Source organism: Marinimicrobium sp. C2-29 (genome assembly GCF_038419845.1).
Lineage (GTDB): Bacteria > Pseudomonadota > Gammaproteobacteria > Pseudomonadales > Cellvibrionaceae > Marinimicrobium.
In genome coordinates, this window is record NZ_JBCAQT010000011.1 from 115,344 (window position 1) to 172,746 (window position 57,403).

The window sequence follows — 57,403 nt, forward strand, 5'->3', positions numbered from 1 at the left end:
AATGACCGGCTGACTTTTCCATAACCGAGTGACGAGTCCATGCATTCAGATGCCTCGCTTGAATGGCTTGATCAACCTGTCGCCCCGATCGATAGCCGCGCTGCAGAGGCCGCTCGACAGCGTCAGGCTCAGTTGACCAAACCGCCCGGCTCGCTCGGGCGCCTGGAAACCCTGGCCGAGCAGTTTGCTGGCTGGCAGGGGCAAGTCCGGCCGGCGCTGGAGCGTATTCGTCTGTGTGTGTTTGCCGCTGATCACGGTATTGCCGCGCGCGGTGTGTCGGCTTTCCCGCAGGCCGTGACCGCGCAGATGGTGAACAACTTCTGTCGCGGCGGGGCGGCCGTGAGTGTCCTGGGCGAGCGCTGCGACGCCGACTTCCGGGTGATCAATCTGGGTTGTGTCGTGCCGCCTCAGCCTCATCCGCGGCTGATCGACCGGACTCTGAATCAGGCCGCCGGACAACAGGGAACGGCCGATTTCTCCGAAGCGGCGGCCATGACCGAAGAGCAGCTGTCTCTGGCCCTGGCCGCCGGACGCGAGCAGGTCGATGATGAGCAAACGATACAACTGTTCATTGGCGGCGAAATGGGGATTGGCAACACCACCTCGGCCTCGGCCCTGGCGGCGGCCCTGCTGGGGCTGGATGCCGGCCGGGTAGTGGGACGCGGCACCGGTATCGATGGCGAAACGCTGGAGCGCAAGCGGGAATTGATTGATTACGCGCTGGCGCTGCACCGGGTGAATACCACACAACCCCTGCAGGCGCTCCGGTGTCTGGGCGGTTTCGAAATTGCGGCGCTGGTGGGCGCCTACGTTCGCTGTGCCCAGCGGGGCATTCCCGTGCTGGTGGATGGCTTTATCAGCACCGCGGCCGCTCTGGTGGCCTGTCGGTTGTGTCCGCCGGTACGGTCCTGGCTCCTGTTCGCCCATCAGTCCACGGAGCCGGGCCATCGACTCATGCTCAAGTTCCTGGAAGCGCAGCCCCTGTTGTCGCTGGAAATGCGGCTGGGCGAAGGCAGTGGCGCCGCGCTGGCGGTGCCCCTGCTACAGAGTGCCCTGGCATTACATTCGCAAATGGCCACCTTCTCCGAAGCCGGAGTCAGTGATGCCTGAGACCCGAATCGATCTGTTACGCCACGGCCAGTGCGAGGGCGGAGAAATCTTTCGCGGCTCCACCGATGTGGCTTTGACCCGCGAGGGCTGGGCTGCCATGCGCTCGTCGCTCGCGGGCCTGGAGCCGGCGCCCTGGCAGCGGATTGTCAGCTCGCCTCTGCAGCGCTGCCGGCGCTTTGCCGAGGCCCTGTCGGACCAATGGGGTCTGCCTCTGACCCTGGAACCGGATCTGCGCGAAATCCACTTTGGCGATTGGGAAGGGCGCGAGTACGCCGATCTTTGGGACAATGACCCGCAACTGCGCCTCTGGGGCGAAGATCCCGAGCGCCATACGCCGCCCAACGGCGAGCCCCTGGCCGATTTTGCGGTGCGGGTCCAGGGCACATTGGAGCGTCTGGTGCGCACTCATTCCGACGAGCATCTGTTGCTTGTGACTCACGGCGGGGTCATTCGGCTATTGCTGACCCAGGCACAAGGCCGTCCACGCTCCGAGGTGCGACAGATGTCGGTGCCCTATGCGCACTTCGCCTCTCTGGGCTGGCGGGAAGGTCGACTGGTTCTGGCGGAGGACAATGGCGGTAAGGAGCCCCGTGGTGAAGGCTGATCTCTGGCAGTCGCTGCTTCTGGCGTTAGGTCTTATGACACGCCTGCCGGTGCACCGGTGGTTGAGTCCCGCCAACGGCGCTGCCACCCAGGGTTGGTCGGCCAGTTGGTTTCCGCTGGTTGGTGCGCTTTTGGGGCTGGTCCTCTGGCTGGCGCAAAGTGCGCTCGACGGCACCTCGCCCCTGTTGGGGGCCTTTGCTCTGCTCGTTCTCTGGGTGGCGCTGACCGGCGCATTGCATCTGGATGGCCTGGCCGACTGTGTGGACGGGTATTTTGCCGGGCACAAAAGCGCCGACGCGTCGCAACGGCGGGATCGGACTCTGGCGGTGATGCGCGAGCCGGCCTGCGGTGCCATGGCCGTGGTGGCGCTGATCGGGCTGGTACTGGGCAAGTGGGTGGCCCTGACCGTTCTGCTGCAAAGCGGCGGCCTCAGCCTCGCCAGTTGGGTGCTCTTGCCGGGGTTGGCCCGGGGTCTGTTGTTGCCCTATATGCTCAGTTGTGACTATGCCCGCGATCGGGGGATGGCGGCCACCCTCAAAGCTCATCTGCCCCGACGAGCGCTTCTCGGTGTCATTCTGGCCGGGGTACTCTCAGCCTTCGCGCTTTGGCCGCTGGGGTTGGCTCTTCTGATATTGGCGGTTCTGGCGGTGTTGACCCTGGGCTGGCGCACGCTCTGGGTTCGTTGCGTCGGAGGTTTTACCGGTGATTGTCTGGGCGGTCTGGTGGAGTTGGGCGAGTTGGCAATACTGCTGGTGTTGGCATTCACCCTGGGAGGGTTGGCATAGATGAGTCTCCCTCTGCTGACAGCAACGGGTCTGCTGGCCGCGTGCGTACTGGACCGGTGTCTGGGGGAACCCAGGCGTTGGCATCCCCTGCTGGGCTTCGGCAGGCTTGCCGCCGGGGTGGAGTCAATTCTCAACCGAGCGGGAAGGGCGGATACCGAGAGTTACCCCTTGGCTCAGCGGCTAAAGGGCTTGCTGGCACTCTTGCTGCTGACGGGCCCCCTGACCGCGCTGGCGTTCTGGATTCAATGGCGACTATTGTCTAGCGGCCTCGGGGCCATGCTTGTTTACGGGGTGGTCGCGTCCTTTGTGCTCTATTGGGCCCTGGGGTGGCGCAGTCTGGTCCAGCACCTGAATGAAATTGAGGCGGCGTTGCAGGGCGGAACCATCGACGAGGCCCGAGCACAGGTAGGGCGGGTGGTCAGCCGCGATTGTGAATCGCTGCAGTGGCCCGATCTGCGCCGGGCGGCGATTGAATCGGGGCTGGAAAACACTTGTGATGCCATTGTCGGGCCCCTGTTCTGGTTCCTGGTGGCGGGTATTCCCGGGGCGGTGCTCTACCGGTTGAGCAATACCCTGGATGCGCTCTGGGGCTACCGGACGGCGCGCCATCGCCACTTTGGCTGGGCTGCAGCGCGTTGGGACGACCTGCTGAATCTCTTGCCGGCGCGTCTGACGGCACTGGCGTTTGCGCTCTCGGCACCGCTGGTCACCGGGTCATGGCGTTCGGTGCCATCGGCACTGAATGCCTGGCGCACCCAGGCCGGAGCCTGTGCCAGTCCCAATGCCGGGCCGGTCATGTGCGCCGGCGCCGGTGCGCTGGATGTCAGACTGGGTGGCCCGACGAGTTATCACGGCGCGGCAGCAGAAAAACCCTGGATGGGCTCGGAGCGCGAACCGGATCAGAGGGATCTGCGGCGCGCCCTGGTGTTGATCAACCACAGTGTTCTGCTGTTGTTGGTCCCCACACTGTTAGTGCTGCTGATTCTGAGCGGAGGCGGCCATGGATAACCGGACTCAACCGCTTTCATCGGCGCCGGTTCACGGCGGGAATCTGGCGCAGGCGCGGGAGTGGTTTGGTGAGCCGGCCGGCGGCTGGCAGGATCTGTCTACGGGCATCAGCCCCTGGTCCTACCCGGTGCCGGATATCCCCAGTGAGGTCTGGCAGCTGTTGCCGGGGGAGGGCACGGCGCTGAAAGCGGCGGCCGCTCAGTACTATGGCGTCGATGGTCGACACATCACGCCTCTGCCGGGCAGTCAGTATGCCATTGCCCGGGTGCCGCATCAGCTGTCTCCGGCTACCGTGGCGCTTCCCGAGCTGGGCTACGCCGAGCATCAGCGCGCCTGGCTGAGCGCCGGCCACCGACCGGTTCTGTATCGTGACATCGACCACCTGATGGAGCTGGTTTGTGAGAGAGCGGTGGAACATCTGGTGGTCTTGAATCCCAATAACCCCGGTGCGGAAACTTCGGGTCGAGAGACCATCCGCCAGTTGTACGATGCCCATCAGCAACGCGGCCTCATGTTGCTCGACGAGGCTTTTGTCGACCTGCAGCCCGAATACAGTGCGGCGGCCTTGATCGAGCATTGTCCCGACCTCTGGGTGTTGCGTTCGCTGGGCAAGTTTTTTGGGCTGGCGGGCATTCGCCTGGGGTTCTTGCTGGGTCGGGCCGAGCGTTGGGGTGTGAGCAGTGCGGTCGCGGCGGAGCTGCAGCCCTGGGGCGTCAGTCATCCGGCCCAGTGGATCGGCTGTCGGGCACTCGGTGACAGCCAGTGGCAAAGCCAGCAGCGCCGGCGTCTGAGTACGGCCTCCCTGGCATTAGAGGCTCAGTGGCAGCGTTATTGTGCCGAGCGTCCCGGCCTTTTTCGCAGCGTTGGCTCGGTGGCCAATGGCGGACTCTTTGTTACGCTGCGCGGCGACTGGGAATCGCTATATGCACTGTATTGTCGCCTCGGCCGCGCGGGCGTTCTGCTGCGCTGGTGCCATGAAGATGCCGAATCTGCCAGTTTGCCCTGGCTGCGCTGTGGTATTCCCTCCGATGGGGGTGAGCGGTTGAAACGAACGTTAATGGAAGCGGGTTCATCATGAGAGTGAAGAGTTCTGGAAGTCTTTTGGGATTGTTGCTGGCGTTGGCGTTGCCGGTTCAGGCCGGCATTGAAGTCACCGATGGTCTGGATCGGAGCGTGACTCTGGAAAAGCCCGCCGAGCGGATCATTGCGCTGGCGCCCCATATTGTGGAGAACGCCTTCAGCGCCGGCGCGGGCGACAAGCTAGTGGCGGCGGTCAATTACAGCGATTATCCGCCCGAGGCTCGCGAGCTGCCACAGCTGGGCAGTTACAAGGCCGTGAGCCTGGAGCAGATACTGGCCCTGGAGCCGGACCTGGTATTAATGTGGGCCTCGGGTAATGGCGAGGAAACCCTGCGCCAGCTGGAGCGTCTGGGGGTGACGGTCTATGCCAGTGAGCCCCGCGAGCTTGAGGATGTGGCCCAGTCGGTCATCGACATCGGTATTCTGGCCGGCACCCGGGAGGTCGCCGAGACCGCGGCGGGTGACTATCTTGAGAGTCTGGAACAGCTGCGTGACCAGTACGCCGAGCGGGACCCGGTGAGTGTTTTCTATCAGGTGTGGAACAAACCTCTGCAGACGCTGAACGATGAACACCTGGTCAGTGCGGTGATCCGCCTGTGTGGCGGTCGCAATGTGTACGCCGATGCAGCACCGCTCGCGCCCAAAATCAACATGGAATCCGTGCTGGATCGGAACCCCCAGGTAATCGTCGCCAGTGGCATGGGGGATGAGCGACCCGAGTGGCTGGATGAATGGCAGGATTGGCCGGATCTGACCGCTGTGCAGGAGGGCAATCTGTTCTTCGTGCCACCGGACATCATTCAGCGGCACACGATCCGTATCGCTCAGGGCGCCAGGCTGTTCTGCGAGCATATCGAAACGGCGCGCCAGCGGCTGGACTGACGGATCCCGGACAGGGACGCCGGGGCTTCCCGGAGCGGCCCTGACTGGCGTATTCTATCATTAGCTGCTTTACTGGAAGCATTCTTGGACCCCCGGCTTGAAGGCACTCCAACTCCAATCGGTTCGATTCAATAGCCTATGATAAAGATAACAAGAGGAAAGCCGCTACCTCAGCAGCTCAAAATCATGGGGCTCGTGAGTGGCCTGGTGGTGCTGGTTGCTCTGGCCATCGGTTTTACCATCGCCGCCGTTCAACTGCAGGCGGCAGCAGCAGCCTACCTGGGAGGGCAGAGTGTCTGGTCCAGAGCCCAGATCGCCAGTGTCCATTATCTGGATCGTTACGGTCGCACAGGCAGCCCCGAAGCGCTTGAACAGGCCAGAAGTTGGCTGACGGTCCCTCTGTCGGATCTGGAAGCCCGCAAGGCGATGGAGCGGGAGCCCCTGGATTATGAAAAAGCCCGGGAGGGAATGATCCGGGGCCGCAATCATCCGGACGACGTGGCCCGTATGATCTGGCTCTTCCGCCATTTTTCTGATGTGGGCCACTTGCACCGGGCTGTGGAGGTGTGGCGCGAATCGGATCAGACCATTCTGGCGCTGGAGCGGATTGCGCACAATCTGGAGACAGAGTGGGGGCGTCCGAGCCCCGAGCCTGAGCGGCTCAGCGCACTGCGTGAAGAACTCGGAGACGTCAACTCACGAGCAGAGCCGCTCACCCGCCGCTTTCGCGAATCGATGACCGAAGCCGCACGCTGGATGACCCGGATTTTGTCCATCACCAGTATTGCCTTTCTTGCCGTAATCGCTCTGGCGGCCTGGCTGATGGGCTGGGGGCTGGTGCGCCTGTTGCGCGGGAGCGAGGAAAAATTTCGGGCGATTTTCGAGCAGGCGGCGGTGGGTATGGCCCAGGTCAGTGAGTCCGGTCGGATTCTCGACGCCAACACCGCCCTGTGTGACCTGATGGCCTACCCGCGCGAGACGCTGCTCGGGCTTCGCTATCGCGACCTGGTGCATCCCGATGACTGGGCTTCGGGCCGGGAGCAGGCGCGGGATGTCATGACCGGTGAATTGAGTAACTACACGCTGGAGCAACGCCTGCTTTCGGGCAGCGGCGTCGCAGTCTGGGCCCGGTTGACCGTGTCCAGAATGACGCACAAATCCCGGGGCGCACCCGATTTCATTGTCATCATGGAGGACGTTTCCGAGTCCCACCGCCTCTCGGTTGAACTCACTCACCAGGCGACCCACGATGCTCTGACAGGGCTGTTCAATCGCCGCGCGTTTGAACGTCGTCTGTCGGAGTCGCTGGCGCGTGCCCGCGCCGAGCAGTCACACCATGTGCTGTGCTTTATTGACCTGGACCAGTTCAAATTGATCAATGACACCTCCGGCCATGCGGCGGGTGATCGGGTTCTGTGTCAGGTTGTGGATATCTTCGAGGAGATTCTGCGCGACGGCGATATGCTGGCCCGGCTGGGCGGGGACGAGTTCGGCATCGTTCTGGAGAATTGCGAGCTTGATACCGCGACGCACATTGTTGAACGGCTACGCCGGGCCCTGGAGGAAACCGCCTTTGTCTGGGACGAGCGTCGTTACAATATCAGTTGCAGTGTTGGGCTGGTGCCGATCACCGCCCGCAGCCAGGATGTGGAAAGCCTGCACCGGGCGGCGGATATTGCCTGTTACATGGCCAAAGAACAGGGGCGCAACCGGCTCTATGTGTCGCGCGAAGATGATCAACAGCTGGTCGAGCAGCGCGGTCAGATGGAATGGCTCAACCGTATTCGCGATGCCCTGCAGGACGACCGATTGTTTCTGGACGCGCAGCTTATCGTGCCGTCAGGGCACAACGGGGAGCTGCGTTACGAGGTGCTGGTGCGCTTGCGCAACGAGGAGGGGGAAGTCGTGCCGCCCGGCACCTTTCTGCCCGCCGCGGAGCGTTTTGGCGCGGCCCACCAGATTGACCGCTGGGTGATCGAGCGGGTGCTCAGTCAACTCGCCGCGCATCCCGAACATCTGGACAAACTGGAGTCCTGCCATATCAATCTGTCGGGCCGCTCGTTCGACCAGCCCGACTTTCAGAGCTTTGTCATTGATGCGTTTGACCGGCATCGGGTGCCCGCCCGAAAAATCTGCTTCGAGATTACCGAAACCGCGGCCGTCAACAACCTGGCCGAGGCCATTGAGTTCATGACCCGTCTGGGGAAGCGCGGTTGCCGCTTTGCCCTGGATGACTTTGGCACGGGGCTGTCATCATTCAGTTATCTGAGGCGTCTCCCCGTGGACTACCTGAAAATCGACGGTATTTTTGTGCGCGATATGGCGACGGACAATACCGATCTGGCCATGGTCCGGGCTATCAATGATATCGGCCAGACCCTGAACAAAAAAACCATCGCTGAATTCGTCGAAAATGATGAAACCACCAGAATGCTGGCGGATATGGGGGTGGATTACTGTCAGGGGTTTGGCCTTCACCGACCCTGTCGTTTCGAAACGCTGTTATGCGAGCGGGCCGAGGGGCCCGCTTCAAAACCGCCGCGCTGATCGGTCAGGCCATTTCCCGCAGCACCTCCCGGTGCCGATCACAGTCACTTTCACTGAACAGCACCAGCCGGATGGTTTTCAGTGAGCTCAGCCGGGGCAGGCTGTCCAGCAGGGTGGCAAAGGCCACTCCGGCCGCGTCTTTCATGGGGTAACCAAAGGCGCCTGTGGAGATGGAGGGAAACGCGATGGAGTTGAGTCCCGCTTCATCTGCCAGACTCAGGGCATTCCGATAACAGTCCGCCAGCAATCGGTCGGAGGGTTCATCGGTGCCGTACACCGGCCCCAGGCAGTGAATCACATGCCGGTTGGGCAGATTGTGAGCCCCGGTTATGACCGCCTGGCCGGGCTTGATGGGCGCCAGCGGGCGGCACTCCTCGTACAGGGCGGGGCCGGCGGCGCGGTGAATGGCCCCGGCTACACCACCGCCAGTGGCCAATTGGGCGTTGGCGGCGTTGACGATCGCGTCCATATCGTCCTGGCGGGTGATGTCGCCCTGAGCGCATTCGATGGTGACGCCATTCCGGCTGATGGCAAAAGGACGCTTGTCGCTCATGCGTTCCTCCATTTTCCGGGGTTGGGAAGAGGGTAGGGACTATTGTGGCTGTGCCCGCTGACGCTGTCGAGGGTTTCTATCTCAGCACCGACCTCCGGCCCAGAGCTGTGCTGTGTACCGAAAGGGCGCACAGCGGGTGGTGACAGAGCAGGGGAAAATGCTAGTATCTCTTTTTTCTTCTGTCACGGCGCCCGCCCCGGCGCTTGAAAATAACAATGAGGTAATCCAGTGTCCAAACAACTACTGATCTACAACAACATCCAGCCCGTTTCCAGCGAAGCGCACCGCGACTGGTCGATCCATATTGACAATCACGCCTTTACCCGCGAGTTGAATTCCGTGCCACTGCTGGCCACCGAGATTGCCTCTGTCGCGCGTGAGCTTCCGGTCATTTTCGCCAAAACCCAGGATGATGGCGGCTATGTACCGCTGGGCGTCATGGGGCTGAAAAAGGGCCAGAACCTGTTTCTGGACGATAAAGAGCGCCTGACGCTGCGTTACGTGCCCGGCTTTATCCGTCGCTACCCCTTTGCGTTTGCCAATGATGGCAAGAGTGAGAACTTCACCCTGTGCATTGATGACCAGTTTGAGGGATGGAGCAAAGACGGCACTGAAGGCAAGCGCCTGTTCACCGAGAGCGGCGAGCAGACCGAAGAGCTCAAAGGTGTCATGGAGTTTCTGAAGGACTACCAGTACCGCGCTGAGCTGACCAATGTATTCTGCAAAAAGCTGGCGGAGCTGGAACTGCTTGAGCCGATGGAAGCGAACATCAAGCTCAAAGATGGCCAGGAGGGCGGCGGCTTCAATCTGACCGGTTTTTACGTGGTCAACCGGGACAAACTGAAAGCCCTGAAAGACGAAGAAGTGCTGGATTTGTTCAAAAAAGACGGTCTGGAGTTGATCTTCAGCCACCTGCAATCACTGCAGAATCTGAACGGTCTGGTCAACAAGTACGCCGAACAGACCAAATCCCAGGCGGCCTGATTCTCCCGGGGTTATCAAAAAGCCGGCGCTTTTGCGCCGGTTTTTTTATGCGTCTTTATCAACGGATCCGCACGGTCAGCACGTCGCAGTGGGCTTCGTGGATGATATCCGAGGCCGTCGAGCCCAGCAGGCGTTTGATGGCTGTCTCTCCGTGGCTGCCCGAGACGATGATTTCCGCCCCCAGCTTGTCCGCGAGGTAAGTAATCTCGCTGGCCGGATCGCCAAAGACAATATGGAAGTGATCCGGGGGCAGGGTGATACCCTCGACCAACTGGTGCAGCTCGGGGTAGATCTCCTGGCGCACCTGAAGCTCCCCATGGCGATGGTTTTTGCCGGTTGCGCTGCCCAGCGCTGTCACGGGCCTCTCGGCCACATGCACCAGATGGAGCCGGCTCCAGTCCCCTTCGCACAGGCGTTTCGCCCGGTCGATGACAGTCACCGAGTCGGGGCTCAAGTCCAGAGCGGCGAGAATAATAGAATAGTGGGGCATACTCATTCCTATCCCGGGTTGTAGTGGCGTCATTATCGGTAACCGCGTATAACTGATAGTGTAGTCTATGATCTGAAGCGGCCCAAAATCAGTAGTTTACGTGCTGTAGGGGTAGAGCCCAATGCCTGTTCTGACCGGAATTGGTCGGCCAGGCGGGCCACCCGAATAGGATGTTCCGATACTCAACGGCTTGGGGGTTATGCCATGAACACAGAGTCAGGCAGTCAACGACAGATACTGCTCACCGGTGCGACAGGGTTTATTGGCGTTCCCCTGTGCAAGGCATTGCTGGAACGGGGCAACAGGCTCACGGTCTTGACGCGAGACCCCCGCAAAGCCAGAAAGGTGTTGGGCGAGTCGGTAACCCTGGTTACCCGTCTTGATGAGCTGCCGGACACGGCATTTCAGGCAGTCATCAACCTTGCGGGTGAACCTCTGGTGGGCCGTTGGACCGAACGGCGCAAGGAGGAGATCCGCCGCAGCCGGATCGGTCTCACTGAGGCGTTGCTGGATCATTTTCACGAGCGTGAACACTTTCCCGAAACCCTCATCAACGGCAGTGCCGTTGGCTATTATGGCGATGGCGGGGAGCAGCCGCTGACCGAGATTGATGGCAACGGCCAGGGCTTTGGGGCCGAGCTGTGCCGGGACTGGGAGGCGGTCGCGGAGCGCTTTGGTGATCAGGGCGCGCGGGCCTGTCGCCTGCGTACGGGCATCGTGCTGGGCAAAGGCGGCGGAGCCCTGCAGGCCATGTTGGTGCCGTTCAAGCTGGGTCTGGGAGGACGCCTGGGCCGGGGCCGTCAGTGGATGTCGTGGATACACCTCGAGGATATGGTCTCACTGATCCTGTTCTGCCTGGACAACCGGGAGATCTCCGGCCCGGTCAATGCCACTGCCCCCAATCCGGTGACCAACCGCTATTTTACCCGGACCCTGGCGAGGGCCTTGCACCGCCCCGCGATCTTCCATACCCCCGCTCCGGTGTTGCGTCTGGTGATGGGTGAAATGGCCGACGAGCTGCTGCTGGTCAGCCAGCGGGTGCTGCCGGAAGTGGCGGTATCAGCGGGCTTCCAATTTCAACATCCCGAGCTGCCCATGGCGCTGCAGGATATCCTCAGAAAAAAGTGAAACCTCACTTGAAAACGGTGGGAGTGTCCCTATTAAAAGATCAGGCCCGCTCGACAGAGGGGCCCGGTTGGCAGCCGACGACTTCACGCTGAAGCGATGACTGTCAATGTCACTCAACGAGTGATCACTTGATCGAATGATAGGTTTTCACTGATATTGCTCTGAAAGAGGATATGATTATGCGTAGCTTGGATTTTGCACCCCTTTACCGTTCCGCGATTGGTTTTGACCGTATGGCCAACCTGCTCGATAACCTGAGCCGCAGCGAACAGAACCAACCCAGTTATCCCCCCTACAACATCGAGTTGACCGGGGAAGACCAGTACCGGATTACCATGGCCGTGGCCGGGTTTGATCGCTCTGAACTGAACATCGAAGTGAACCAGAACAACCTGACCGTCTCGGCCAACAAGGCGCCCGAGCAGGAAGAGCGCCAGTACCTGCACCAGGGCATTGCCGCGCGCAACTTCGAGCGTCGGTTCCAGCTGGCCGACCATGTCGAGGTGCGCTCCGCCACCTTTGAAAACGGCCTGCTGCACATTGATCTGAAGCGCGAAATCCCGGAAGCCATGAAGCCCCGCACCATCCAGATTGACGACGCGGTGGGGCAGGATGCCAAAAGTGACAACGTTAAACAGGTGGCGCACGAACAGGAGTCACAGAAGGACACCAAAGCCGCTTGAATGACCGCCTGACAAGCTCCCCGGGAGCTTGATCGACAAGGCGCCGGTTTCCCACCGGCGCCTTTTTTATGGGCGCACGAATACTGGCCGCACAGCCTACTGGGTATCGGCGCTGAACAACTTGGCCCTGACCGTGGCCCGGTATTCGCTCGGGGTAATGGCCAGTTGTTTTTTGAACAGGGCCGTGAAGTAGCCCGTGTCCTGGTAGCCGACCTTGTCGGTAATTTCCCCGATGGTCAGGTTGCTGGTTTTGAGCAGATCCCGCGCATTGTTGATCCGGATTTCCTGTAAGTACTCCAGCGGTGTCTGGCCGGTGGCCGCCTTGAAGCGTCGGTTCAGGGTTCGCGTGCTCATGCCGAACCGACTGGCCACCTGGGCCAGGCTCACTTCTCTCGGGTAATTGTCCTGCAGCCAGAGTTGCACCTGCACAATGTCCTCATCCGGATGGCGGCTTTTGGCCTGCTCGAAGTAGCCGCTGTTTTCGTAAGAGCGGCGGATTTCATGGGAGAAGTGCCGCTCCACATGGCTGGCAATGGCCTTGCCGTAGAGCCGCTGAATAAAGTGAACGGTGAGGTCGGCCAGAGAGTTGACGCTTGCCGCGCAGTAGAGGTTGCCCGCCTGGGTGATGAAGTATTGGCGCTTGAGCAATACCTCGGGGTAGTCGCGCTGGAACTGGTCGAAGTAGTGCCAGTGGGTCGTGGCCGGTTTGCCTTCAAGCAACCCCGCTTCGGCCAGAAAGCAGCAGCCGGTGCCCACCGCATTGATCAGCGCCCCGTTCTGGTACTGCTCCCGCAGCCAGCTCAGAATCGCGCCCGAGCGCCGGATGACAGGCCGGGGGTTGCGCCACAGGCCCGGCACATAGACCAGGTCCGGGGACGGGGCCTCTGCCAGGGAGAAATCGGGCGTCAGGCGCAAGCCAGAGCGGCTGACCACCGACTGTCCGCTCAGGGAGGCGGTGCTGAGCTCCAGGCCCAGGGTCGAAGTCTGACGGTGTTGCCCCCTCTGGCTGGCGCTCTGCGCGGTCAGCAGCATTTCCATCGGCAGGGTGGTGCTGGTGGCGAGCATGTTGTCGCTGAGCAGGAAAACAATCTGGACGGGGCTGGGTTGCTCTTGGGTTGTGGCCATGGCGTCTGGTCGGCTTTTAAGTCAATGAAATCGGGTCGTCGGGCTGAATTGGCCCTTTCCGGTGACGGTTTGACTAAAATACCATATGTATTGGCCAGTTTGTCCATGACAATTGCGCGGCATACCAATACACTTCTTGCCTATTTATGACCATTGTAACCTCGGTGCCTGATTCGTCTGCGCACTATGGCTCCGGGTTTACGCATCGTGTCGGGAGTTTGCTATGTCTTCATTGCCAGTTATCGTCGGGTTTGGTGGGTTCAATGCCGCCGGCCGCAGCTCGGGTCATCACGCCTATCGGCGCATGGTGATCGAGAGCCTGCCTGACGAACAGCGGCGGGAGACACTGGCCGGCCTGGCGGTGATGATGGGGCTGGTGTCCTACCTTGAGGGTGCCTACCGTGATGAAGACGATCGGCCCTACAGTCTCGAAGAGATTGAGCGCCAGTTTGGCCCGGCCATCCTGGAAGGAACCCTGATTCGCCGGATTGACCCGGCGTTTTTTGATGTGGACGCCGCTTACTGGCAGAAGAGCGCCAACCTCAATGGCAGCGGCGAGGCCCTGAGCTTTGAGCTGAGTCAGCGCGAGCTGCCCGAGCCGGTGCCTTCGGATTGGCAGGTGACCGAGTTGGACGAGCGACGCGTCCGGGTCACGCTCACCGGTTCGGTCAATGTCAAATGGGAGAGCTATCGGGAGTTGCCGGTGAAATCGGCCGGACAGTTGCCCCAGGGGTTCGACCCCGGCTCACTCTACAACTCCCGGTTTCATCCCCGCGCGCTTCAGCTGACCGTCATCGGTGCCTCGGACGCGGTGCAGTCCATGGGGCTGCCCTGGAAGAAAGTCGCTGACGCCGTGCGTCCCGACCAGATTGCGGTCTACGCCAGCAATGTGATGAGCCAGATGGACGACGACGGCTTCGGTGGCCTGCTGCAGTCACGTCTCAAGGGCGGACGGGTCAGCACCAAACAGTGCCCACTGGGGCTCAACAGCATGCCGGCGGACTTCGTCAACGCCTACATCATCGGCAGTGTCGGTCATACCGGCGCGATTGCCGGCGCCTGCGCCTCTTTCCTGTACAACCTGAGTGCCGCCGTCGATGATATCGACAGCGGTCGTTGCCGCGTGGCGGTGGTGGGCAACGCCGAGGCACCCATTACCCAGGAGATCATCGACGGCTACGCCACCATGGGCGCCCTGGCCGCCGAAGACAAACTGAAGAAAATTGACGGCAGCGATACCACCGACCCGCGTCGCACCAGTCGGCCTTTTGGCGAAAACTGCGGTTTTACCATCGCCGAGGCCAGTACCTACGTGGTCCTGATGGACGATGCTCTCGCTCTGGAGCTGGGCGCCGACATTCACGGCGCGGTCAACGATGTCTTTATCAACGCCGATGGTTTCAAAAAGTCCATTTCCGCGCCCGGGCCCGGCAACTACATCACCATGGCCAAAGCGGTTGCCTCGGCGCGTGCCATCCTGGGCGATGAGGCCATCCGCAAACGCTCCATGATCCAGGCGCACGGCTCCAGTACCCCACAGAACCGGGTGACCGAGTCGGAGATTTTCGACAAGGTAGCGCGGGTGTTCGGCATCGAGAACTGGCCGGTATCGGCGGTGAAGGCCTTTGTGGGGCACTCCCTGTCCTCGGCCAGCGGCGAGCAGCTGATCGCCAGTCTGGGTGTGTTCAAATACGGCTGGATCCCCGGCATCAAAACCATTGATCGGGTGGCCGAGGACGTATTGGGCGAGCGCCTGACGCTGCCGTTGCAGGACCTGGATCGGCGCGACAACCCCATCGATGTGGCTTTTCTGAACTCCAAGGGCTTCGGTGGCAACAACGCCACCGCAAGCCTGCTGTCGCCCCGCGTGGCCGAGCAGATGCTGCGCCGTCGCTATGGCGAGGAGGCGTTTGCCGACTATGTACAGCGCCGGGAGGCCGTGCGCGAAAAGGCGGCTGAGTACGATCAGGGCGCCGTCAAAGGCGACTTTGACACCCTCTACCACTTCGGTCAGGGCATGATTGACGAGAGCCTGATCGAGCTGGACGAGCATTCAGTGAAATTGCCCGGATTCGAGCAGAGTATCGATCTGGATCTGCCCAACCGCTTCGCCGATATGTCCGGGAAGTGACGTAGTGGGGCCAATTCACCGACAATAGCACCCATCCGGTTGCATTTCGGTCTATACAAAGGCCCATCTATCCCTTAAAATACCGCGCCTTTCGCACCCAGTGTGTGATTGGCTCTGTTCACCGGGCGTCGACGAGGTCGGCACCCAACTGGAAAATTACAGGAAATTCCTAAATGGTAACTATTCGTCTGTCACGTGGCGGCTCCAAAAAGCGTCCTTTTTACCACCTGTCCGTAACCGACAGCCGCAGTGCCCGTAACGGTCGTTACATTGAGCGGGTCGGTTTCTTCAACCCCATCGCTCGCGGTGGAGAAGAGCGTCTGCGCATCGACAACGAGCGCATTGAGTACTGGGTAAGCCAGGGTGCTCAGCTGAGCGAACGCGTTGATGGCCTGCTGAAAGAGCAGAAGAAGAAAGCTCAAGCCGCCGCTTAATTGACGGTTGCGTCCGGAGAGAAGAGGTCCCGATGACTGATAAAGGGTCCAATCTGATCGATGTCGGGCGCATTACCGCCGTGTTTGGCATTCAGGGGTGGGTCAAAATCCACTCTTTCACCGAGCCGCAGGACAACCTGTTTGGCTACGGTCCCTGGTGGTTGAAGACCGCCCGGGGTGTCAAAACGGTGGAAATAGATGATAGCCGCCCTCACGGGAAGGGCTTCGTCGCCCATATCAAGGGCGTCGACGACCGGGATCAGGCGGCGATGTACACGGGCATTACCATCGCGGTGGACAAGGACCAGCTGCCCGACCTTGAGTCCGAAGAATATTACTGGCACCAGTTGCAGGGGCTGCGCGTTATCAGCCACTGGCAGGGCGAGAGCCTTGATCTGGGGTACGTGGCTCAAATACTCGATACGGGCGCCAACGATGTACTGGTCGTACAGCCCGACAGCGAGAGCCTGGATCAGCGCGAGCGTCTGGTGCCCTATGTGCCCGAGCAGTATGTGCACTCGGTGGACCTGACGGGCGGGCGCATTGACGTGGAATGGGATCCGGAGTTTTGACCACTGACGCTGAGCGACAGCCGGTCAGACTGGCGGTGGTTAGCCTCTTCCCCGAAATGCTGCAGGCGGTGACCGGTTTCGGTGTCACCGGCCGGGCGGTCAAGCAGGGGCTGATCGAGGTGGAGTGCTGGAACCCGCGGGATTTTACCCGGGACCGGCACCGCACCGTGGATGATCGCCCCTACGGCGGTGGCCCGGGAATGGTGATGATGGTTGAGCCGCTGCGTTCGGCCATTGACGCGGCCAGACGCTGGACCGGTGAGGACGTCCCGGTGATCTATCTGTCGCCCCAGGGGCGACCCCTGGACCAGTCCGGGGTGGAGACGCTGGCCGAAGTCGGCTCCATGATACTGGTAGCCGGACGCTACGAAGGCATTGACGAGCGTCTGCTGGAGAGTGTTGTCGACCAGGAATGGTCGATTGGCGATTATGTGCTCAGTGGCGGTGAGTTGCCCGCCATGGTCGTGATCGACGCGGTGACCCGGTTGATTCCGGGCGCGCTGGGCCACGCCCAGTCGGCGGAACAGGACTCCTTTGCCGAAGGGCTGTTGGACTGCCCACATTACACCCGCCCTGAGGACTTTGAAGGGCGAAGGGTTCCGGAGGTGCTGCTTTCCGGGGACCACAAAAAGATTCGGCGCTGGCGCCTGAAACAGGCGCTGGGGCGAACCTGGCTGAAACGGCCGGATTTATTGCAAGCAATAGACTTAACCGAGGAACAGCGGGTGCTGTTGACGGACTTTCGTCGGGACCTTGATTTGACCAACTCTAGCTGTGAAGCTACAGACTCTCAGGAGACTAGGCATGACTAACAAAATCATTCAGGCGCTGGAAAGCGAACAGATGAAGCAAGACGTACCCGACTTCGCCCCCGGCGATACCGTTGTGGTACAGGTAAAGGTAACGGAAGGCAACCGCGAGCGTCTGCAGGCCTTTGAAGGCGTGGTGATCGGCAAGCGCAACCGCGGACTGAACTCCGCTTTCACCCTGCGCAAGGTATCCCACGGTGTGGGCGTTGAGCGTACCTTCCAGACCCACAGCCGTCAGGTTGACAGCATTGCGGTCAAGCGTAAGGGCGATGTGCGTCAGGCCAAGCTGTACTATCTGCGCGACCTGACCGGCCGTGCCGCACGCATCAAGGAAAAGCTCTCCTCCTAAGACGGACGAGCTTTCCTGTAAGACGAAAAACCGGAGCGGTACGCCGCTCCGGTTTTTTTATGTTCAGGAAGAACGGTATGCAGTGAGCACAGGGATGTGCAGCGAACTGCGTTATGTCCTTCTGGTATGATGAGGTTTTGCCCGCGAGCCTTTGTCCACGAGCCCTCCTATGAGCGAAGCCAAAACCCTGCCCGCCAGCGAACTCCAGGTGCTGGAGCAGTATCTGGATGCGATCTGGATGGAACGCGGACTGAGTGAAAACACTCTAAGCTCCTACCGGCGCGACCTGGAGAGCTTCGCGCGCTGGCTGGTGGAGCAGGGCAGTGGCCTGTTCCGGCTCGATGGTGTGCTGGTTTACGACTATCTGGCTCAACGCCACAAGCAGGGTTTCTCCAGTCGCTCCACGGCGCGCTTTCTGTCCTGTGCTCGAGGGTTTTACACCCACCAGGTGCGGGAAGGGCGCTTGCAGGAGAACCCGCTGGCACTGGTGGACAACCCCCGGTTGCCGCGCTCGCTGCCCAAATCGCTCACGGAGAACGATGTGGAAAGGCTCCTGGCGGCCCCGGATCTGGAACAACCGCTGGGATTGCGCGATCGGACCATGCTGGAGGTGCTCTACGCCTGCGGATTGCGGGTGTCCGAGCTGGTGGGCCTGACGCTGGCGCAGACCAATCTGCGCCAGGGAGTGGTACGGGTCATGGGCAAGGGCAGCAAGGAGCGCCTGGTGCCGCTGGGAGAGGAAGCCTCCCACTGGCTGTCGCGTTATTTGCAAGAAGCGAGACCTGTGCTCTTGCATAATGTGCCCAGTGAGATACTCTTCCCCAGTACTCGGGCCCGGGCCATGACACGCCAGACCTTCTGGCACCGAATAAAACACTGGGCACAAGTGGCGGGCATCGAAAAGCCGCTGTCGCCGCACACGCTGCGACACGCCTTTGCCACCCATCTGCTCAATCATGGCGCCGATTTGCGGGTCGTACAGTTGTTGCTGGGCCACAGCGACCTGTCCACCACGCAGATCTACACCCATGTGGCGCAGGCGCGCCTGCAGGAGCAACACGCACAGCATCACCCGCGTGGTTGAGGCAGCTCCGGAGACCCAAAAGCTGAATGAAATGGCGGCTCGCCATCGCACTCTTTTAACCCGTGATATCACAGGAACAACGCTATGCTGAAACAGATTTTGATGGGATTGCTGGGAACCGCCGGTTGTGCCATGGCGGTGGCTCAGGATCAGTCCACCGAAGAACGAATCCTCGAAGTATTGAGTGACGCGCGCCCCGACATTGAATTTGGCGAGGTGGTGACGGCCCCCATCGATGGCCTCTATCAGGTCCAGGTGGTCGGTGGGCCCGTGCTCTACGTGAACGCCGAGGCCGACATGATGATTGCCGGCGAAATGTTCACCGTGGGCAACAATGGCTTCTCACGCTACGAAGACCCGCGCGTGATCAAAAAGCGCGAAGAACTGGTCAAATCACTGGAAAACAAGAACACCATCAACTTTGCGCCCGAAGGCGAGACCAAGGCCGTGGTGTACGTGTTCACCGACGTCGACTGCGGCTACTGCCGGCGCCTGCACAGCCAGCTTGACGAGTATCGCGATGGTGGCGAAACCAAGCCCGGCTACCGGGACCTGGGCATTGAAATTCGCTACCTGGCCTATCCGCGCGCGGGCGTCAACAGCCCCTCCGGCGAGAAACTCGAGACCGCCTGGTGCTCCGAGGATCAGCAGGAAGCGCTGGATCGGCTGAAAAACATGCAGAGCGTGAGCAGCGTCAGCTGCGACGACGACCCGGTGGCCGAGCACTACAAACTCGGTGGTGAAATCGGTGTGAGCGGCACCCCGGCGCTGCTGCTGCCCAACGGCAAGATGCAGGCGGGCTACGTGCCCCCCGAGCGTCTGGCACAGACTCTGGGCCTGTAACTGTCGCCCCGGCCATCTGGCACAGATTGACACCTCGATGGTAGCCCAGTAAGGTTGCAACCCCGCGCCTCCCGCCGGAGGCGCGGCAACAACATTCCGATAGTCGCTTCGCCCGCTCAGGATTCGTTCTCGAACCCCCAGGCGGGCGAACCTATTAACAGCAGGGGAGAAGAGCTTGAAACCGGTCAAAATAGGCATCTGTGGGCTCGGCACGGTAGGCAGCGGCACGGTCAACGTGCTGACGCGCAATAGCAAAGTCATCAACGCCCGCGCTGGCAGCGATCTGGTCATTGGCCAGGTGGCGTGTCGACGCAACGATGTCGACTGCGATATCACCGAGCTGAACGTCACCAAAGATATCTTCGAAGTCGCGAAAAACCCCGACATCGATATCCTGGTCGAGCTGATTGGTGGCATCGACGACGCGCGCGAGCTGATTTTGACCGCGATTGAAAACGGCAAGCACGTGGTCACCGCCAACAAGGCCCTGATCGCCGAGCACGGCAACGAAATCTTCGCCGCCGCCAATGAAAAAGGCGTCACTGTCGCGTTTGAAGCGGCCGTAGCGGGCGGTATCCCCATCATCAAAGCCATCCGCGAAGGCCTCTCGGCCAACCGGATCGAATGGCTCGCGGGCATCATCAACGGCACCGGCAACTTCATCCTCACCGAAATGCGCGACAAGGGTCGCGGCTTCTCCGAAGTGCTGGAAGAAGCCCAGGAGCTGGGCTACGCCGAAGCCGACCCTACTTTTGACGTGGAAGGCATCGACGCCGCGCATAAACTGGTGATCCTGGCCTCCATCGCCTTCGGCATCCCCCTGCAGTTCGACAAAGTCTTCACCGAAGGCATTAGCCGCATCGCCCCCCAGGACGTCGCCTACGCACACGAACTGGGTTACTCGATCAAACACCTGGGCATCGCCCAGCGGGTCTCCAAAGGCATTGAGCTGCGCGTGCACCCCACACTGATCCCCCGGCGTCGGCTGATCGCCAACGTCGACGGCGTCATGAACGCCGTACTGGTCAAAGGCGACGCCGTCGGCCCGACCCTCTACTACGGCGCCGGCGCCGGCGCCGAACCCACCGCCTCGGCGGTACTGGCCGACATCATCGACGTCGCCCGTACCCTCACAGCCAACCCCGAGCACCGGGTTCCCTACCTGGGCTTCAAACAGGAACGGCTGCGCGACAACCTGGAAATCGTCCCGATCGAGGAAGTGGAAACCGCCTACTACCTGCGCATGTCCGCCCTCGACAAACCGGGCGTCCTGTCCCAGGTAGCCCAGATCCTCAGCGACTCGGGCATCAGCATCGAAGCGTTGATCCAGAAAGAAGCGGCCGACGAAGAAGAAATCGTCCCGCTCATCCTGCTGACCAACCGCGCGGTGGAAAAACAGCTGGTAGAGGCGATCATCAAAATCGAATCCCTGAGCTCCATCACCGGCCCAATCACCCGGATTCGCGTAGAGCCGCTGAAGTAAAATAGAAGCAGGTAAAAAAAGTGAAATATATCAGCACCCGGGGCCAGGCCCCCGCACTGAACTTCGAAGACGTCGTCCTCACCGGCCTCGCGCCCGATGGTGGTCTGTACGTCCCCGAAACCCTGCCCGAATTCAGCCGGGAAGAAATCGCCTCCTGGTCCGAACTCTCCTACCAGGAACTGGCCTTCAAAATCATGGCCCCATTCGTGGATGGTGCCGTCTCCGACGACGAACTCAAACAGATCATCGCCGAAGCCTACAGCACCTTCAGACACCAGGCCGTCGCACCCCTCGTGCAGACCGATCATAACGAATGGATCCTCGAACTCTTCCAGGGACCCACCCTGGCATTCAAAGACTTCGCCCTGCAGTTCCTCGGACACCTGCTCGACCACCTGCTGAAAAAACGCCAGCAGAAAGTCGTCGTCATGGGCGCCACCTCCGGCGACACCGGCTCCGCCGCCATCGAAGGTTGCCGCCGCTGCGACAACATCGACATCTACATCCTGCACCCACACAACCGGGTCTCCGACGTCCAGCGCAAACAGATGACCACCGTGCTCGAAGACAACGTGCACAACATTGCCCTGGAAGGCAACTTCGACGACTGTCAGAACATGGTCAAAGCCAGCTTCGGCGACCAGTCCTTCCTGCCCGAAGACCGGCAACTGGTCGCGGTCAACTCCATCAACTGGGCACGGATCATGGCCCAGATCGTCTATTACTTCTACGCAGGCCTCGCCCTCGGCGCGCCCGCCCGGCCGGTCTCCTTCTCCGTGCCCACCGGTAACTTCGGCGACATCTTCGCCGGCTACCTCGCCAAACGCATGGGCCTGCCCATCGACCAGCTGGTCATCGCCACCAACAGCAACGACATCCTGCACCGCTGCTTGAGTGGCAACGACCACAGCAAAAGCGAACTCAAACACACCCTCTCGCCCAGCATGGACATCATGGTCTCGAGCAACTTCGAGCGGATGCTGTTCGACCTCTACGACCGGGATGGCGACAAAATCCGCGGCCTGATGGAAGACTTCAAATCCGGCGCCATGCACCTGGACGAAAAAGCACTGGAGCGGGCACGCGAACTGTTCAGCAGCCACAAAGTCGACGACGACGTGACCCTCGAAGTCATCCGCGAAGTCTTCGATCGCTGCGAATACCTGCTCGACCCACACACTGCCATCGGTTTGGAAGCCGCGCGCCAGACGCGCCGGCGCAAAGACATCCCGATGATCTGCCTGGCCACCGCACACCCGGCGAAATTCCCCGAAGCCGTCCGCAAAGCCGGGCAGGGCACCGACCCGGAACTGCCCCACCACATGGCCGACCTGTTCCAACGCGAAGAACGCTTCGAAGTACTCCCCAAAGAGATCGAAACCGTTCAGAAGTACATTGCCAAAAACCTGAGGGCGTAACCCCAACCCCTCCCTCCAACCAAGATGGAGGGAAGGTTGGCGCTACAACGCACAAAGGACCGATTTGGGGTGGACTGTTCCAAGACCGTCAACCGCGGGACTAGTGTTGACGAGTTACAGGGACGTACTTGCCACGTGTCTTGGAACAGTCCACCCCGAAGCGGTCCGGACGTGATGCCAAAAGGAAGTCCCCCGTAACCGCTGAACTTACTAACCGACTGCACCCAAGATTCCTTCGCTCCGAAAACTCAAAGCCGACCCCTATGCAAAAAACCATCCTCCGCCGCACACCACCAGCCACCGCCCCACAAGAACCCCTGGCAACCGACCTGCCACCACTGCTGGACCGACTCTACCGCCTGCGCGGCGTCACCCGGGCCGACGAACTGCAACACTCCCTGAAACTACTGCAAAAACCCAACTTCAAAGGCCTCGACGCCGCCGTTCCCATACTGGCCGACGCCGTCGAAGCCCAGGCCAACATCCTCATACTCGGCGACTTCGACGCCGACGGGGCCACCAGCTGCGCCCTGGCCGTACTCGCACTGCAATCCATGGGACTGGCCTCCGTCGACTTCCTCGTGCCCAACCGCTTCGAATTCGGCTACGGCCTGACCCCCGAAATCGTCGAAGTCGCCGCCGCCATGGGGCCCGACCTGATCGTCACCGTCGACAACGGCATCTCCAGCATCGAGGGCGTACGCGCCGCGCGGGAAAAAGGCATCGCCGTCGTGGTCACCGACCACCACCTGCCCGCCGAATATTTGCCGGAAGCGGACGCCATCGTCAATCCCAACCAGCCCGGCTGCGAATTTCCCAGTAAAAACCTCGCCGGCGTGGGCGTGATCTTCTACGTCATGAACGCCCTGCGCGCCGAACTGCGGCAGCGCGGCTGGTTCACCGAGGGTCGCAAAGAGCCCAAAATGGCCGAGTTCCTCGACCTGGTGGCCCTCGGTACCGTTGCGGACGTGGTGCCGCTCGATCACAACAACCGCATTCTGGTCTCGCAGGGCCTGCAGCGCATCCGCGCCGGCGTCGCCCGCCCCGGCATCATGGCGTTGCTGGACGTGGCCGGCCGGGCCATGCACCGGTTGGTGGCGAGCGACCTGGGCTTTGCCATCGGGCCGCGCCTGAACGCCGCTGGGCGCCTGGATGACATGTCTCTGGGTATCCAATGCCTGATGTGCGAAAGCGAGCCACTGGCGCGGGAAATGGCGCTGTCGCTCGACGAACTGAACCGCGACCGCAAGGCCATCGAAAGCGGCATGCAGCGCGAAGCCATGACCATGCTGGGCAAACTGCAGCTCAACGAAGCGCAAGAGGAATTGCCCTGGGGGCTGTGCCTGTACGATGGCGGCTGGCACCAGGGGGTGATCGGCATTCTCGCCTCGCGCATCAAGGACCGTTTTCACCGCCCGGTGATTGTCTTCGCCGATGCCGGGGAGGGCGAAATCAAGGGCTCGGCCCGCTCCATTCCCGGCCTGCACATTCGCGATACCCTGGATGCGGTGGCGGCGCGCCACCCGGATCTGCTCAACAAATTTGGCGGCCACGCCATGGCGGCGGGTATGACCCTGTCCGGTGACCGGTTTGCGGATTTCCAGAAAGCGTTTGATGAAGAAGTGCGCCGGCAGTTGAAGCCGGAAGATTTACAGCCGCTGCTGATCAGCGACGGCGCGCTCGAGCCCCGGGAAGTCAACATGGACCTGGCCACGCTGCTGCGTAATGCGGGTCCCTGGGGGCAGCATTTTCCCGAGCCGCTGTTCGATGGCGAGTTTCGCCTGGTGCAACAGCGGCTGGTGGGTGAAAAACATCTCAAGATGACGCTGGCGGTGGATGAGGCGGGTCAACAGTTGGTGGATGCCATCGCCTTCAACATCGACCCGGAACTCTGGCCCAACCCCAGTGCCGACCGGGTGCACCTGGCCTACCGGCTGGACGTCAATGAATTCCGGGGCCGGCAGACCGTGCAGCTGATTGTCGAGTATCTGGAGGCGGTATAGCGCCAAATCAGTCAATCGGTTTTTTCTTTGTCGACTTTGCAGAGTCGCGCTTAGGGCCATCCGGCCACTTGGTGTTACTGATAAACGCGATTTTCTTTCCATCCGGCGACCAGCTGGGCACGTTGATGGTGCCCTGGCCGCCGTAGACGTAGGCGACGATGGTCGGTTCACCGCCATCAATGGGCATCTGCCGCAGGTAAACGTGGCGGTAGAAGGGATGATCGCTGGAGTCGACATCGTCGCGGTAGGACAGAAACACGATGCTCTGGCCGTCGGGCGAGATGTGCGGGAACCAGTCGTTGTACCGGTCGAAGGTCAGCTGGACCTCATTGGAGCCGTCGGCGTTCATGCGCCACAGCTGCATGGTGCCGGTGCGGTTTGAGTTGAAATAAATGTGCTGTCCGTCCGGGCTGTACTCGGGCCCGTCATCAAGTGTTGCGGTGTCGGTAAGCTGGGTTTCCTCGCCGGTCGCGATGTCGACGGTGTAGATGTCGTACTTGCCCTTGCGGTTGCCGGTAAACACCAGCGTCGTGTCGTCGGGCGAGTAGCCGTGCAGGTACGAATGCCCCGCGCCCTTGCGAGTGACCCGGCGGGGCTCGTCGCTGCCGGTCAGGGGCAGGGTGTAGATCGTCGAGCGACCCTCTTCGGACTCGGCATGATGGCTGATGGCGATCTCCTCGCCATCCCAGGACAGTACGTGGTCATTGTTGTTCTGATCGGCGAAACCGGTATTCAACTCGCTCTCGCGGCCGGTTTCCAGGTCGAACTTGTACAGTAATCCCTCGGAGTTGTAGATCAGGTATTGGCCGTCGTGGGTCCAGTTCGGGGCCTGGAGCGAAACCGGCGAACGGTGGATGATGCGCCGGTTTCCGCTCGCCATGTCCATGACTTCCAGATTGCTGCCGATATAGTCCTGATAGGGCACAAAATCGTCTGCCGCCGGTCGGATGATGCGCACATTGGAGAAGGTTGCGCTCTCGACCTCCTCGGCCTCGTGCGAGGTGAGCGCCAGGCCCACATGGACCTTATCGGAAAAATCCAGGTGCGATACCTGGGTGACCTGGAAGGGTTCGCCAAATTTCGCGGCCGACATGATGAAGGTGTCGCTCCGGCGTTCCAGCTGAATGACGTCCGGCCCCTGGACCTTAAGCCGGTATTCTTCAGTGTCAGCGCCTTCGGCGGGACGAAACTGTAGCGCCGTCAGGCCATCGCCGTGCACCGTGGCGTGGACATTGGCCGCATCCGGCGCAAGGCTTTCGCGCACGTGCCAGCCCGCCTTGCGGTGCGGATTGGCGCCTTCACCGATAAACGCCACCCGGGCGCGCACGATAAAGTCGCCCTCCATCTCATTCCAGGCGTAGTGCAGCTCGTCCTCGGTAAACCACATATTGGCACCCGAGCCTGACATGATGTACTGCTGGGTGGCCGGCTGGTACTCCAGGCCGCCCGCCTGCCGGACCGGGCCGATATCGGCGTTCTGGTCGAACTGGCCCACGGGCTCGGCGGCGGTGCTCAGGCTGCAGATCGCCAGCAGTGCGGCGAGTGTCAAAATTGCGGTACTGGATTGGCCGGTTATTTTTCTCATTGGGTAGTCTCCATTGCCATTTTTTGATTGGTGCCCAAATTTATATTCGCAATAATATAAAGGAAACCCTGACTAATCACTCCATAGCGTAGTCGAGATTCAGGCAATTGGTATTTCCGGTTTTACATGGGCGATATACATGCACATTGCGTTGGTTTTATGCCCCTGAGTAAAAATAAATGCAGAACAGCTGAATCCAAACCCCCACGTCACCCGTTTAGTCTACTATAGGACCCTGAACTATCTTTAATAACCCAAAAAGACTGAGACCAAGACCTATGGATGAATCGCGCAATCAGTACCTGAGTTTACTGAGTCGCACGGCCCAGGGCGACCAGAAAGCGTTCGCCCAGCTGTATGAGGCGACGGCTGGCCGGCTGTACGCCGTCAGTTTACAGATGTTGCAGCGCCGGGACTGGGCCGAGGACGTTGTCCAGGAGGCGTTTGTACGCATATGGCACAACGCCGGCGAATATCAGGCCGAGAAGGGCACCGTACTGACCTGGATGATCAGTATTGCCCGTTACCGGGCGCTGGATATGCTGCGGGCCGCCAAGAGCCGACGCGAGACCAGCGAAGATCAGGCCCCCGAGCGCGAGGATGGTCAGACTCCGGAGCTGAATCTGTACCAACAGCGCGAGCGGGTCGAAATTGACCATTGTATGGATGGACTCGAGGGCTCTCAGCGCCAGGCCATCCATATGGCGTATTTTCTGGGGTTGACCCACTTTGAGGTGTGCGAGCGGTTGGCATCCCCTCTGGGATCGGTCAAAACCTGGATTCGCCGGGGTCTGGAACGTTTGAAGAGGTGCCTTGAAGCATGAATTACCTGACTGAAGAACGCCGGAATGCTCTGGCGGCCGAATATGTATTGGGCACCCTGCAGGGTGCGGCGCGTGTGCGCTTTCAGACTTTGATGATGGAGCACGATCTCATCCGGCAAACCGTGTGGCGCTGGGAGCGTGGCCTGAACGAGCTCGGTGGAAGCCTGCCGTCTCAGTCACTTGACCCCCAGGTCTGGGAGCGCATCAAGGCCCGGGTCGGTATCGACCAACCGCTCCCGAAGTCGGACAAAGTCGTCAGCCTGCCATCGAAGCGCGGCGCCCGCCACTGGCAGTGGCTCGCGGGCCTGTCGACCGCTGCGGCGGTCATACTGGCGGTGCTCGTGGTGTGGCAGCCGCTGGCACCCACGACCGGCGTGCCTGAGCGACTGGCGGTGATTCAAAGCGAAGAGGCTCAACCTCTATGGCTGGTTGAGGTCGAGGATCAGCGCCTTCGCGTGCGCGCCACCGAGCGGCTCTCGCCCAGAGCGGACCGGGATTACGAGCTGTGGTTGGTCGCGGCCGATGGACGGGCGCCGGTATCGCTGGGGCTTCTGCCCAAGCAGGGCGAGGCGCATTTGCCGCGCAATGCGCTGCTTGATCAGGTCGATGTCGCCGCTTTGGCGGTCAGCCTGGAGCCTTTGGGCGGCTCACCTACGGGACAACCTACCGAAGTACTGTACACCGCAGAGCCGGTCAATATTTAGAGTCGCATGAAAGAGGGGCGTGAGATCTTCGCTTTGTGGATCCAGCCCCTCTCCCTTTCCTTAGTGTGCCATCACACAGACAACTCACCTCCCTTGGCTTATTTTTTAGAGTCTCATCCTGAATTCCACGCCTTGTGGCAATTCGGTGTACCAATCCGGCAATAATGCCGGGATGAGCGCTAGTGATTGAGCCGTTGAACAGGACATATTGTAAGTTTGACACGCTCCATCCAAAGGAGGTTCATATGGAAAATCGACATCCAGCTTATTTCGTTCTGATCTCAAAGAATATTTTACAATCTAAAAAAGTATAAGCAATAATCCGAAATCTTGAATCCAGAACAGGATTTCACACGTTTGCTTAATGACACTTGATGATTCACTCATCGTCAGGCTTGTTCATATAACCTAAAACAGGAAGCGAAAGGCTATGAAAACCAAATATCTATCATTCGTTATCGGCACTCTGTGCACCGGTATGGTGGCCACTGGAACAATGGCTTCCAGCCACCGCGAAGCGCCCGCCATTACTCGTATGCCCACCGTTGACTCCACCGACTTCTACGCTTTCAACAGCTATGAAGAGGGTCGAGGTGAGTACGTGACGCTGATTGCCAACTACCTGCCCCTGCAGGATGCCTACGGCGGTCCCAACTATTTCGCTCTGGATCCCGGGGCGGTTTATAGCATCCATATCGACAATGATGGTGATGCGGTCGAGGACCTTACCTACCAATTCCGTTTTCAGCACTCGCTGCCCGGTGAAGACGGTGAAGGCGTCAAGCTGACCGTGGGCCCGGACGGCAATACGCGATCCGTCGCAGTCCCGCTGAAGAACGTTGGCGGGATTTCGGCCGGTGACATGTCAGCCGTGAATTTTTTCGAAACCTACGAGCTGACTCTGGTTGAGGGCGAGCAGCGTTCGGGCATGGGTATGGAGGTGCAGGATGCCACTATGGGCGGCACCACCTTCAGCAAGCCACTGGATTTCATTGGCACCAAAAGCTTCGGTTCCCGCGAGGGTTATGCGGAGTACGCCAACAGCTTTATCCATGAAATCGCCATTCCCGGCTGTGACACCAATGGCCGGGTATTTGTCGGCCAGCGCAGCGATCCCTTTGCGGTGAATCTGGGCAATACCTTTGACCTGGTCAACTATGTCCCCATCGAAGGCGACAGCGAGCGTGGCAATGGTGACGGCGAGGGCTTTCCCGGCGGCATTACCCAGGACTCAAGCAATGATGACCTGAGGGACAAAAATGTCACCGCGCTTGCGCTGGAAATTCCCAAAAGCTGTGTCACTGGCGATGGCAATGGCACCATCGGTACCTGGACTACCGCCAGCCTGCCTCAGGCTCGTATTTTGAACCCGCAGGCGGAGTTCAATAACACTGAAGTGAATGGTGGCGCCTTGACTCAGGTGTCGCGCCTGGGCAACCCCCTGGTGAATGAGGTGGTGATTGGTCTGAAAGACAAAGACCGTTTTTCCAGCGCCCACCCCTCTGACGATGGTCAGTTCCTGGACTATGTCAGTCACCCGTCGTTCCCCGAGCTGCTGAACATCCTGTTCAAGGATGCCGTCAACTCGACTCTGGGCACCAACATGGAAACCCTGGCTCCGACCAATTTCCCGCGTAATGACTTGATTACCACCTTCCTGACCGGCTTCGAGGGTGTTAACCAGTTGGCGACAGTGACCCCCTCCGAGATGATGCGCCTGAACACTGGTATACCTGCGACGTCGGCCGCTGAACAGTCGCCCTTTGGTGTGGTCGGTAATGACCTGGCCGGTTTCCCCAACGGTCGCCGCCCAGGTGACGATGTGGTGGATGTCGCGCTGCGCGTCATGATGGGTCGCCTGTGCTACCCGATTCCGGTTAGTGGTGAGCAAACAGATCTGGGGCTGTGTGCGCCTGAAGACGCCAATACCGGTGAAGTGCCCTTTACCGACGGCGCGCCCGTGGATGCCAGCATGATGAAGGTGTCTTTCCCTTATCTGGCAGAACCGATTCCCGGTTCTGAGTAAAGGAGACTGGTATGAAAACTTACGCAACAGTATCAATTACAGCGCTAACGCTGATCATGGTCGGCTGCGGTGGCAGTAGTGGCAAGGGTGGCAAGACCACTCCCGATCTGAATCAGGGGCCGACTGCCAGTGATGCCAGTTTTACCACCCAGACTGATACCGAGGTAACCGGTACGCTCAACGCCGAAGATCCAGAGGGTGACCCTGTTACTTTCGCCGTGGTGGACGAACCGGAGAATGGTTCGGTGATGCTAGAAGCAGACGGCTCATTCAGCTATCAGCCCGGTGCCAATTTCACTGGCAATGATTCATTCAGCTTCCGGGCCTCTGATGGTGATCGCGATTCCAATCTTGCGAATGTGGAATTTGTGATTGAACCGTTGGAAGTATCGTTCAGCACTTACAGTCGTCAGGCTTTTGGACAAATGCCAACGGATGAACCCCTGCCAGTAAACGGTCGGGTATTTATCCAGGATGTGGCTGAGACCAATGCGTATGACGATCTGCTTACACAATAATCCTTGAACGGTGATGCCAGGGATGGCGATTTTCACAAAAAAATAATTGGGTATACCTCATGAGCATCCGGATATTTTTAGCAACAATGCTGGGTTGGTGTTGTGTGGTGCACGCCGAACCCATTATTCCCGAATCCCGAGCCACATTGGTGGCAAAATGGGAACCCACTGAACAGAAACAAACCGATTCGTCGAGGGATGCGAAAGCACTGTGGGTAGATGATCCGCGGTCGCTGTTAACGCGTGCCCGTCAGGCGATTGAGCTGGCCGCCAAACCCGGCTACAGCCATTTTTACGATCGGGCGAGAACCCTGTTGGAGGTTCCGGTCGAGGCCCAAACCGATAACCCGGAAGTCTGGTTATTGTGGGCAAAAGTACAGCAGCATCACCATGATTTTGACGCGGCGCTTTCCGCTCTGGATCGGGTGTTCAGCGCGCAACCGGGCAATGTGGAAGCACGTCTTCTCGCCGCCCGTATTTATCTGATACAAGGTCTCCCCGATCGGGCGCACGGCCACTGTATCGCATTGTTAGGCAATACCGATCTGGTGACCGCCAGCGCCTGTGCCCTGGAAGTGGCGGGCTACCGCCAGTCGTTGGACAGTAGCTACCAGAGTTTGCAGCAGCTGGTGCGGCGCGGAGGGTTGCCCGAGGACGAGCGCGGCCCCTGGATTGCCCAGATCCTTGCCGACATGGCGTTGCGCCTGAATCAGTTCGAGGAAGCCCAGTCGTGGCTCGACCGGCATCTTGACAACGCCAGCGTCAACTACCTGCTGCAATGGTCCGAGGTGCAATCGGCGCTGGGAAACCATCATCGGATCATCGAGGAACTGGAGCCTGTGGTCACCGCCGCGCCCAATATCGACGATGCACTGGCCCTGCGCCTGGCGATTGCCGAGCAGGCAACCGAGGGTGATCGTTGGCAGAACTACGTTGAAGGGCGCATGGCGTTGCGATTGCAGCGCCAGGATACCCATCACGCTTCAGATCTGACACGTTATTACCTTGAGCTCGACCCACAGCCCGAAAAAGCGCTTCACTGGGCCGAAGTGAATTGGGAAACGGCCCGGGAGTACAGTGATCGGCAACTGCTACAGGAAGCCCGCCGCCGTGTGGAGAAGAATAAAAGCAAAGAGGAGGCTCACTGATGCGTTTTTATCTACTGATTCTGTTGGGTGTCTTTTCATTATCGACCCAGGCCCATCAGCTGAGTACGGCCTACCTGAGTGGCGAGCTTGATGCCACTGGCAAGGTTCAGCTCGACCTGCAATCCCGACTCTACGATCTGGAACGGGCGGTGGGACTGGATACCAATCGCGATGGCGAGCTGTTGTGGGGCGAGGTCCTGGACAATGCCGAGAGCCTGGAGACCTACCTGAAGAGCCGGATCAACCTGCGGCGGGATGACCGGCCTTGCAACCTGTCTTTCGCGGGTCCCTGGAAGGTGGATGAGCACTACGGCGAAGCCTATTTGATAACACCACTTCAGGCGCAGTGCCCGCTCAGTGGTGACCTGACACTGACTTACCAGGCGTTTTATGACCAACAGCCCGAGCACAAACTACTGGTGAACTTTCGCTCGGATGAACCGGGCTCGAGCGACACAGGAAGTAGCCACCGGGTAATGGATCGCAATCAGCAGGAGCTGATTCTCGGAGGAGGCGAGGGGAGCCTGATGTTGACCATCAAGGACTTTGTCAAAGAGGGCATCATTCACATCTGGATCGGTCTGGATCACATTCTGTTTCTGGTGTCGCTGTTGCTGACCTCTGTGCTGATGCGTGCCTCGGGACACTGGCAGGCGGAAGTGAGTGTGCGCCGGATTGTGACCAATGCCGTCTGGATCGTGACCGCCTTTACCCTGGCCCACTCGGTGACGCTCACCGCCACCGCCCTGGGCTGGGTCCAACCGTCCAGCCGCTGGGTGGAGGTGGCCATTGCTCTGTCGGTGGCATTGGCGGCGCTGAACAATGTCTTTCCGGTGGTTACCCAGCTGTCTGGAATTACATTTGCGTTCGGCCTGATCCACGGCTTTGGCTTTGCCGGCGTGCTGGGCGAACTTGGTGTTCCCGCCGACCAGGTGCTGCCCACGGTGCTGGCGTTCAACCTGGGCGTTGAGATCGGCCAATTGGCGATCGTACTGGTGTTGCTACCCTGTCTCATGCTCTTGCGTCACTACCTCTGGTTCAGACGCATTCTCGTACCGGCTGTCTCCATATTGATTGCCGCCCTGGCCATCTATTGGGTGATTACTCGAATTTAGCGGGTTTTTGATTCACTCTGCCGCTTTCAGTTCGGCTTGCAGGCCGGGCCAGACGTTATCCAGGATCAGAGGTTGCGCCTTGGCATTCGGATGAATGCCATCGCCCTGCATGTACTGGTCGTTGGTGGCGATGCCCTCGAGCATGAACGTCACAAAGGGCAGGTCCAGATCCTCCGCCAGGGTCGGGAAAAGGTCGGCAAACTGGCCCGCGTAGCGGGAACCGTAGTTGGGCGGTATCTGCATGCCCAGCAGAATCACCCTGGCACCGGAGGCGCGAATGCGCTCGATGGCCCGGGTCAGGTTCTCCTCGAGCTGGCTGAGCGGGTAACCGCGCAGGCCATCGTTGCCACCCAGCTCGAGCAGCACCCACTCGGGCTGATGGCGTTTCAGCAATTTCGGCAGGCGGTTCAGGCCACCTTCACTGGTTTCGCCACTGACACTGGCGTTGATCACCCGATGGGGGTAACCTTCCGCTTCCAGCTTTTCCGCCATCAGTTGCACCCATCCCTCGCTTTCATCGATGCCGTAGGCGGCGCTCAGGCTGTCGCCCAGCACCAGAAGGGAGGGAGGCTCGTCTGCGGCACTCAATGGCGCCAGAACGAGCAGGCACAGCAACAGGCTGCAATGAATCAGGCGTTGGAAGAAACGATAGGGCATGGAGTCTGATTCCTGGAAGTTTGAGTCCGTATAGTAGTGATACGTTGATCGCCTCACCAGAGGCCACCGTAAAGAATTGTGAACCATTTTGACAGCGGGGCGCGCACAGAGTGCAATAGCGCCTCGGATTGTTGGTGGGCGGAGCCCACCCTACGGGCGGTTCGTCCACCGTAGGGTGGGCTCCGCCCACCGATTTGACCAATGTGACCGAACAATAACCCCCTGGAGCTTTCGATGACGCCAACCCCACTCGTAACAGCCACTGAAGTCGGCAAGGTGGTCACGACCGCCGAGGGTGAGCTGACCATACTGCAGCGCATCTCACTGAATGTGGCTTCGGGCGAAAGCCTGGCGATCACTGGCCCTTCCGGCTCCGGCAAGTCGACTCTTCTGGGCATTCTGGCGGGTCTGGATCTGCCCAGCTTTGGCGAAGTCGAGCTCTGCGGGGAGTCTCTCACCCGGCTCGATGAAGAGGGCCGGGCGCGGGTGCGGGCCGAGTCCGTGGGGTTTGTGTTTCAGTCATTCCAGCTGTTGCCGGGCCTGACCGCGCTGGAAAATGTCATGTTGCCGCTGGAACTGCACGGCTCGCGCGAGGCGCGCTCCCTGGCGACCGACTACCTCAAGCGGGTGGGGCTCGCCGAGCGCCTGACCCACTACCCACAGCAGCTCTCCGGTGGCGAACAGCAGCGCGTGGCCATCGCCCGCGCCTTTGCCAGCCAGCCGCGCGTGCTGTTTGCGGACGAGCCCACCGGCAATCTGGACATTCACACCGGCGCCACCATCATCGACCTGCTCTTTGATCTGAATCGCGAGCAGGGCACCACCCTGATCCTGATTACTCACGAGGAACGGCTGGCGCAGCGCTGCGGTCGTCGGGTGCACCTGGTGGCCGGGGCCCTGGAGCCCGAACGGAACGCTGAGCACAACCCCGCGCTCGCCTCTGAGCACAACCCGCAGGAGGCCTGAGCCAATGCTGTCCGCGAGATTACTCTGGCGCAATTGGCGCAGTGGTGAAGTACGGCTGTTGAGTGTGGCGCTGGTGATGGCGGTGATGGTGGTCAGCGCCATTGCCATTTTTACCGATCGTCTCGATACCACCCTGGTGCAGCAGAGCAACAACTTGCTGGGGGCTGACCGGGTGGTGCGCAGCCAGCAGCAACACTCGCAAGAGTGGGCGGACGAAGCGCGAGAGCGCGGCCTGCAGCAGAGTCGGTTGGTGGAGTTCTCCTCCATGGTGTACGCCGGCGACCCCATGACCCTGGCGTCGGTCAAAGCGGTGGCCGAGGGCTATCCGCTGCGCGGTGAGCTCGAAGTCAGTGATCAGGCCTGGACGACCGATTCGGCCCGGGTCACCGACGGGATCCCGGCGCCGGGCGAAGCCTGGGTGGACGCCCGGATTCTGCCGCTGCTCGACATCGAGCTGGGCGATACCATCGGCGTGGGTGAGTATGAGTTGACCGCCACCCGCATTCTGGTGCGCGAGCCCGATGGCGCCAGCTCCATTTTCATGACCGGTGGTCGCGTGTTGATGAACATCGCCGATCTGGAGCGGACCGAGGTGGTGCAACCCGGCAGCCGGGTCAGCTACCAGTGGTTGCTCGCCTCCGATCGCTCCGGCGAGATCGAGAGCTTCATGGACTGGCTGGAGCCGAAGCTGAGCGAGCACGAGCGGGTGGTGGACATCGAGTCTTCCCAGCGCCAGTTGGCGCGCACCCTCGATCGCGGCAAACAGTTCCTGCTCCTGGCAGCGGTGGTGGGCGTGCTGCTTGCCGGTGTAGCCATCGGCCTGGCGGCCCGGCAGTTTTCCGACCGGCACGTGGACCAGGTGGCCCTGATGAAGAGTCTCGGTGCCGGGCGTGGTCGCATTCGCCGGATCTATTTCGGCCAGTTGTTGATTCTCTCTTTCCTGGCGTCAATGGTCGGCGTGTTACTGGGCGAAGGGTTGCAGCAGCTGGTCGCATTGGGCCTGCAATCCTTTTTTGATCTCACCCTGGCCCAGCCGGGTTGGCTCGCTTACTGGCTCAGTCTGTTCAGCGGTCTGGTCTGCCTGCTGTTTTTCGCCTTTCCCGCCCTCTGGTTTCTGCCCACGGTGCCCCCGCTGAAAATTCTGCGGCGGGAGCTGGGCGTCGCCCAGGTGCAGGTCTGGTTCCAGGTCCTGTTGGCGCTGGCGGCCGTGACCCTCCTGGTGGCGCTCTTTGGTCGCGACCTGACGCTGGCGCTGAGCGTGGTGCTGGCACTGGTGGTTGTGGTGCTGGTGGCGGGCGCTCTGGGCTGGCTGCTCCTGACCCTGAGCCGGCGTCTGAGCACCGGCGCGGGTAGCGTCTGGCGGCTGGCGGTGGCCAATCTGCAGCGCCGTCGCGGTCACAGTCTGGTGCAGATGGTGATCTTCTCCATCGCGATCATGCTGCTGATTACCCTGACGGTCGTTCGTACTTCGCTGGTCGAAGACTGGCGGATGCAGTTGCCGGACGACGCCCCCAACCATTTTCTGGTGAACGTGGCGCCGGATGAAGTGGCGCCGGTGCAGCGGATGCTGGACGAGGAGTCCATCGATCGCCAGCCGCTGTACCCGATGGTGCGCGGGCGCCTGAAAACGATCAACGGCGAAGAGAAGAGTCGTGCGGCCCTCAACCGGGAAGCCAATCTGACCTGGACCGATACGCTGGGTGAAGACAACGAGATCGTGGCCGGCCAGTGGTGGAACCAGTGGTCAGGCTCCGATCTGCCGGGTGTGTCCGTCGAAGAGGGCGTGGCCGGGGAGCTGGGGATTGAGCTGGGCGATCGTCTGGCGTTTTCCATTGGTGGATTGCCGCTGGAAGCCGAAGTGTCCAGTCTGCGTAGCCTGGACTGGCGGTCCATGAATCCCAACTTCTTCTTCATCTTTGAACCCGGCGCGCTGGATGATTTTTCCGCGACCTACATCACCAGTGCCTATATTCCCGCTGAGCAGAAGCCGTTGGTCAACCGGATCATGCGCGCCCATCCCACGATTCTTCTGATTGAACTGGACCGGGTGTTCGAGCAGATTCGTACCATCGTGACCCAGGTCACCAAGGGCATACAGCTGGTGCTGGCGCTGACCGTGATCGGCGGAGCCCTGGTGTTATTTGCTGCGGTGACTTCCAGCCTCGATGCCCGTAAACAGGAGGTGGGGATCCTGCGTGCGCTGGGCAGCCCCCGCCGGTTGGTGGTGGGCAGCATCTGGGCGGAGTTCTCCATACTCGGCGGCCTGGCCGGGGTGATTGCCGTTGTGGGATCCGAGGCGCTGCTACTGAGCCTGCAACACTTTGTGCTGCAGATTTCCATTCGCCCGCATTATCTGTTCTGGCTGCTGGGGCCGGTGCTGGGCGCGGCCTTTGTCGGCCTGCTGGGGGCAATGAGCTGCCGCAGTGCGGTGAATACACCGCCCGCGGTCGTGCTCCGGGAGGCCGCGTGATAATGTCCGATGGACCATAATGATTTATAATCCCGGTTTTGGCGGGGAGCGCAGTGCGCTCCCCGCTTGTCGTTTGGGGTCTGAGACAGGAGCGGGGGAGTGACGGGTCAGCCCAAAAGTCGGGTTCTGGATAAAGGGCTCTGGGGCATGAGCGCCCCCATGTTGGTGGATCAGGCGGTGACCTTCACTATTCCGCTCACCGACATGTTCTTCCTCAGTCGCATTTCCGATGATGCGGCCGCCGCCGTGGGAGCCGTCTCGCCGCTGGTGTTTGCCGGCAATACCCTGTTGATGATCACGGCCTTTGCCGGCTCCAGTATTGCCAGCCAGCGGATCGGCGCCGGCAAATATGAGACCGCCAATGCCACCATCATGGCCTACGTACTGCTGATTCTGGGGCTGGCGGTGCTGACGGCGCTGGCGATCAATACCGGTGGCGCCCAGGTGGCGGGCTGGATGCCGCTCTCGGAGGCGGTGGAAACCCACGCGGTCGTCTATCTGGGCATCATTGGCTGGATGGTGGCGATCTGGGGGCTCAGGGCCGCCTACCAGACCATTCTGAACGTCTACGGCGAACCCAAGTGGAACACGGTCAGTAACTTCATCTTTTTCGGCTGCAATATTCTGGGCAACAGCATCGTGATCTTCGGCCTGTTCGGGGTGCCGCCCATGGGCGTCGAAGGCGTCGCCCTGGCCAGCGTGGTCGCCATCTTCTGCAGTTTTGTGTTCACTTTCACCATAGTGCATTGGCATTTGGGGTTACGCCTGCCGTTCCGCCAGGGCCTGAAAGAATTCCGTGCGCTGATCAAACCGGTGCTGCGTATTGCCGCGCCTGCCAGCCTGGAGCCGGTGTCGTTCAATATCTACATGATCGTGCTCAACTGGATTGTGGCCGGGGTGGGGGATCTGGCGCTGAAGGTGAAGGTCTATACCTTCAACACCTTTCTGTTCTGCCTGATGATCTCGGTCGCGCTGAGCATGGCCACCGAGGTGATCATCGCCCAGAGGGTCGGGCGCGGGGAGTTCGACGAGGCCGATCGCCAGATGCGCCAGAGTCTCAAGGCGGCACTTTGGGGTACAGGGTTGTTGGCGCTGTTCTGGGTGCTGCTTAACCAGCCTGTGCTCGGCATTTATACCGATGATCCGGCCATTCTGGCCTATGGGCTCTGGGTGTTTGTGCTGGCGTTTCTCTCGGAGCCGGCGCGCACGGTGAATATTGTCATGGGCGCGGCCCTGCGCTCGACTGGCGACGCGGCCTTCATCTCCTATACCACCATCGCGGTCATCTGGCTGTTTTCGGTGCCGCTGGCCTATATTCTGACGATACCGATGGGGTGGGGCATCTACGGCGTGATGACGGCGGCGATTATCGATGAGTCGGTACGGGCGCTGATCAAGTGGTGGCGCTGGCGCCAACGCAAGTGGGAACATTTTGGTGTGGCGGCCTATGAAGCACGAGAGGCCAAGCGTCGAGAATACGCGAGTAGGGCACGATAAGCGTCAAGCGCACCTGCCTTCATGTTTTGGTACTTCGCATTGTTGTGCTGCGGGAAGGTATACGCCTTTGAGACACGCCGTAAATACATCCCTGTAGGCTCGATCACCTGCCGTCCAGGCAGGTGACGGTCTCAAAGGCGTATACCTTCCCTCCGCGGCGGGTGGCATCACGTTGGCGGGAGCTAAGCGACAAGGTCCGAACATCGCGGCGGGTGTGCGTTAAGTCTGCGTAGGGCGAATAAGCTGTAAGCGCATCCGCCATCATCATGTCCGGCCCGCTTCAGGGTCGATTGTTCCAAGAAACGTGGCACTAAATTGCGGCAGATGCGCTGTCGCTTATCTGCCCTACAGACACGTATGGCAGAGTCTACAAGGTGCGGAGGTCCGATCTGGGGTAGGGTCTTCCCGGACCGTCACCAACAGGATCTTGGTGGAGAGGCCCCAGGGGCCGCTCTATGGCATCCATGCCACCGCGGCATTAGTGAATCCATTCACGTCATGGGTTCACGCCGTGTCCGGGAAGACCCTACCCCTGAGCGGGCCGGACGTGAAGCTACCCACACCTCTCCATTTGGGCTATACCTTCCCGCAGCACAACAATGCGAAGTACCAAAACATGACGGCAGGTGCGCTTGACGCTTACCGTGCCCTACGGTTTGGAGAACGTTGGTAAACACAGTGGTCTTTTCGTTGTTATACTCAGGGTAACCACTTAACAGGTATGAGGAACGATTATGCCCGAACAGAGAGCGCAGAACCTGATCTCCCAGTTGCATGACATGTACGGGGACGACGAGCCCAGTGAGCAGCAGAAGCGGTTGATCCAACAACTGGAAATGCACGTGCATCCCAAAGGCACGAAAGATCAGTACGGTGAGCCCGAGACACTGGATACGCTGGAATATCTGGTGGAAGACATGGCGGTGGAGCATCCGCGCACGGCGGCGGTCATGCGTGAGCTGCTGGAAACGCTCAAGAACATCGGCGTCTGATCAGAGAGGGCGCCGCCTCACTTTTATCCTTTCTTCAAGTTTTTCCTTTCTCGTTAGGCTTTCCCGCCTGGGCACCAATCAGGCCCAGGCGAATGCCACGCCAGCCCGCTCTATGTAGCTGTACTCCGGTTTCTCCGTGGCCGGATGGCAGGGGTGGCGGAAATGGTGGTGATCGGCAGTCGAGCCCATGTACTCCCAGCCTTGTCCGGCACAGGCGCAGACCGGGTCGCCGCCGTTGCGCGGGTCACTGGCGAGCTGATCCCACATGTTTTGCCAATCGGGATGGGTGATGTTCAGGTATTCCATGAGCGGCCTCCGGCGCTTTGTTTATAGCTTTATTCTGGACAATTAATTCCGGGTGTCAAGTAAATTTTATAAGTACATGATTAATATAGTAAAAATACCTTTCGGATGTGCGCTGGTTCACGCCGAAAAGCGGTGACTTCTGTGCTGAATACAGCGTAAAAATGGCTTTTTTCGCGCTACTGCATTACAGTTACTGTAATGTTTTCTATCCGGCGACGAGGTGTGAGTGAATATCGGTGAAGCGGCGGCGCGCAGTGGGCTCAACAACAAGACCATTCGCTATTACGAGAGTCTCGGGCTGGTGGCCTCCCGCCGGCTGGCCAATGGCTACCGGGACTACAGTGAGAAGGACACCCAACAGCTGCTGTTCCTGCAGCGGGCCCGGGCGGTGGGGTTCAGCCTTGAGGAGTGTCGGGAGCTGCTGGAGCTATACCGCGACCCGGGGCGGCGCAGCGCCGAGGTGAAGGCATTGGTGTTGGACCGGGTGGGGCAACTGGATCGACAGCTGGCCGAGCTGCAGGCGATGCGCGAGACGCTGATGGGAATGGCCGAGCACTGCGCGGGTGATGAGGACCCCGACTGCGCCATTATCGATACCCTGGCAGAGCCCAAATTCAAGCTGGTGTGATGGGTATCCGTTTGATCGGTCTCAGGCGGCAGGAAGGTGTCAGGAGCGATAGACCCAGAGCTTGTTGAGCAGGAATGAGACCACCGGTACTGAAATCACCACCAGGCTCAGGGTGATGCGGTGGGAGAAGGCGGTGCCGTTTTCCAGAACGAACAGCAGTGCCTCACTGAACAGGAAGGTGGTCACCGAGGCGACGACAAAACGCTGCAGGTTGTGCCGACTGAAGGCCACCCGGAAAGTGAAATAGCCGTGGCCGAAGTAGGACACGCTCATGGCCGTCAGGTAGCCGATCAGGTTGGCAATATAGAGGCTGATTCCCAGGCCCTCGTGGCCCGCCAGTGCCACCAGGTAGTGGGTGAGCGTGGCGGCGACACCCACCAACCCGAAGCAGATGATCTCCCTAGGGTTGATCACGTTCGTCAAACCCCCATTTCTCGGCGACCAGGTAAATCGGCCGGTTTTTCACCTCCTTGTAGATGCGCCCCACGTACTCGCCCAGCAGCCCCAGGAAAAACAACTGGATTCCGCCGATAAACAGGATGGTGACCAACAGCGAGGCGTAGCCCGGTACATCCACCCCGGTAAATATGGTTTTGAGAATGACAAAGCTGCCATACATGAAGGAAAGAAAGGCCACGGTCAGCCCCAGATAGATACCAATGCGAATCGGGAAGGTGCTGAACGAGGTGATACCACTCAGGGCAAAATTCCACAGACGCCAGTAATTGAACTTGGTCTGCCCCTGGGCGCGCTCCTGGCGGTCGAATTCGATCACGGCGTGCTTGAAACCCGGCCAGCAGAAGAGCCCCTTCATAAAGCGGTCTTTTTCCGGCAACTGGCGGATGGCGTCCACGGCGCGGCGGTCCAGGAGTCGGAAGTCACCCACGTTCTCCGGGATGTCGATTTCGCTCATGCGGTTGAACAGCTTATAGAACCACTGGGCGGTCTGACGTTTGAGCAGGCTGTCGGCTTTGCGCGACGCCCGCTTGGCATAGACCACGGTATAGCCCTCGCGCCACTTGTCCACCATCTGGGTGATCAGCTCGGGCGGGTCCTGCAGGTCGGCGTCGATGGGCAGCACGGCGTCTCCGGTGGCGTGGTCCAGCGCGGCGGTCATGGCCGCCTCCTTGCCGAAGTTACGGCTCAGCGCCAGTACCTTGATGCGCCTGTCGCGCCGGGCGTGTTCCTGCAGTTGCTCCAGGGTGTCGTCGGCGGAGCCGTCGTCCACACAGATGATTTCGTAGTCGATGTCGATCTCGGCCATGGCCGCTTCCAGAGTCTCGAAGAAAAAATCGATTCCCTCGGATTCGTTGTACATGGGTGTGAGAATCGACAGTAGCTGAGTGCTCATTGCCGGTGCTCCGGATTCAGTGTTCGTTATTGTGTGCGCGCATTTTCCACAGTTTTTGGGGGTATTGACAGCCTCAGTGTGCCATTTTGTGCGGCCTGTCGCCATTTCCGCGCGCTCTGGCCCACTGGCGAGTCGGCCGCTAACTGCGTTAGAATGCGCGGCTACTGTCAGTTCGTCCTCCGGGCGGAAACGGCAACCCATTTTTCTTTCATCCGGTCATCGGACCTGAAGCGTTACCCCGGCCCGATGACTGGAGACTCAATCGATTAGGTGTTATGGAAGTCAATCCCTTAGTAAACCAGCTGAAAGACCTGTCTGAGCGCACCGATGTGCTTAGGGGGTATCTTTGACTACGATCACAAGAAAGAGCGTTTAACCGAAGTTGAGATGGAGCTGGGTGTACCCGATGTCTGGGAAGATCCGGACCGGGCTCAGGCCCTGGGCAAAGAGCGCGCCTCCCTGGAGATCGTGGTAAAGACCATCGACGACCTCGACACCGGCGTCAGTGACTGCCGGGAGCTGCTCGACATGGCGGTCGAGGAAGACGATGAGGCGAGTGTCGCGGATGTTGCCAGCGAGCTTGAGCAGCTCGACGAAAAGCTCCAGACGCTGGAGTTTCGCCGGATGTTTTCCGGCGAAATGGATGAAAACAACGCCTACCTGGACATCCAGTCCGGTTCGGGCGGCACCGAGGCCCAGGACTGGGCTGAAATGGTGTTGCGCATGTACCTGCGCTGGGGCGAACGCAAAGGTTTCAAAACCACGCTGGAAGAAGCCTCCGCCGGTGAAGTGGCAGGCATCAAAAGTGCCACCATCCACTTTGAAGGCGAGTACGCGTTTGGCTGGTTGCGCACGGAAACCGGCGTCCATCGCCTGGTGCGCAAATCTCCATTTGATTCGGGCAACCGCCGGCACACCTCTTTCTGTTCGGTGTTTGTGTCGCCCGAAATCGATGAGAACATCGAGATCGACATCAACCCCGGCGACCTGCGCACCGATACCTACCGGGCCAGCGGTGCCGGTGGTCAGCACGTGAACAAAACCGACTCGGCGGTGCGCATTACCCACACGCCCACCGGCATTGTGGTCAGCTGCCAGAGCGAGCGCTCTCAGCACCAGAACCGCGAGCGTGCCATGAACATGTTGCGCGCGCGGATGTACGAGCAGGAGATGCTCAAACGCAGTGCGGAAAAGCAGGCCATGGAAGACAACAAGGCCGACATTGGCTGGGGCAGCCAGATCCGCTCCTATGTGCTGGATGACCAGCGCATCAAGGATCTGCGCACCAACGTGCAGACCAGCAATTGCCAGACGGTGCTGGACGGTGGCCTGGATCAGTTTATTGTCGCCAGCCTGAAATCGGGGCTGTAACCTGTCCCGGCAGGTTCGCCCCAAACCGATATCCATCAACTTCAACTGTCAGAGACGCTATGAGCAACAAGCCCCAGCAGGATGAGAACAGCCTGATCGCCGAACGCCGCTCCAAATTGTCGGCCATCCGGGAAAACGGCAACCCCTTTCCCAACGACTTCCGGCGCGAACACACCAGCGCCCAGCTGCAGGCTGCCCATGGCGAAAAGACCAAAGAGGAGCTGGAAGAGGCGAAGCTTTCTGCCAGCGTCGCCGGCCGGATCATGGCCAAGCGCGGCCCCTTCATGGTGCTGCAGGATGCCGCCGGGACCATTCAGCTCTATGCCGACAAAGACACCCAGAAGACCATCAAGGCCACCTGGGGGCAGTTGGACATTGGCGATATCGTCGGTGCCAGCGGTCAGCTGCACAAATCCGGCCGCGGCGATCTGTACGTCAACATGGAACAGTATCAACTGCTGACCAAATCCCTGCGTCCGCTGCCGGAAAAGTATCACGGCCTGCACGATCAGGAGCAGCGCTACCGTCAGCGTTATGTGGATCTGATCGTCAATCCGGAAGTGCGCGATACCTTTCGCCTGCGCTCCAGATGCATCAGTTTCATGCGTAACTACCTGGATGGCAAAGACTTCATGGAAGTCGAAACGCCCATGCTGCAGGTGATTCCCGGTGGTGCCACGGCGCGTCCGTTCATTACCCACCACAATGCGCTCGACATCGACATGTACCTGCGCATTGCCCCGGAGCTCTACCTCAAGCGACTGGTGGTAGGCGGCTTTGAGCGCGTGTACGAAATCAACCGCAACTTCCGCAATGAGGGCCTGTCCACGCGGCACAACCCCGAGTTCACCATGCTCGAGTTCTATCAGGCCTACGCCGATTTCAACGACCTGATGGACCTGACCGAGAACATGTTGCGCGGCCTGTGCGAAAGCGTCATGGGCTCGACCGTCATCACTTATCAGGAGAGCGAGTACGATTTCGGCAAACCTTTCCGTCGTCTGTCGGTGTTCGACTCGATTCTTGAGTACAACCCCGAACTCAATGCGGACCAGATCAGCACCCTGGAGGGCGCCCGCCAGGTGGCCGAAAGCCTGAAAATCCCCCTCAAGGACTCCTGGGGCCTGGGCAAAGTCCAGATCGAGATTTTCGAAGCGACTGTCGAGCACAGGCTGGACCAGCCCACCTTCATTACCGAATACCCGACCGAGGTGTCACCCCTGGCCCGGCGGCTGGACAGCAAGCCGGAAGTGACCGAGCGCTTTGAGTTTTTCGTCGGCGGCCGCGAACTGGCCAACGGCTTCTCGGAGCTGAATGACGCCGAAGATCAGGCTGAGCGCTTTCAGGAACAGGTGCGTGAAAAAGACGCGGGCGACGATGAAGCCATGCATTACGATGCGGACTACATCCGCGCGCTGGAATACGGCCTGCCGCCCACGGCGGGGGAGGGCATCGGTATCGACCGCCTGGTGATGCTGTTTGCCGATGCCCCCTCCATCCGCGATGTGCTCCTGTTCCCGCACATGCGGCCCGAATAACCGATTGGAGCCCTATTTGGGGTAGGGCGGATAAGCGCCAAGCGCATCCGCCACAAAATTGCCACCTGCCGCCAATAAGACAGCTCTACCAACCGGAGATCGACAACACCATGAACAGCGTTGACGTCACCCTAGACAATGCCCAGCAACAGGTTATCGACGAATCCTTCAACCGTCTGGTTGTGGTTAACGTCTGGTCCGAGCGGAGCGAACCCAGCCGAACCCTGATGGCCACGCTGGAAAAACTGGCCAATGAATACCAGGGCCAGTTTCTCTTGGCCAACATCAACGGCGACGACCAGCAGATGCTGGCGAGCCAGTTCGGCGTGCGCAGCCTTCCCACAGTCATGCTGATCAAGGAAGGCCAGCCCAAAGACGGGTTTGCCGAAGCACTGCCGGAAGCCCAGATCCGTCAGGTGCTGGAGCAGTACCTGCCCAAGCCCTGGGAACAGGACCTGCAGAAAGCCCAGGCGCTGATCGAGTCGGGCGACCACAGCAGCGCCTTGCCGCTGTTGCAACGCGTGTACGAAGACGCCGGCCGCCCCCCGCAGGTCGCCTGCCTGTTGGCGCAGACGTTCATCGAACTCAACCGGGTGGACGAAGCCGAGCAGATGCTGAAAAACGTCAAAATGGCGGACCAGGACGAGCTTTACAAGCAGGTCAAGGCGCAGCTGGAGCTCAAGCAGCAGGCGGCCAAGACCCCGGAAGTGGAAAACCTGGAGCAGGCCCTGGAACAGGACCCGGACAATCTGGAGCTCAACTACAAGCTGGCGCTGCAGTACAATCAGGAAGGGTACCAGCGCCAGGCGCTGGAACGGCTGATCAAGATCCTGCAGCGCGACCTGGGCTACGCCGACGGCGGCGCCCGCAAAACCCTCACCGACATCATCGCCGCCCTGGGCAAGGGTGACCCCCTGGCGATCGAATTTCAGCGCAAGCTCTTTACTCTGCTGTATTAGTAGCCTGAGTCTTTCAGTCCGATGCGGGCCGCCAGGAGGGCTAACCCCTTTCCGGGACACGCTGTGAATACGTCCCTGTAAGCTCGTCGGCGGGGTCCCTCCCTTCGACGGTCCCGGAAAGGGGTTAGCCCTCCCGGCTTAGTGCCATACGAAGGAGTTTTTAGCTTCGATACTTGATGCAATTCAGGAGTTGAGTTGGGATGGGACGGCTCCAGATAGATCGAACCCGCTCAGCCCCTGAGGGACTGGCGGGTTCTGACCCTGAGCTTTGGTATGTATCTGTTGTTGGTATAACCGAAAATTGCCGATTTTTCAGGCCCCTTGGCGATTACGCTCGCCGTCAAGGTGGCCATACTATAAAATAAGTTGACAGCGCTGTCACCAGGGTTCGGTAAAAAATGTGAAGTGGTTTTTGTGTGACAATTGTCTGGAAAGTGGCGGTGGCGGTAAGGCGCCTTGCATCCCAGCGCTCATTCCCGGATAGTGCATCAAAATGCAATAAAGCGCAGAAAAATAACGCGGAGCGAGCAGTGACCAAAGCAACCATCGACAACGTCGCCGCCCTGGCCGGGGTATCCATCAAAACCGTCTCACGGGTCGTCAACAAAGAACCCAACGTCCGCCAGAGCACACGCGACAAAGTCCTCAAAGCCGTGGCCGAACTCGACTACCGGCCCAACCTGTCCGCCCGAAGCCTCGCCGGCAACCGCTCCTACGTACTGGGCCTGCTGTACGACAACCCCAGCGCCAACTACGTGATCGACGTCCAGGATGGGGTGCTCACCACCTGCCGGGCCCAGGGCTACGACGTACTGATCCACCCCTGTAACCATCAGGACCCCGACATTGGCAAAGAAGTGACCAACCTCATCCGCCAGACGCGGATCGACGGCATCATCCTTACACCGCCATTGTCCGATGTATCAGCCATACTCGAGGTGCTCAAAGACAGCCGCATCCCCTTTGTGCGCATTGCTCCCACACTACAGAAAGACCTCTGTCCCTACGTCGAAACCAACGATGCGGAAGCCGCCTACGACATGACCAACCAGCTGATCTCCCTGGGTCATCGGCGCATCGGATTTGTCAGCGGCCACCCGGATCACCGGGCGGTCAGCCACCGCTTTGAGGGCTATCGGGCGGCGCTGGTGGAAAACCACATTGAACTCGATGACGATCTGGTGGTGCAGGGGTATAACTCGTTCGAGTCGGGGGAAGAGGCGGCCAACACGCTATTGAACCTGAGTGCCAGGCCCAGCGCGATTTTTGCGGCCAACGACGATATGGCGGCGGGGGTGATGATGGTGGCCCACCAGATGGGCATTGATATCCCGCGAGAGCTGTCGGTTGCTGGCTATGACGATACGCCCGTCGCCCATCAGATCTGGCCGTCATTGACCACGGTGCGTCAACCGATCCAGGCGATGGCACAAAAAGCGACCGATTTACTGCTCAAGCAGCTGATGGGCAAAGAGGTACAGTTGCCCGCCAGCATGCTCAGCTCCAGCCTGATTCAGCGTGACTCTACCGGCCCGGCTGGCCCGGCGCGATAACGGTATCGACCAGCCAGGCTGCCGTGCCCACCAGGGCGGCCTTGTCATTCATGATCATGGTCAGGGGAATCTGACGTACATAGTTGCTCATCGGGCCCTTATGAGTGTAGCGCTCGACCAGGTCCGTGCCGGGAATGAAGTCGGCAATCCTGGGAATAATGCCACCGCCAAGGAAGACGCCGCCCTGGGCGCCCAGGCAGAGGGCCCGGTCGCCCACGGCGCTGCCCAGCATGGAACAAAACTGCTCAATACTGGCCCGGCACAGTGGGTCTTCGCCGCTCTGGCCCTTTTCGTTGATATCCGCCGGCTTGTAATCCTGGGCTGGCTTGCCCTCAATGAAGGCCATCGCCTGGTAGATTCTCACCAATCCCTGTCCGCACAGAAGGGTCTCGACCGACACATGATCCTGCTGGCGCATCATGTATTCCAGAATGGCGATCTCCCGGGCATTGCCGGGAGCAAAGTTGGTGTGGCCGCCCTCGGTGGGCACAATTTTCCAGCGCTCCTTGAAGGGAACCAGCGCGGCCATGCCAAAGCCGGTTCCCGGTCCCAGCACCAGGATGGGCGAGTCCGGTTCACGGCTGGCTTCGTGTAGGGGCTTGATCATCTCTCCGCGCAGGTGCGGAGTGGCATAGGCCAGGGCCGCAAAGTCGTTGATCACGTCCAGCGCTTCCATGCCCAGGTCCTGGCGCAACTGTTCTATCGAGAACTCCCAGTCCAGGTTGGTCATCCTCACCCGCCCGTTGTGGATCGGGCCGGCGATGGCGAAGCAGGCGAAGGCGGGCAGGGCGGTATCGACAACGCGAGCGTAGTCACGGATCATGCTGCCCAGATCCGGGTAGTCGGCGCATTTCAGGCTGTGTTGGTGCTGCGCGGTGTAGTCGGGGGGGCTACTGCGTGTTCCGTCAATCGCCACCAGGCCGAAGCGGGCGTTTGTGCCGCCAATGTCCGCAACCAATATTGAATCCATGGGACCCTCGCAAGATTCAGAGAAGTGGCCGGAGTCTACGGTCGATTGACAGCGCTGTCAATAGAGCGCTGGCTACCGGCGCCCGACTTGATCAATTTAGCAACAATGAGCGGGGAGAGCGAGCGGTGGGAGGGGGATCAGAAAATAATTTAGAATGTAACCGGTAACATTTGCTTTTGCAAAAAAATGTGATATCGTTTGCCTGAAGTCGATGGAAACGACAGCTGATTTTCTCTCAGACGGCCACAGCCGGCGCCGAGGGAAGATCCGATGTGAAAGGGAGGCGGTGAAACCGTTTACATGAGTGTTTTAGCCAATTCCCATCAGAAAATCGGACAGAAAAGCGCCGCTGTCGCGTAGTAGAGTGTTGACAGCGCTGTCACTGTCCAATAAAGTAACACCTATTGAGTGTGAAGATGAATTTCCTGCTTGAGCTCAAGAGCTTGGGCCGGTGCCGAAAAGCGCTGAAACACCAAGGCTCGCCCACAGAGCCAGTGTCAAACGCTTGGTGCCACAGTCTCTCACCCTCGATGTCTGGTTGATGCATCGAGGTCTCCCTCTTGCCCTTTACTTTGTAAAGGGCTTTTTTTTGTCTGAAATTTACTCCCCCTCCTCTTTATCTGTTCCCGGCGTCGTTTAGCTGGCATAATCGGCGGCTTTCATTGTTTTCCGGTTCAGAAACCCGGCTTCGGCCCGCTCTGCGTGGGCTCCAGGCCGTTTCACAGCTCAATCATCCGAGGACTCTCATGCAACCACAGGTCAAACCCCACAACCCCAATTTTTCCTCCGGCCCCTGCAGCAAGCGCCCGGGCTACGACGTCAGCAATCTGGATCTGGCCACACTGGGCCGCTCCCACCGCTCGGGCGTGGGCAAAGCGGCGCTGGGCAAGGCCTGCGAGGAAACCGCACGCCTTCTGGGGCTGCCTGAAGGATACCGCGTGGGTGTGGTGCCCGCGTCCGATACCGGCGCGGTGGAAATGGCCATGTGGTCGTTGCTGGGCGAGCGTCCGGTGGACGTCATGCAGTGGGAGTCATTCGGCAAGGGCTGGCTGACTGACGTCAACAAACAGCTGAAGCTGAAGGATGTGACCCCACTCGAGGCCGATTACGGCCTGCTGCCCGACCTGAGCAAAGCCAATTTTGATCACGATGTGGTCTTCACCTGGAACGGCACCACCTCGGGCGTTAAGGTGCCCAATGGCGACTGGATTCCCGATGACCGCAAGGGTCTGTCCATCTGTGATGCCACCTCCGCAGTATTCGCCATGGAACTGCCCTGGGAAAAGCTCGACGTGGTCACCTTCAGCTGGCAGAAAGTGCTGGGAGGGGAGGGCGCTCACGGTATGCTGATTCTGGGTCCGCGTGCGGTTGAGCGGCTGGAATCCTATACGCCGCCCTGGCCGCTGCCCAAAGTCTTCCGTATGACCAAAGACGGTAAGCTGATCGAGGGTATCTTCCGGGGCGAGACCATCAACACGCCTTCCATGCTGTGTGTGGCGGATTACCTGGATGCACTGGCCTGGATCGACGAGATCGGCGGCCTCCAGGCGGCCATTGGCCGCTCCCAGGCCAACCTGGCGGTATTGGCCAACTTCGTTGCCGAACACGACTGGATCGATTTTCTGGCCAAAGACCCGGCGACCATCTCCAATACCAGCGTTTGCTTTACCCTGGACGCCGAGCCGGACCGGGTGAAAGCGATGGTCAAGCTGCTGGATAAAGAAGGCGTGGCCTACGATATTGGTGCCTATCGCGACGCCCCTCCCGGCCTGCGCATCTGGTGCGGCGCCACGGTGGAAACCGCTGATGTCGAGGCGCTGCTGCCCTGGCTGACCTGGGCTTACGAACAGACCGCCTGATTTTTCGGATAATAAAAGGGACAAATCAATGTTCAAAGTGAAAACCTACAACCAGATTGCGGTAAAAGGTCTCGATCGATTCGAGCGGGATCAGTACGAAGTGGCCAGCGACATCAACGAGCCGGATGCCTACATCCTGCGCAGCCACAAACTGCACGCCGAGCCCCTGCCGGCCAGCGTCAAGGCCGTGGCCCGGGCCGGTGCCGGGGTCAACAATGTGCCGGTCGAGGAGTACACCAAAAAGGGCGTGGTGGTCTTCAACACTCCCGGCGCCAACGCCAATGCCGTCAAGGAGCTGGTGCTGACCGGGATGCTTCTGTCCTCGCGCGGCATTCTGCCCGGCATGGAGTACGTGCAGACCCTCACCGACATGACCGATGCCGAGGCCATGGGCAAACTGCTGGAGAAGCAGAAGTCCCAGTTTGCCGGCTCCGAATTGCGCGGCAAAACCCTCGGGGTGGTCGGGCTGGGTGCCATTGGTTCGATGGTGGCGGAAACCGCCCTGTCTCTGGGAATGGACGTGGTCGGTTACGACCCGGCTCTGTCGGTCGAGGCGGCCTGGCGCCTGCCCAGTCAGGTGGGGCGCATGGAAAACCTGCAGTCGCTGCTGGGCCGTGCGGACTATATCAGCCTGCATGTACCGGCCATTGATGCGACCAGGCACCTGATCAACGAAGAAACCCTGAAATCCGTCAAACCCGGGGCCGTGCTGCTCAATTTCGCCCGGGAAGCCATTGTCGATGCCCAGGCCGTGGTCGATAGCCTGGATGCGGGCCATCTGGGCCGCTACGTCTGCGACTTCCCCGAACCCTGCCTGCTGTCGCGCAAAGATGTGTACGCCATGCCGCACATCGGCGCCAGTACCGCCGAGGCTGAAGAGAACTGCGCAGTCATGGCCGCCAACCAGCTCAAGGACTTCCTGGTTCACGGCAATATCTTCAACTCGGTGAACTTCCCCTTTGTCGCCATGGAGCGCAATGGTGATCTGGACGCCCGGCTCACCTTTTCCAATGAAAACGTCTCTGGCGTACTCGGGCATGTACTGTCGGTACTGGCCGAGCACGACATCAACGTGGTTGATATGGTCAACAAGAGCCGGGGCGATATCGCCTATAACATCATCGACCTGGACCAGGTGCCGAGCGAAGCGGTGCGGCAGGCGGTGGAGCAGGTGGAGCATGTGATTTCCGTGCGCGTCCTATAAATTAATTTTCGGAGTCTAACCCTGGTCGCCCGGTGGGCTAACCCCTTTCCGGGACACGCTGTGAATACGTCCCTGTAAGCTCGTCGGCGGGGTCCCTCCCTTCGACGGTCCCGGAAAGGGGTTAGCCCACCGGGCTTAGTGCTATACGGTTAATTCTGAACTTCGGTCTTGAGTTTCAAGGCCCCTAAAGCGGCAAGGCGGAAAACCCTTGCCGCTTTTACATTACTATTGATTCTACTCCCTTCCTGTTAAATTCCTTTAAAATCAGTCAGTTAATAATAAATCTCAGTTTTGGCACACGCTTTGCTTTGTTATCGGTAATGAAACTTTGTTGCCGCTCAGGAGGCACGCATTATGGCCATCTCATTCGATTCCGCACTCGGCAATCACGAAGCCGCCTTCAAGTTACGCGCCCAGCGCGCGGAGTTGCTGGCCGAGAATATGGCCAATGTGGATACCCCCAACTACAAGGCCAAAGATCTCAACTTTCGCCAGGCGCTGGCCCGCGAAACAGGGGAGGGTTCCCAGTTCGGCATGGCGACCACCCATCAGGGCCACTTGGCCACCGACCACGGCAGCGAGACGGGCCACCCCGATGTGCAGTATCGGGTCCCCAACCAGCCCTCGATTGATGGCAACACGGTGGAAGAGCAGATTGAACACGCCGAGTACATGAAAAACGCACTGGACTTTCAGGCGAGCTTCACCTTCCTGAACAGCAAGTTTAAAGGCTTGAACACCGCGCTGCGCGGACAATAAACACACGAATTCTGACAGATAGCACTGCGGGAGTTAGAAATATGTCACTGGTCAATATTTTCGACGTCGCCGGATCCGGCATGAACGCACAGACTGTGCGTCTCAATACCACGGCCAGCAATCTGGCAAATGCCCAGACTGCTAGCTCCAGCATCGATCAGGTCTATCGCAACCGCCAGCCGGTGTTTGCCCAGATGCAGCAGCAGGCCATGGATCAAGGGAGTTGGGGCCAGGAGGACGGTTTCGGCTGGGAGGATGAAGCCTCCGGTCGCGGCGTCCAGGTGCTGGGCATCGTCGAAAGTGATTCACCCCTGGAGCGCCGCTTCGAGCCGGACCATCCCCAGGCGGATGAAGAGGGTTATGTGTTCTATCCCAACGTCAATCCCGTGGAAGAGATGACCAATATGATCTCGGCCTCCCGTTCGTTCCAGATGAACGTGGAAGTGATGAATAACGCCAAACAGATGGTGCAACGAGTGCTGACCCTGGGTCAGTAGGAGAGGGAAGCATGAGCCAGGTTAACAACGATCCGTCGGTCAACAGCGTTCTGAGTAATCTAAACGTCGCCAACAAAAACAAGGACGACGAAAAGCCCAACGAGATGGGGCAGTCGGCGTTTCTGGAGCTGATGATCACCCAGATGAACAATCAGGATCCGCTCTCGCCCCAGGACAATACCGAGTTCATTGCTCAGTTGGCCCAGTTCAGTTCCGTGGAGGGGCTTGAGCGCCTGAACAGCAACTTTGAAGATTTCAGCGGCAGCTTCATGTCCAACCAGGCGCTGCAGGCTTCCTCACTGGTGGGCCGCTCGGTTACCGTTCCGACCGAGTCCACTCAGCTGCTTGAGGGCGGAATCGTCAATGGCAGTGTCGATCTGGAATCCTCGGCCGGGGACATGCGCCTCAATATCTACGATGACAAGGGCGCGCTCGTGGCCAACGTCCCCATGGGAGCCCAGCCCGCCGGCGAGCTGGCGTTCCGTTGGGATGGCCAGAATATGGAAGTCAACGGGGAGCTGTTGAAGTGGCAGGGAGGTGAAGAGCCCGTCGCTCCCGGAGAGTATCGATTCGAAGCCATTGCAACCCAGAATGGTGAGAGTCAGCAGCTGGATACCGCCCTGAGCGCCAACGTCAATAGCGTGACTCTGGGTGATGATGGTCAGTTGACACTGAACCTGGCTGGCGTTGGTGCCGTCAATCTCGGTGATGTAAAACAATTCAATTAAGCGCTCCAGCGCGTAGCAGTGAGGAATAGACTATGCCTTTCAATACAGCTCTCAGCGGTATTCGTGCCGCCAGCTCCGACCTGGACGTTACAGGTAATAACATCGCGAACGCCAGTACCACCGGCTTCAAATCCTCCCGCGCGGAGTTTGGTGATATCTATGCCGGCAGCATCCTGGGGTCGACCGCCAATACGCCAGGTAGCGGCGTGAGCCTGCAGAACATTCGTCAGCAGTTCAGTCAGGGCAATCGCAACTTCACCGATAACTCGCTGGACCTGGCCATCAACGGCCAGGGCTTTTTCGTGACCAACAACTCGGGCGATCAGCAGTACACTCGCGCTGGCGCCTTCGGCCTGGATGATGAGGGCTTCATGGTTTCCAACGCAGGCGCTCGCCTGCAGGGCTTCGCCGCCGATGGCGACGGCAATCTTGATGGCGCGCTGAGTGATCTGCAGGTGGATGTCAGTGTCCAGGCCCCCCGACAGACCACCTTGAGTGAGGGGCGTTTCAATCTCGACGCCAACGAACCGGTGTTGGCCTCAACCGGTGCGGAATTTGAAACTGACGGAGCCGTCATCGGCATTGCCCAAGAGGGGCTGAAGGAAGCCACCTTTACCACAACGGATCTGGGCGCCATTGCCACGCCCATCAATTTCGCGAGCAATCCCACCAGTTTTGAGCTGGAGCTGACCGGCTCTTCGCCCGCCTCGGGCAATGGCACTGTGACCGTGGATCTCAGCGCTTCAACGGCCAACTCGGTGCAGGATATTGCCAATCTGATCAACAGCGAGATTTTCAGTGCCCCCTCACCGATTAACGTGCAGGCCGTGGCCGAGGGCGGTGAGTTGCGCTTTCAGGATCTGACCGAGGGGGTCAGCTCTACCATCAGTGTCAACACTCCAACGGGTACCAATGATCTGTCCACGGCTCTGGCAGGTGCCCCGGCCTCGGTTGCGGGTATTCCGGCTGTATCCAATGGCTACCTGGCACAGACCCTCGAGTTTGAGGGCCCGGATGGCAACATTACCAACTTTACCAGTGAGGAAGGCGCGTCTGCGGCCAAAACCGCTTCCGAGCTCAACTCGCTCGCCGGAATCACCGCCTCGGCTCAGACGGATGCCACTGTACTGGCGGGGACCTTCAATAACAGCAACAACAACTTTACCCTCAATGGCGTCAACCTGAACTCGACCACTCTCGACGGGCTCGCCAACGAGATCAACGATCTGGGAACTTCTCGCCTGGCCGGCATCAGCGCGGAAGTGAACGGCACCGGGGATCTGGAGATCACCTCGGCGGTGGGCACCGATCTGCGTTTTGCCTTTACCGGCACGGCGCCGGCGGGCAGTCTGGATGTCGTGGGTCGAACCGGAACGGGCATTCAGACCGTCAATGATCAATCCAGTGCGGCCGTGATCGGTGGGCGTCTCAACATCCTGATGGAAGAGGGCTACAGCCTGGAAGGGGCGAACCCCAGCGTGGGCAACCTGTTTGCTCCCCTGACCGAGGACAGCTTCTCTGATGTAGTGATCAACGCCTTCGATCCGGATGATCAGGCGACGTTCAATCATTCCACCAATTCCACGGTCTACGACAGCCTGGGCAATCCGCATACACTGGAGCAGTACTTCGTACGTCAGCCCTATGATCCGGGTGATGGGTCCACCTCGCCCAACCATTGGCAGATGCATGTTCAGGTCGATGGCCAGAACGTGGGTGATCCGGACCCGACCCTGCCGTCGCCTCAGAATACCGAGCCGACCATGGCAACCTTCAATGTGCACTTCAACAACGATGGTTCGCTGAACGAAGACCTGACCGATCCCATGTTGATTTCCAACTGGATGCCGCGCACCGAAGACGGTGACCCGGCCGGTGCCCTCGGCCCCTTGAATGTCCTTCAGGGCGGCCAGATTCCCGTCGAGGACCCACCCGCGAGCTCCAACTTCGAGATCAGTCTGGATGGAACCACCCAGTTCGGTTCCAATTTCGGGGTCGAGAGTCAGGACCAGAACGGCTACACCACCGGGCGTCTGTCCGGTGTGGACATCGCCGATGACGGCATCATCTTCGCCCGTTTCACCAACGGTGAGGCCCAGGTGCTGGGGCAGGTGGCTCTGGCCAACTTCAACAACATTGAAGGCCTGAAACCGGTGGGCGATACCTCCTGGGTGCAGTCGGCCGATTCGGGTGAGCCGGTCGTCGGCGCGCCCGGCTCCGCCTCTCTGGGGGTCATCAATGCCGGCGCACTGGAGGAGTCCAACGTGGATCTGTCCAGCCAGCTGGTGAATCTGATCATCGCCCAGCGGAATTTCCAGGCCAGCTCCAAGACCATCGAAACCGCCAACCAGATTACCCAGACTATTATTAACCTTCGGTAATAGCGTGCGGTGATGGTAATGGCGGATGCGCTTGACGCTTATCCGCCCTACATAGACCTCGAGGTTTCCGTAGGGCGGATAAGCCTAAGGCGCATCCGCCACAACCAACCACATTCAAAACCACACCCCGCCACCCACTTGGCACCCCTCTTGCATTATTCCCCCCAAGCGACAGTTTTTTGCCTCCTGTCTATCCATCCGCACGAGGCGTTAACGTTTCAGGGGAAGCACCATGGACAAGTCACTCTATATCGCCATGACCGGCGCCAAGAACAATATGATGGCGCAGACCAATCACTCCAACAACTTAGCCAACCTCAATACCACCGGCTTTCGGGCCGACTTTGCCCAGGCGCGCAGCATGCCGGTGTATTACGGCGATGGGCATCCCACCCGTGCCTACGCGATGACCGAAAGCCCGGGCAGTGATTTTTCCCAGGGGCCACTGAACGAAACCGGCCGGCAACTTGACCTCGCCATCGACGGTGAGGGCTTCATTGCTGTCCAGGCACCCGATGGCACCGAAGCCTATACCCGGGCCGGGGCACTGAATATTGACCCTCTGGGCGTGCTGCGAACCGCCGACGGCAAGCCGGTCATGGGCAACGATGGGCCGATTGCCTTGCCTCCGCTGGAGCACTTGGAGATCGGCAGCGACGGGACTCTGTCCATCGTGGCGCAGGGGCAGGGCCCGGAAGCACTGGTGGAAATCGACCGGATCAAACTGGTCAATCCGGATCTGCAGGAAGTGTCCAAGGGCGAGGATGGTCTGTTTCGCCTGAATGACAACCTGCCAGCCGAGGCTGATGCCGGCGTCAACGTGATCAGTGGTTTCCTCGAGGGGAGCAACGTCAACGCCGTGGACGAATTCACCCAGATTCTCAGCCTGTCACGCCAGTACGAGATGCAGCTGAAATTGATGCAGAACGTTGAGCAGAATTCCGAGAGTTCGGCACGGCTATTGCAATCTCAATAATAAGCGGACTTTTCAGTCCTGAACCGGCCGGCAAGCGGAAAGATCTTGCCGCTAAACAGGCCACACCGGCAAACACTTCAAGAGAGACACTGTCATGCACGCAGCTCTATACGTCAGCAAAACCGGCCTGAGTGCGCAGGATAAGCAACTGACCACCATCTCCAACAACCTGTCCAACGTGGGCACGGTGGGGTTCAAGCGCGATCGGGCGGTGTTCGAAGACCTGCTCTATCAAACCCAGCGGCAGCCCGGCGCCCAGGCCAACCAGAACAACGAATTGCCCTCCGGCCTACAGCTTGGTACCGGTGTGCGCGTGGTTTCGACCCAGAAAGAGTTCACCGCCGGCAGCCTGGAAGTGACCGACCAGGCGCTGGATGTGGCCATCGACGGCCGCGGTTTTCTGCAGGTGCTCAGGCCCGATGGCACGCTTGCTTACACGCGCAATGGACAACTGCAGATCAACGGTCAGGGCGAGCTCGTCACCAACAGCGGCCTTCTGATCGAGCCGGGCGTGGTGGTGCCGGAGAACACCAGCCAGATCAACATCAGTGAAGACGGCATCATCTCGGCGCACTTTGCCAACGATCCTCAGCCGCAGCAGATCGGCGACATCCAGATGGCCGACTTCATCAATCCGGCCGGTCTGGAATCCATCGGGGGCAACCTCTATGTCGAAACCGTGGCCAGTGGCAACCCGGTGCTCGGGGCTCCGGCTCAGGAGGGTATGGGCAAGTTGATGCAGGGCATGCTGGAGAGCTCCAACGTGGACATCGTGCAGGAAATGGTGGACATGATTTCCACCCAGCGTGCCTATGAGCTCAACTCCAAGGTCGTCTCCAGTGCCGACCAGATGTTGCAGTACATCAATCAGACGCTGTAAGACAGGCAACGGGGCCATGGCTATGTTAGGGCATTTACGCAAAGGGTTTTCTTTCAGCGCGCTGCTGGTGGCGTTGGCCGGGCTGTCCGCCTGCGTCACCTACGAGCGTCCGGTGCCGGGCGATCCCTACTATGCGCCCACGGTGGCGGCCACGGCGGATCTTCCGCAGCGCACCGAAGGGTCCCTGTATCAGGGCAACTACGGCATGGCGCTGTACACCGACCGCAAGGCACTCAACGTGGGCGACATCATCACCGTGACTCTGGCCGAGCGCACTGTCTCGAGCAAAAGCGCCGGCGTGTCGGTGCAGAAAGAAAACAGCATGGATTTCAACGCCGGGCCGCTGCTGGGTACCAACCCCAGTTTTCGGGGCAATACCCTGGAAACCAACATGGAGCAGAATCGCGATTTCAATGGCGATGCCGGCGCCGATCAGAGCAATAGCCTGGAGGGCAACATCACTGTGACCGTCGCCGAAGTACTGCCCAACGGCGGGTTGGTCGTGCGCGGCGAAAAATGGATCACCATCAATCGCGGGGATGAGTTTATTCGCATCAGCGGCATTGTCCGCCCGGACGATGTCTCACCCGATAACACCGTACCGTCCACTCGTCTGGCAAACGCGAAAATATCTTATAGCGGCACCGGTACGCTGGCCGATTCGCAATCGATGGGGTGGTTGGGTCGTTTCTTTAACAGTGGTTACTGGCCCTTTTAATGCTGAGGTGTAAACCCATGTTCAATCGACTATTGCTGGCCATTGTATTGCTACTGAGCAGTGCTTTCACTCAGGCCGAACGGATCAAGGACATTACCACCGTCGCGGGTGTCCGCTCC

General features: G+C 59.9%; 55 protein-coding genes (2 of these 55 only partly in view). 46 read left to right on the top strand and 9 right to left on the bottom strand.

Annotated elements, in window-relative coordinates; translation table 11 throughout:
• The 8 genes from cobU to AAE484_RS12165 all read left to right on the top strand — a co-directional run.
• Window positions 1-5, top strand: the 3' portion of a protein-coding gene (gene cobU, locus AAE484_RS12130) for a bifunctional adenosylcobinamide kinase/adenosylcobinamide-phosphate guanylyltransferase (protein WP_341938661.1). Its footprint begins 532 nt before the window's first position; only the last 5 of its 537 coding nucleotides appear in the window; the start codon falls outside the window, past its left edge; the stop codon is at window positions 3-5.
• A gap of 34 nt (window positions 6-39) precedes the next feature.
• Complete coding sequence (gene cobT, locus AAE484_RS12135; RefSeq protein WP_341938662.1) at window positions 40-1,110, top strand: nicotinate-nucleotide--dimethylbenzimidazole phosphoribosyltransferase; 1,071 nt, start codon at window positions 40-42, stop codon at window positions 1,108-1,110.
• Complete coding sequence (cobC, locus tag AAE484_RS12140) at window positions 1,103-1,714, top strand: alpha-ribazole phosphatase (protein WP_341938663.1); 612 nt, start codon at window positions 1,103-1,105, stop codon at window positions 1,712-1,714. Before cobT ends, cobC begins: the two co-directional genes overlap by 8 nt.
• Window positions 1,704-2,498, top strand: coding sequence for an adenosylcobinamide-GDP ribazoletransferase (locus AAE484_RS12145; protein ID WP_341938664.1), 795 nt, complete (start codon window positions 1,704-1,706; stop codon window positions 2,496-2,498). Before cobC ends, AAE484_RS12145 begins: the two co-directional genes overlap by 11 nt.
• Window positions 2,499-3,506: an adenosylcobinamide-phosphate synthase CbiB gene (gene cbiB, locus AAE484_RS12150; protein WP_341938665.1), complete on the top strand. Its 1,008-nt coding sequence runs from the start codon at window positions 2,499-2,501 to the stop codon at window positions 3,504-3,506.
• On the top strand, window positions 3,499-4,584 hold the full coding sequence (locus tag AAE484_RS12155) for an aminotransferase class I/II-fold pyridoxal phosphate-dependent enzyme (protein WP_341938666.1): 1,086 nt from the start codon (window positions 3,499-3,501) through the stop codon (window positions 4,582-4,584). Before cbiB ends, AAE484_RS12155 begins: the two co-directional genes overlap by 8 nt.
• The gene (locus AAE484_RS12160) at window positions 4,581-5,468 is read left to right on the top strand and encodes a cobalamin-binding protein (protein ID WP_341938667.1); all 888 of its coding nucleotides are present in this window, start codon (window positions 4,581-4,583) and stop codon (window positions 5,466-5,468) included. Before AAE484_RS12155 ends, AAE484_RS12160 begins: the two co-directional genes overlap by 4 nt.
• A 138-nt stretch (window positions 5,469-5,606) precedes the next feature.
• The gene (locus AAE484_RS12165; RefSeq protein WP_341938668.1) at window positions 5,607-8,015 is read left to right on the top strand and encodes a putative bifunctional diguanylate cyclase/phosphodiesterase; all 2,409 of its coding nucleotides are present in this window, start codon (window positions 5,607-5,609) and stop codon (window positions 8,013-8,015) included.
• Between the two features lie 4 nt (window positions 8,016-8,019).
• Here the strand turns inward: AAE484_RS12165 and AAE484_RS12170 are convergent, their stop codons facing one another.
• A complete protein-coding gene (locus AAE484_RS12170; RefSeq protein WP_341938669.1) occupies window positions 8,020-8,568 on the bottom strand; it encodes a macro domain-containing protein in 549 nt (182 codons plus the stop codon).
• Window positions 8,569-8,796: 228 nt separating this feature from the next.
• Here AAE484_RS12170 and AAE484_RS12175 point away from each other — a divergent pair, with 228 nt between their 5' ends.
• Window positions 8,797-9,552, top strand: coding sequence for a SapC family protein (locus AAE484_RS12175; protein WP_341938670.1), 756 nt, complete (start codon window positions 8,797-8,799; stop codon window positions 9,550-9,552).
• A 58-nt stretch (window positions 9,553-9,610) separates the two neighbouring features.
• Here the strand turns inward: AAE484_RS12175 and AAE484_RS12180 are convergent, their stop codons facing one another.
• Entirely contained in the window at window positions 9,611-10,042 is a 432-nt protein-coding gene (locus AAE484_RS12180) for a universal stress protein (RefSeq protein WP_341938671.1), read from the bottom strand.
• A 204-nt stretch (window positions 10,043-10,246) separates the two neighbouring features.
• Here AAE484_RS12180 and AAE484_RS12185 point away from each other — a divergent pair, with 204 nt between their 5' ends.
• A complete protein-coding gene (locus AAE484_RS12185) occupies window positions 10,247-11,170 on the top strand; it encodes a TIGR01777 family oxidoreductase (protein ID WP_341938673.1) in 924 nt (307 codons plus the stop codon).
• A 179-nt stretch (window positions 11,171-11,349) separates the two neighbouring features.
• Entirely contained in the window at window positions 11,350-11,853 is a 504-nt protein-coding gene (locus AAE484_RS12190) for an Hsp20 family protein (protein ID WP_341938674.1), read from the top strand.
• Between the two features lie 96 nt (window positions 11,854-11,949).
• Here AAE484_RS12190 and AAE484_RS12195 read toward each other — a convergent pair whose 3' ends face one another.
• On the bottom strand, window positions 11,950-12,978 hold the full coding sequence (locus AAE484_RS12195; protein ID WP_341938675.1) for a GlxA family transcriptional regulator: 1,029 nt from the start codon (window positions 12,976-12,978) through the stop codon (window positions 11,950-11,952).
• A gap of 223 nt (window positions 12,979-13,201) precedes the next feature.
• Between AAE484_RS12195 and AAE484_RS12200 the strand changes: the two genes are divergently transcribed.
• The 10 genes from AAE484_RS12200 to recJ all read left to right on the top strand — a co-directional run bounded on the left by AAE484_RS12200 (window position 13,202) and on the right by recJ (window position 24,104).
• Window positions 13,202-15,109, top strand: coding sequence for a beta-ketoacyl synthase (locus AAE484_RS12200; RefSeq protein WP_341938676.1), 1,908 nt, complete (start codon window positions 13,202-13,204; stop codon window positions 15,107-15,109).
• Window positions 15,110-15,282: 173 nt separating this feature from the next.
• Window positions 15,283-15,543: a 30S ribosomal protein S16 gene (gene rpsP, locus AAE484_RS12205; RefSeq protein WP_341938677.1), complete on the top strand. Its 261-nt coding sequence runs from the start codon at window positions 15,283-15,285 to the stop codon at window positions 15,541-15,543.
• A gap of 32 nt (window positions 15,544-15,575) precedes the next feature.
• Window positions 15,576-16,115, top strand: coding sequence for a ribosome maturation factor RimM (gene rimM / locus AAE484_RS12210; protein ID WP_341938678.1), 540 nt, complete (start codon window positions 15,576-15,578; stop codon window positions 16,113-16,115).
• On the top strand, window positions 16,112-16,927 hold the full coding sequence (trmD, locus tag AAE484_RS12215) for a tRNA (guanosine(37)-N1)-methyltransferase TrmD (RefSeq protein ID WP_341938679.1): 816 nt from the start codon (window positions 16,112-16,114) through the stop codon (window positions 16,925-16,927). Before rimM ends, trmD begins: the two co-directional genes overlap by 4 nt.
• Complete coding sequence (rplS, locus tag AAE484_RS12220) at window positions 16,920-17,273, top strand: 50S ribosomal protein L19 (protein ID WP_341938680.1); 354 nt, start codon at window positions 16,920-16,922, stop codon at window positions 17,271-17,273. The genes trmD and rplS overlap by 8 nt, the downstream gene beginning before the upstream one ends.
• Window positions 17,274-17,442: 169 nt before the next feature.
• Complete coding sequence (gene xerD / locus AAE484_RS12225; protein WP_445928856.1) at window positions 17,443-18,357, top strand: site-specific tyrosine recombinase XerD; 915 nt, start codon at window positions 17,443-17,445, stop codon at window positions 18,355-18,357.
• A gap of 84 nt (window positions 18,358-18,441) precedes the next feature.
• Entirely contained in the window at window positions 18,442-19,200 is a 759-nt protein-coding gene (locus tag AAE484_RS12230; RefSeq protein WP_341938681.1) for a DsbC family protein, read from the top strand.
• Between the two features lie 175 nt (window positions 19,201-19,375).
• Window positions 19,376-20,683 carry a homoserine dehydrogenase gene (locus AAE484_RS12235; RefSeq protein ID WP_341938682.1) on the top strand — a complete coding sequence of 436 codons (1,308 nt, stop codon included), beginning with the start codon at window positions 19,376-19,378 and terminating at the stop codon, window positions 20,681-20,683.
• A gap of 20 nt (window positions 20,684-20,703) precedes the next feature.
• The gene (gene thrC / locus AAE484_RS12240; RefSeq protein ID WP_341938683.1) at window positions 20,704-22,101 is read left to right on the top strand and encodes a threonine synthase; all 1,398 of its coding nucleotides are present in this window, start codon (window positions 20,704-20,706) and stop codon (window positions 22,099-22,101) included.
• A 263-nt stretch (window positions 22,102-22,364) separates the two neighbouring features.
• On the top strand, window positions 22,365-24,104 hold the full coding sequence (gene recJ, locus AAE484_RS12245; protein ID WP_341938684.1) for a single-stranded-DNA-specific exonuclease RecJ: 1,740 nt from the start codon (window positions 22,365-22,367) through the stop codon (window positions 24,102-24,104).
• A 7-nt stretch (window positions 24,105-24,111) separates the two neighbouring features.
• Here the strand turns inward: recJ and AAE484_RS12250 are convergent, their stop codons facing one another.
• A complete protein-coding gene (locus AAE484_RS12250) occupies window positions 24,112-25,689 on the bottom strand; it encodes a TolB family protein (protein WP_341938685.1) in 1,578 nt (525 codons plus the stop codon).
• Window positions 25,690-25,967: 278 nt separating this feature from the next.
• On the opposite strand from AAE484_RS12250, the gene AAE484_RS12255 reads away from it, so the two are divergent.
• The 6 genes from AAE484_RS12255 (at window position 25,968) to AAE484_RS12280 (ending at window position 32,024) form a co-directional block, all read left to right on the top strand.
• Window positions 25,968-26,513 (top strand): sigma-70 family RNA polymerase sigma factor, encoded by a 546-nt coding sequence (locus AAE484_RS12255; protein ID WP_341938686.1) that lies wholly within the window; start codon window positions 25,968-25,970, stop codon window positions 26,511-26,513.
• On the top strand, window positions 26,510-27,217 hold the full coding sequence (locus tag AAE484_RS12260) for an anti-sigma factor (protein ID WP_341938687.1): 708 nt from the start codon (window positions 26,510-26,512) through the stop codon (window positions 27,215-27,217). Before AAE484_RS12255 ends, AAE484_RS12260 begins: the two co-directional genes overlap by 4 nt.
• A gap of 430 nt (window positions 27,218-27,647) precedes the next feature.
• Entirely contained in the window at window positions 27,648-29,243 is a 1,596-nt protein-coding gene (locus AAE484_RS12265; protein WP_341938688.1) for a DUF4331 domain-containing protein, read from the top strand.
• 11 nt (window positions 29,244-29,254) lie between these two features.
• Window positions 29,255-29,761: an Ig-like domain-containing protein gene (locus AAE484_RS12270; protein WP_341938689.1), complete on the top strand. Its 507-nt coding sequence runs from the start codon at window positions 29,255-29,257 to the stop codon at window positions 29,759-29,761.
• Between the two features lie 149 nt (window positions 29,762-29,910).
• Entirely contained in the window at window positions 29,911-30,909 is a 999-nt protein-coding gene (locus tag AAE484_RS12275; RefSeq protein WP_341938690.1) for a tetratricopeptide repeat protein, read from the top strand.
• Window positions 30,909-32,024, top strand: a complete 1,116-nt coding sequence (locus AAE484_RS12280; RefSeq protein ID WP_341938691.1) for a HupE/UreJ family protein — start codon at window positions 30,909-30,911, stop codon at window positions 32,022-32,024. The genes AAE484_RS12275 and AAE484_RS12280 overlap by 1 nt, the downstream gene beginning before the upstream one ends.
• A gap of 12 nt (window positions 32,025-32,036) precedes the next feature.
• On the opposite strand, the gene AAE484_RS12285 is transcribed toward AAE484_RS12280, so the two are convergent.
• Window positions 32,037-32,681: an arylesterase gene (locus tag AAE484_RS12285; RefSeq protein ID WP_341938692.1), complete on the bottom strand. Its 645-nt coding sequence runs from the start codon at window positions 32,679-32,681 to the stop codon at window positions 32,037-32,039.
• 234 nt (window positions 32,682-32,915) lie between these two features.
• Here AAE484_RS12285 and AAE484_RS12290 point away from each other — a divergent pair, with 234 nt between their 5' ends.
• The 4 genes from AAE484_RS12290 to AAE484_RS12305 all read left to right on the top strand — a co-directional run bounded on the left by AAE484_RS12290 (window position 32,916) and on the right by AAE484_RS12305 (window position 38,606).
• Window positions 32,916-33,647 carry an ABC transporter ATP-binding protein gene (locus AAE484_RS12290; RefSeq protein WP_341938693.1) on the top strand — a complete coding sequence of 244 codons (732 nt, stop codon included), beginning with the start codon at window positions 32,916-32,918 and terminating at the stop codon, window positions 33,645-33,647.
• Window positions 33,648-33,651: 4 nt separating this feature from the next.
• Window positions 33,652-36,117, top strand: coding sequence for an ABC transporter permease (locus AAE484_RS12295; protein ID WP_341938694.1), 2,466 nt, complete (start codon window positions 33,652-33,654; stop codon window positions 36,115-36,117).
• Between the two features lie 99 nt (window positions 36,118-36,216).
• On the top strand, window positions 36,217-37,614 hold the full coding sequence (locus tag AAE484_RS12300; RefSeq protein ID WP_341938695.1) for an MATE family efflux transporter: 1,398 nt from the start codon (window positions 36,217-36,219) through the stop codon (window positions 37,612-37,614).
• A 734-nt stretch (window positions 37,615-38,348) separates the two neighbouring features.
• Window positions 38,349-38,606 (top strand): DUF4404 family protein, encoded by a 258-nt coding sequence (locus tag AAE484_RS12305; RefSeq protein ID WP_341938696.1) that lies wholly within the window; start codon window positions 38,349-38,351, stop codon window positions 38,604-38,606.
• A 78-nt stretch (window positions 38,607-38,684) separates the two neighbouring features.
• Here AAE484_RS12305 and AAE484_RS12310 read toward each other — a convergent pair whose 3' ends face one another.
• Window positions 38,685-38,912 carry a 4-diphosphocytidyl-2C-methyl-D-erythritol kinase gene (locus tag AAE484_RS12310; RefSeq protein WP_341938697.1) on the bottom strand — a complete coding sequence of 76 codons (228 nt, stop codon included), beginning with the start codon at window positions 38,910-38,912 and terminating at the stop codon, window positions 38,685-38,687.
• Between the two features lie 226 nt (window positions 38,913-39,138).
• On the opposite strand from AAE484_RS12310, the gene cueR reads away from it, so the two are divergent.
• The gene (cueR, locus tag AAE484_RS12315; RefSeq protein ID WP_341938698.1) at window positions 39,139-39,540 is read left to right on the top strand and encodes a Cu(I)-responsive transcriptional regulator; all 402 of its coding nucleotides are present in this window, start codon (window positions 39,139-39,141) and stop codon (window positions 39,538-39,540) included.
• Window positions 39,541-39,579: 39 nt separating this feature from the next.
• Here cueR and AAE484_RS12320 read toward each other — a convergent pair whose 3' ends face one another.
• Both AAE484_RS12320 and AAE484_RS12325 read right to left on the bottom strand, forming a co-directional pair.
• Window positions 39,580-39,954 carry a GtrA family protein gene (locus tag AAE484_RS12320; protein WP_341938699.1) on the bottom strand — a complete coding sequence of 125 codons (375 nt, stop codon included), beginning with the start codon at window positions 39,952-39,954 and terminating at the stop codon, window positions 39,580-39,582.
• Window positions 39,941-40,891, bottom strand: a complete 951-nt coding sequence (locus AAE484_RS12325; RefSeq protein ID WP_341938700.1) for a glycosyltransferase family 2 protein — start codon at window positions 40,889-40,891, stop codon at window positions 39,941-39,943. Before AAE484_RS12325 ends, AAE484_RS12320 begins: the two co-directional genes overlap by 14 nt.
• Before the next feature lie 275 nt (window positions 40,892-41,166).
• Here AAE484_RS12325 and prfB point away from each other — a divergent pair.
• The 4 genes from prfB (at window position 41,167) to AAE484_RS12345 (ending at window position 46,312) form a co-directional block, all read left to right on the top strand.
• Window positions 41,167-42,262, top strand: a protein-coding gene (prfB, locus tag AAE484_RS12330; RefSeq protein WP_341938701.1) for a peptide chain release factor 2 whose coding sequence is annotated in 2 segments (ribosomal slippage) — window positions 41,167-41,238 and window positions 41,240-42,262 — 1,095 coding nt in all. Because the reading frame shifts where the segments join, the coding sequence is not laid out codon by codon here.
• A gap of 59 nt (window positions 42,263-42,321) precedes the next feature.
• Window positions 42,322-43,800: a lysine--tRNA ligase gene (lysS, locus tag AAE484_RS12335; RefSeq protein WP_341938702.1), complete on the top strand. Its 1,479-nt coding sequence runs from the start codon at window positions 42,322-42,324 to the stop codon at window positions 43,798-43,800.
• Window positions 43,801-43,910: 110 nt separating this feature from the next.
• Complete coding sequence (locus tag AAE484_RS12340) at window positions 43,911-44,759, top strand: co-chaperone YbbN (protein WP_341938703.1); 849 nt, start codon at window positions 43,911-43,913, stop codon at window positions 44,757-44,759.
• 530 nt (window positions 44,760-45,289) lie between these two features.
• Complete coding sequence (locus tag AAE484_RS12345) at window positions 45,290-46,312, top strand: LacI family DNA-binding transcriptional regulator (protein WP_341938704.1); 1,023 nt, start codon at window positions 45,290-45,292, stop codon at window positions 46,310-46,312.
• On the opposite strand, the gene glk is transcribed toward AAE484_RS12345, so the two are convergent.
• Complete coding sequence (glk, locus tag AAE484_RS12350; RefSeq protein ID WP_341938705.1) at window positions 46,284-47,282, bottom strand: glucokinase; 999 nt, start codon at window positions 47,280-47,282, stop codon at window positions 46,284-46,286. The two genes, AAE484_RS12345 and glk, sit on opposite strands and share 29 nt — an antisense overlap.
• Window positions 47,283-48,028: 746 nt before the next feature.
• Between glk and AAE484_RS12355 the strand changes: the two genes are divergently transcribed.
• From AAE484_RS12355 to AAE484_RS12400, 10 genes are all read left to right on the top strand, one after another.
• On the top strand, window positions 48,029-49,141 hold the full coding sequence (locus tag AAE484_RS12355) for a phosphoserine transaminase (protein ID WP_341938706.1): 1,113 nt from the start codon (window positions 48,029-48,031) through the stop codon (window positions 49,139-49,141).
• A 28-nt stretch (window positions 49,142-49,169) separates the two neighbouring features.
• Window positions 49,170-50,345 (top strand): phosphoglycerate dehydrogenase, encoded by a 1,176-nt coding sequence (locus AAE484_RS12360; protein ID WP_341938707.1) that lies wholly within the window; start codon window positions 49,170-49,172, stop codon window positions 50,343-50,345.
• Window positions 50,346-50,699: 354 nt separating this feature from the next.
• Window positions 50,700-51,104, top strand: coding sequence for a flagellar basal body rod protein FlgB (gene flgB, locus AAE484_RS12365; RefSeq protein WP_341938708.1), 405 nt, complete (start codon window positions 50,700-50,702; stop codon window positions 51,102-51,104).
• Between the two features lie 41 nt (window positions 51,105-51,145).
• A complete protein-coding gene (flgC, locus tag AAE484_RS12370; protein WP_341938709.1) occupies window positions 51,146-51,601 on the top strand; it encodes a flagellar basal body rod protein FlgC in 456 nt (151 codons plus the stop codon).
• Between the two features lie 11 nt (window positions 51,602-51,612).
• Entirely contained in the window at window positions 51,613-52,329 is a 717-nt protein-coding gene (locus tag AAE484_RS12375) for a flagellar hook assembly protein FlgD (RefSeq protein WP_341938710.1), read from the top strand.
• Window positions 52,330-52,361: 32 nt separating this feature from the next.
• Entirely contained in the window at window positions 52,362-54,710 is a 2,349-nt protein-coding gene (locus AAE484_RS12380) for a flagellar hook-basal body complex protein (RefSeq protein WP_341938711.1), read from the top strand.
• A gap of 232 nt (window positions 54,711-54,942) precedes the next feature.
• The gene (gene flgF / locus AAE484_RS12385) at window positions 54,943-55,686 is read left to right on the top strand and encodes a flagellar basal-body rod protein FlgF (RefSeq protein WP_341938712.1); all 744 of its coding nucleotides are present in this window, start codon (window positions 54,943-54,945) and stop codon (window positions 55,684-55,686) included.
• A 94-nt stretch (window positions 55,687-55,780) separates the two neighbouring features.
• Window positions 55,781-56,566, top strand: a complete 786-nt coding sequence (gene flgG / locus AAE484_RS12390; RefSeq protein WP_341938713.1) for a flagellar basal-body rod protein FlgG — start codon at window positions 55,781-55,783, stop codon at window positions 56,564-56,566.
• A 22-nt stretch (window positions 56,567-56,588) separates the two neighbouring features.
• Entirely contained in the window at window positions 56,589-57,284 is a 696-nt protein-coding gene (gene flgH, locus AAE484_RS12395; RefSeq protein ID WP_341938714.1) for a flagellar basal body L-ring protein FlgH, read from the top strand.
• A 17-nt stretch (window positions 57,285-57,301) separates the two neighbouring features.
• Window positions 57,302-57,403 carry the beginning of a flagellar basal body P-ring protein FlgI gene (locus AAE484_RS12400; RefSeq protein ID WP_341938715.1) on the top strand. It continues 999 nt past the right edge of the window, so only the first 102 of its 1,101 coding nucleotides appear in the window; its start codon is at window positions 57,302-57,304; its stop codon lies off the right edge, out of view.

Excerpts from the sequence above, each read along its gene's own strand:
- AAE484_RS12170 (WP_341938669.1), bottom strand. The coding sequence starts at position 8,568 with ATGAGCGACAAGCGTCCTTTTGCCATCAGCCGGAATGGCGTCACCATC.
- AAE484_RS12305 (WP_341938696.1), top strand. The coding sequence starts at position 38,349 with ATGCCCGAACAGAGAGCGCAGAACCTGATCTCCCAGTTGCATGACATG.
- rplS (WP_341938680.1), top strand. The coding sequence starts at position 16,920 with ATGACTAACAAAATCATTCAGGCGCTGGAAAGCGAACAGATGAAGCAA.
- AAE484_RS12375 (WP_341938710.1), top strand. The coding sequence starts at position 51,613 with ATGAGCCAGGTTAACAACGATCCGTCGGTCAACAGCGTTCTGAGTAAT.
- AAE484_RS12355 (WP_341938706.1), top strand. The coding sequence starts at position 48,029 with ATGCAACCACAGGTCAAACCCCACAACCCCAATTTTTCCTCCGGCCCC.
- cbiB (WP_341938665.1), top strand. The coding sequence starts at position 2,499 with ATGAGTCTCCCTCTGCTGACAGCAACGGGTCTGCTGGCCGCGTGCGTA.
- AAE484_RS12195 (WP_341938675.1), bottom strand. The coding sequence starts at position 12,978 with ATGGCCACAACCCAAGAGCAACCCAGCCCCGTCCAGATTGTTTTCCTG.
- lysS (WP_341938702.1), top strand. The coding sequence starts at position 42,322 with ATGAGCAACAAGCCCCAGCAGGATGAGAACAGCCTGATCGCCGAACGC.
- rpsP (WP_341938677.1), top strand. The coding sequence starts at position 15,283 with ATGGTAACTATTCGTCTGTCACGTGGCGGCTCCAAAAAGCGTCCTTTT.
- AAE484_RS12250 (WP_341938685.1), bottom strand. The coding sequence starts at position 25,689 with ATGAGAAAAATAACCGGCCAATCCAGTACCGCAATTTTGACACTCGCC.
- AAE484_RS12160 (WP_341938667.1), top strand. The coding sequence starts at position 4,581 with ATGAGAGTGAAGAGTTCTGGAAGTCTTTTGGGATTGTTGCTGGCGTTG.
- AAE484_RS12180 (WP_341938671.1), bottom strand. The coding sequence starts at position 10,042 with ATGCCCCACTATTCTATTATTCTCGCCGCTCTGGACTTGAGCCCCGAC.
- AAE484_RS12280 (WP_341938691.1), top strand. The coding sequence starts at position 30,909 with ATGCGTTTTTATCTACTGATTCTGTTGGGTGTCTTTTCATTATCGACC.
- AAE484_RS12290 (WP_341938693.1), top strand. The coding sequence starts at position 32,916 with ATGACGCCAACCCCACTCGTAACAGCCACTGAAGTCGGCAAGGTGGTC.
- AAE484_RS12165 (WP_341938668.1), top strand. The coding sequence starts at position 5,607 with ATGATAAAGATAACAAGAGGAAAGCCGCTACCTCAGCAGCTCAAAATC.
- AAE484_RS12360 (WP_341938707.1), top strand. The coding sequence starts at position 49,170 with ATGTTCAAAGTGAAAACCTACAACCAGATTGCGGTAAAAGGTCTCGAT.
- glk (WP_341938705.1), bottom strand. The coding sequence starts at position 47,282 with ATGGATTCAATATTGGTTGCGGACATTGGCGGCACAAACGCCCGCTTC.
- AAE484_RS12295 (WP_341938694.1), top strand. The coding sequence starts at position 33,652 with ATGCTGTCCGCGAGATTACTCTGGCGCAATTGGCGCAGTGGTGAAGTA.
- cobC (WP_341938663.1), top strand. The coding sequence starts at position 1,103 with ATGCCTGAGACCCGAATCGATCTGTTACGCCACGGCCAGTGCGAGGGC.
- AAE484_RS12260 (WP_341938687.1), top strand. The coding sequence starts at position 26,510 with ATGAATTACCTGACTGAAGAACGCCGGAATGCTCTGGCGGCCGAATAT.
- flgH (WP_341938714.1), top strand. The coding sequence starts at position 56,589 with ATGTTAGGGCATTTACGCAAAGGGTTTTCTTTCAGCGCGCTGCTGGTG.
- AAE484_RS12325 (WP_341938700.1), bottom strand. The coding sequence starts at position 40,891 with ATGAGCACTCAGCTACTGTCGATTCTCACACCCATGTACAACGAATCC.
- rimM (WP_341938678.1), top strand. The coding sequence starts at position 15,576 with ATGACTGATAAAGGGTCCAATCTGATCGATGTCGGGCGCATTACCGCC.
- AAE484_RS12340 (WP_341938703.1), top strand. The coding sequence starts at position 43,911 with ATGAACAGCGTTGACGTCACCCTAGACAATGCCCAGCAACAGGTTATC.
- AAE484_RS12255 (WP_341938686.1), top strand. The coding sequence starts at position 25,968 with ATGGATGAATCGCGCAATCAGTACCTGAGTTTACTGAGTCGCACGGCC.
- AAE484_RS12230 (WP_341938681.1), top strand. The coding sequence starts at position 18,442 with ATGCTGAAACAGATTTTGATGGGATTGCTGGGAACCGCCGGTTGTGCC.
- AAE484_RS12270 (WP_341938689.1), top strand. The coding sequence starts at position 29,255 with ATGAAAACTTACGCAACAGTATCAATTACAGCGCTAACGCTGATCATG.
- AAE484_RS12200 (WP_341938676.1), top strand. The coding sequence starts at position 13,202 with ATGTCTTCATTGCCAGTTATCGTCGGGTTTGGTGGGTTCAATGCCGCC.
- AAE484_RS12190 (WP_341938674.1), top strand. The coding sequence starts at position 11,350 with ATGCGTAGCTTGGATTTTGCACCCCTTTACCGTTCCGCGATTGGTTTT.
- AAE484_RS12380 (WP_341938711.1), top strand. The coding sequence starts at position 52,362 with ATGCCTTTCAATACAGCTCTCAGCGGTATTCGTGCCGCCAGCTCCGAC.
- xerD (WP_445928856.1), top strand. The coding sequence starts at position 17,443 with ATGAGCGAAGCCAAAACCCTGCCCGCCAGCGAACTCCAGGTGCTGGAG.
- AAE484_RS12285 (WP_341938692.1), bottom strand. The coding sequence starts at position 32,681 with ATGCCCTATCGTTTCTTCCAACGCCTGATTCATTGCAGCCTGTTGCTG.
- AAE484_RS12265 (WP_341938688.1), top strand. The coding sequence starts at position 27,648 with ATGAAAACCAAATATCTATCATTCGTTATCGGCACTCTGTGCACCGGT.
- AAE484_RS12310 (WP_341938697.1), bottom strand. The coding sequence starts at position 38,912 with ATGGAATACCTGAACATCACCCATCCCGATTGGCAAAACATGTGGGAT.
- AAE484_RS12185 (WP_341938673.1), top strand. The coding sequence starts at position 10,247 with ATGAACACAGAGTCAGGCAGTCAACGACAGATACTGCTCACCGGTGCG.
- flgC (WP_341938709.1), top strand. The coding sequence starts at position 51,146 with ATGTCACTGGTCAATATTTTCGACGTCGCCGGATCCGGCATGAACGCA.
- cobT (WP_341938662.1), top strand. The coding sequence starts at position 40 with ATGCATTCAGATGCCTCGCTTGAATGGCTTGATCAACCTGTCGCCCCG.
- recJ (WP_341938684.1), top strand. The coding sequence starts at position 22,365 with ATGCAAAAAACCATCCTCCGCCGCACACCACCAGCCACCGCCCCACAA.
- flgB (WP_341938708.1), top strand. The coding sequence starts at position 50,700 with ATGGCCATCTCATTCGATTCCGCACTCGGCAATCACGAAGCCGCCTTC.
- flgG (WP_341938713.1), top strand. The coding sequence starts at position 55,781 with ATGCACGCAGCTCTATACGTCAGCAAAACCGGCCTGAGTGCGCAGGAT.
- AAE484_RS12155 (WP_341938666.1), top strand. The coding sequence starts at position 3,499 with ATGGATAACCGGACTCAACCGCTTTCATCGGCGCCGGTTCACGGCGGG.
- flgF (WP_341938712.1), top strand. The coding sequence starts at position 54,943 with ATGGACAAGTCACTCTATATCGCCATGACCGGCGCCAAGAACAATATG.